This window comes from Lachnospira sp., assembly GCF_016290755.1.
Taxonomy (GTDB): domain Bacteria; phylum Bacillota; class Clostridia; order Lachnospirales; family Lachnospiraceae; genus Lachnospira; species Lachnospira multipara.
The window spans coordinates 1-57,671 of record NZ_JAEEVD010000007.1; the positions used below are offsets into that span (position 1 = coordinate 1).

A 57,671-nucleotide genomic window follows, 5' to 3' on the forward strand; every position below is an offset into this window, starting at 1 on the left:
CTTTATTCTCTTCAGAACCAGCTGTAATCGATGCAGGTCTAAAGAGACTAAACATCATGGCCCTTTGTTATTTTTTATCAGCCCTTATGGACTGTACTATTGCTGCCTCAAGAGCAATTCATAAAACAGGAGTTCCTACATTCATTGTAATTATGGGTTCTTGTGTATTTAGAGTTTTATGGGTAAAGACTGTATTTGCCATCATTGGCACAATTCCATCACTTTACCTGCTCTACCCTTTCTCCTTTGTAATTACGGGAGTAGCTGAGATAGCCTACTTTATTTATTCATTTAAAAGAATTTCTTTTAAAGAAGGTTTACAGTCAAATAGCCATAAATCCAGCTTTGATATGAACGGAAAGCCTTATTTTAAAGAGCACTTGACATAAATTTTATAAAGAAAAAAAATCTCTTCTAACTGGTAAATCTAGTTAGAAGAGATTTTTTATCTTCTTTTACTATTCATTTCTTAAATCAATTATTTATACTATCGAATTACTTATCCTTTGTAGATAATTCTTCTAAACGTAATTGTACGAGTTTTTCTGATATCTCATCTGGAACATTCCAACTTTTTCCCGTTTCATTAAAAAAGTATTTTTCAAGTAGTTTTCTACGTTCTGCTATATCCAGAGATTCTATTTTTTTATAATTAAGTACAATTAGTTTATTAATAGCTTTTTCTTCTTCAGGCTCTATTGAATTTTTTAATAATTCTATTTCAAATGTATTTATACCCAATTTTTCTCCAATATCTACTACTACAGATTTTATCCAAGATAGCTCTGTTAACAATTCTTCTTCAAAATTTTCATTAATTAAACCTGCCATTAAATGCTCCTTAAAAAAGATTTTTTTAATGCCACAAATCTCCCCAAACCTGATTTGCCAGGCTTGTGATATATTCCTTTGAAAATGTTGCATCCTGTTTTACGATTTCATTTTCACTAGCAAGCTCCTCTGTGTAATCTGCTAAGTCATAAACCGTAATTCCGTTAAGTTTTGATGTAACGTGGGATACCACTGCTTTAACTCCATAATCCTTAATTACTACATCACCATTATCATCTCTTGCAAGAGTAACCTCTGCCATGCCTCCAAGCATTCTATTAGCAATGCCTGTTCCGCTTGAAGATGTCCAGTTTACAAAGTTACCAAGAGAATAATAAACCAACATTTGATGACCTGTAGTTTCATTAGTAAGCATTTCAATTGGCTCGATAACGTGTGGATGTGTTCCAATTACGAGGTCAACATCATTTTCAAGGAAAATCTTAGTCCACTTCTTTTGTAGGCTATCAGTTTCAAGCAAATATTCAGTTCCCCAGTGAGGGCAAACAATAACGAAGTCTGCTATCTCCTTAGCTCTCTTTATATCACTAACCACCTGATCCTCATCAAGTAAATTGACTGCATAAGGCATATCTGATGGAAGAGAAATTCCATTAGTTCCGTAAGTATAGTTAAGAATAGCAACCTTCATGCCATCCTTCTCATAAACGTAGATAATATCTCTATCTTCTCTAGTTTCATTAATTCCTAAAACTGCCACATCTGGATAGTTTTTCTTCCAGTTATCTATACAATTTAAAAGGCCTGTTTTACCCTTATCAAGGGCGTGATTTGTGGCATGTAGAATAACATTGAAACCTGTATTTACCAAATTAGTTGCTAAGTTATAGGAACAGTTAAAAGCTGGATAGCCAGAAATCCCAAGATCTTCTCCGCCAATAATAACTTCTTGATTAACTAGACTAAGATCGGCCTTTTCAATGGATTCTTTTTCATTTTCAAAAATAGCAGAATAATCATATTCGCCGTTCTCCTGAAGGCTATATTCTTCAATTCTATCGTGAAGTAAAATATCCCCCACCATGATTAAACTGATTTCACTAGGCTCTGCCTCTGTAGTTTCTTCTGTTGTAGCCTCCGTTTCAACACTAGTTTCTTTTGTCTCCTCTTTTGTTTTGTCTGCGCATGCAGCTAACGATAAACAAAAAAGGACTGCCATTAAACTAATGGCAGTCACTTGCTTTAATAATTTTTTAAACATTTGTAACTCCCTCTTTAATATTAAAATAATCTGTAATCATTAACATTTTACAAAATCTTTAACATTAAATCAACGGGAAGTTAATTTGCCGGTGTTGAATGTACCATAGGTGAACTTGTATCTAGTGGAAGGAATGTATAACCATTTGCCAATCCCCAAACAATTATATCTTCCACAGCATCTACACTAAAGCCTTTAATATCATGCTGTAAAACCACTGACACATTTCTATTGGCAATTCCTGTTGTAACATTATTATAAACTGAATCCCTTGTCTGTACTCCACCAGCATCTCCTGATGAAACATTCCAATCGCAATACCTATAGCCCATATTGCTAAGCGCACTTGTAAGTCTAGACATGATACCTATGTTGTAATGCCTACTTACAGTATTATCTGTGCCGCCAGGAAAACGAACTATTGAAGGTGCCACGCCGGTTTGATTAATAATAATCTCTCGCATAGCATTTAAGTCATTAAAATAAGCTTCCTCACTTGAGTATATTTCTGAATACTTATGAGAATAAGAATGTATTGCTACTGTATGACCTCTTCTAGCTTCCTCAGCAATTAAGTATTGATAAGCCGGATATTGATTTGTTACAAAAAATGTTGCCTTTACATTATACTTATCTAAAATATCTAAAAGACTAGATGTATACTTATATGGTCCATCATCAAAGGTTAAATAAACTACCTTATCCCCTGGATTTCTTGTTTGTTCTAGAGTTTGTTGTTGATAAACATATATCTTTCTTGTGGCAGTTCCTGTATTATTTGAAGAATCTGAAACAGAATAATTGATATTATATACGCCTATTTTACTTGTATCTATGTTGTTAGTACTAGCCACATTTGCAGTTAAATCACCATCATAATTATCACTTGCACTAAAGCCAGGTTCTGTGTAGCTCTCACCAAGTTTTAAATAAACTATGCTATCTCCTGCAAGGCTAATTACGGGAGCATCTAAATCCACCACATTTACCACGCGGATAAGCTCTAAAGTGTTTCCGTCTACATCTTCAAGGCTATAGCTTACCTCATAGCTACCCAGCTTGCTGCTGTCTACATTAGAGCTAATAAATACTTTTTCAGAAATATCCCCTAAATACTCGTCCCATGCCTTAACTCCTGGGTCTATATATGTTTCTCCTAGGGAAATGTTTAGGCTAGCCTCCCCCTTTAGTGAAAATAGGCGAGGTACAGCCTGCTCCGTCTCAAGCTCTACATTTTCCACAACCCCAGCCTTTAAATGCTTACTAGTATTAGACTCTTCAATAGCAAAGGCTCCAATAGTTAAAATTAGGGCTAGTAATGACACAAGCCCAATAGATATTGTGGCAGTTCGTAGATATAAAAATTTCTTATTACTTTTCTTATTGTTATTCTTATCCTTATTCTCCTTCACATAAATCCCCCCAATCAATTTCTACTTTTTCTTTTAAGTAAATTATATAAGTATCCTTAGGCCAAAGGGCTCTAGGGTAAAGTGCTCACCCGCCACGTTAAACTCGTATGGATTTTCATCTGCATTTATGAAAATGAAAACGCTCTCCCCTTCATAGCTTCTCTTAAAGGCACACTGCCTATTTGTAATCATTAAATCGGTGAAATCCCCGTAGTTTAGGGCTTTGTTCTTAGTTTTAAACTTAGCAAGTTCTGCTATATATTCTGTAAGCTCATTAAATTCTGGCTTATCAAAGGCCGCTCTTAATTCGTAATCCCCGTAGTTTTTCTCTCCCTTAGCGCCCCACTCGCTTCCATAGTAGATGCAAGGAATGCCAGGCATTGTAAAGATAAAGGCAAACATAAGCTTTAAATGCTCTGGTCTTTGAATAATTGAGGCCGCCCTTGTAACATCGTGATTGTCTATAAAGCTTAGCAAATGTCTTCCCTTATAAAGTGTCCAATCCTCCGGACCAAACTGCCTTTTTAGGGAATGCATGATTTCAAAGAGATTCATGCTGTTTAAACTTGAATGAATACCCTTATAACATTCGTAATTAGTTGCAGAGTGGCACATATCATCTGCCATTATAGTTTTATAGTCTCCACCTAAAATCTCTCCTAACAAGAAGAAATCAGCCTTTAAACCATCTGTGTAACTTCTAAGTCTCTTTAAAAAATTCCTATCAAGTAAATAAGCTACATCAAGTCTAATTCCATCAATATCAAAATCCTCCACCCATATCTTTACAGATTCTAGGAGATAGTTTACAACCTCTTCATTTGAAAGATTTAGCTTTACCAAGTCATAACAACCTTCCCAGCCTTCATACCACAAACCATCGTTAAACTCTGAATTTCCTCCAAAGTTTATGTTAAACCAATCCTTGTATTTAGATTTTTCCCTATTTTTTATGACATCACGGAAGGCAAAGAAACCTCTGCCTACATGATTAAAGACCCCGTCTATAACCACCTTAATTCCTCTATCATGAAGTCTTTTAACTAAGTCGGTAAAATCCTTATTAGTACCTAGTCTTCTGTCTATAAGGCGATAATCCCTTGTATTATAGCCATGTGAATCGGATTCAAAAATTGGTGAAAAATAAATAGCATTGATCCCTAGTTTCTCAAAATGATCAAGCCAATCCTCATCGATCTTTGCTAATCTATTAGTTACCTTAAAATCTGCTTCTACATCATCATTTTCCCTTGGTGCACCAAGCATTCCTATGGGGAAAATCTGATAAAATACGCTTTCATAAGCCCACATAGTTAGTAACCCCCTAATATTTTATTTAAGTTTAAGTCCTCACAAAAGTAAAGCGGACATTCGGAATCCGCTTCGCTACTTCCTCATGAACGCAGTGGCACTTTGTGCCACCTGTCAGAAGGGGCTTTAACCCCTTCTGACACTAGTAAGCCTTATACCCCCGCTTAAAGCTTACGCTTTTGAAGCGGGGGATTGCTTACACTGCGTTCAAACAATTATTTTTCATCTAAAATTATTATATAATTTTTTCTCTTACTATACAAATAAAATACACATAAAAAATCTCTCTAGCTAAATTTAGCTAGAGAGATTAATAGATTTCATATATAAATTATAAAGCTTACTTAAATAAGCCTTTCTTCTTTGTTGGACGTTCTTCGCCAGTTAATGCCTTGTCATATTCAAGAAGGGCATCTTTTTGCTCCTTAGTTAAATGAGTAGGGATATTAACTACTAGGTCGATGTATGCGTCACCACGTACATTTTCATTACGAAGAGTTGGCATACCCTTACCACGAAGTCTAACTCTAGTACCTGATGCAGTTCCTGGCTTAACCTCATATAGAACTTCACCATCAACTGTCTTAACCTTGATTTCACCACCAAGAACAGCTGTAGGATAGCTAATCTTAACTTCTGATAAAACATCGTAGCCATCTCTAATGAAGTTAGGATCCTTAGATACTGAAACAACAACTAATAAATCTCCTCTTGGACCGCCGTTAACGCCTGGCTCGCCCTTTCCAGAAATTCTAATAGCCTGTCCGTCATCAATACCTGCTGGAATTGTAACTTCGATAGTCTTCTTAGTGTTAATGTAACCAGTACCCTTACAGTCTGGACACTTTTCCTTAATAATCTTACCTGTTCCACCACAATCTGGACAAGGTCTTACTGACTGAACCATACCAAAGAGTGACTGCTGCTGGTATGTTACCTGACCACGGCCGTTACACTTCTTACATGTCTCAGGACTTGTACCCTTCTTAGCACCAGTTCCGTTACATGAGCTACATGTCTCTTTAATATTAACTTCAATCTGCTTCTTAGTTCCTTTAACTGCTTCTGCAAATGTAATTCTTGTTCCAATTCTTACATCTGCGCCACGACGTGGACCATTGCTGTTACGTCTGCTTCCACCGCCGCCGCCAAACATGCCGCCAAAGATATCTCCGAAAATGTCACCGAAGTCGCTAAAGTCGAAGTCAAATCCGCCTGCTGCACCAGCGCCGCCATTTTCAAAGGCAGCATGACCAAACTGATCATATTGTCTTCTCTTGTCAGCATCAGATAATACGCCGTAAGCCTCTGAGGCTTCTTTAAATTTAGCTTCTGCTTCGGCATCACCTGGATGCATATCTGGATGATATTTCTTAGCAAGCTGTCTATATGCTTTTTTTAATTCTGCCTCACTAGCGTCTCTAGAAACGCCAAGGACTTCATAATAATCTCGTTTATCTGCCATTTAAAATTTCCTCAAACTTATAATCTATACTCGTTTATTGTGCACATGTTATTTAGCACTTAAGGGAGCCGATAAATCGACTCCCAAAATAATTTATGCTATCTAGTGTAACAACTGCTATGCAGTTCCTAGATTAATTTTCCTAGACTTCCTTGTAATCTCCATCAACAACGTCGTCACCATAGCTTGAAGAAGCACCTGCGTTAGCATTAGCATCACCTGCGAAGCCCTGAGCTCCTGCACCTGCACCTGCAGCTGCCTGCTGTGATTCATAAAGCTTAGCGAAAAGGTTCTGAGCACTTGTCATTAACTTTTCCTTAGCAGCCTTAATTTCATCAACCTGAGCATCTGTCATGTTCTCTGGATCTGATTCTTCAACAAGCTTCTTTAATGCATCTAAGTCAGCCTGAACTGTAGCCTTCTCATTAGCATCAACCTTGTCACCTGCTTCATCAATAGCCTTCTGTGTCTGGAATACGATTGAGTCAGCTTCGTTTCTTGTATCGATAGCTTCCTTTCTCTTCTTATCCTGAGCTTCGAATTCAGCAGCTTCCTTAACAGCCTTATCGATATCTTCATCAGACATGTTAGAACCAGCTGTTATTGTGATGTGCTGTTCCTTACCAGTACCTAAGTCCTTAGCAGATACATTTACAATACCATTAGCATCGATATCGAATGTAACTTCGATCTGTGGAACACCTCTCTTTGCTGGAGGGATACCATCAAGACGGAACTGGCCAAGAGACTTGTTATCTCTAGCGAACTGTCTTTCACCCTGTACTACGTTAATATCAACGGCTGTCTGATTATCAGCAGCTGTAGAGAATACCTGGCTCTTCTTTGTAGGAATAGTTGTATTTCTCTCGATAAGTCTTGTAGCAATACCACCCATTGTTTCGATAGAAAGTGAAAGTGGAGTTACATCAAGAAGAAGGATTTCACCAGCACCTGCATCACCAGCAAGCTTACCACCCTGAATAGAAGCACCAATAGCTACACACTCATCTGGGTTAAGTGACTTGTTTGGTTCATGTCCTGTTAACTGCTTTACCTTATCCTGAACAGCTGGGATTCTTGTAGAACCACCAACTAATAATACCTTTGATAAATCAGAAGCTGTTAAACCAGCATCTGATAATGCGTTTCTAACTGGCTCTGCTGTCTTCTCAACTAAGTCATGTGTTAATTCATCAAACTTAGCTCTTGTAAGAGTCATATCGAAATGCTTAGGGCCTTCAGCTGTAGCTGTAATATATGGAAGGTTGATGTTAGTTGTTGTAGCTGAAGATAATTCCTTCTTAGCCTGCTCAGCAGCAACCTTTAATCTCTGAAGAGCCATTGTATCAGAAGATAAATCAACGCCTTCCTTAGCCTTAAATTCATTTAACATATACTGTGTAATTGCATTATCGAAATCATCACCACCAAGTCTGTTGTTACCAGCTGTAGCAAGTACTTCAATAACACCATCACCGATTTCGATAATAGATACATCAAATGTACCACCACCTAAATCGTAAACCATGATCTTCTGCTCGTTCTCGTTATCAAGACCGTAAGCTAATGCAGCAGCTGTTGGTTCGTTGATGATTCTCTTAACATCAAGACCAGCAATCTTACCAGCATCCTTTGTAGCCTGACGCTGAGCATCGTTGAAGTAAGCAGGAACTGTAATAACAGCTTCTGTAACCTTCTCACCTAAGTAGTTTTCAGCATCTGCCTTTAACTTCTGTAAGATCATTGCTGAAATTTCCTGTGGTGTATACTTCTTATCATCAATTGTAGCCTTATAGTCTGTACCCATATGTCTCTTAATAGATGAAATTGTCTTGTCAGCATTAGTTACTGCCTGACGCTTAGCAGGATCACCTACTAATCTTTCACCTGTCTTTGTGAATGCAACGATAGATGGAGTTGTTCTAACACCTTCCTGGTTTGTGATAACAACTGGCTTACCACCTTCCATAACTGCAACACATGAATTAGTTGTTCCTAAATCAATACCAATAATTTTACCCATGATATAATTCCTTTCCGGCCTTAGCCTAAAAATTTCATATTCAAATATTACTTATAAACTTATATCTTAAGACTCTTAGTTAGCCACCTTAACCATGCTGTGTCTAATTACTGAATCTCTATATGTATAGCCCTTTTCAAACTCCTCTACGATAATGTTCTCACCTACTGATTCATCATCTACATGCATTACTGCGTTGTGTAAATCAGGATTGAATTCATTACCAACAGCTTCAATTGGCTTAACATCTGCATCTTCAAGTAGCTTTAAAAACTGCTTGTAAACCATGTCCATTCCCTTAGCGAATGGTGTTTCAAGTTCCTCATCAGAAACTGACTTAAAACCTCTTTCAAAATTATCTATAACTGGAAGAATCTTCTTAATAATATCTGAAGCTCCCATTTCAAACATTGCTGACTTCTCTTTCTCAGTACGTTTTCTAAAGTTATCAAATTCTGCCATCTGACGCTGTACTCTATCTGATAGTTCTGCAATCTTTAAATCCTTAGGATCCTTTTTCTCTTCCTTAGCCTCTGAAGTATCAGCTTCTTCCGCCTTAGTTTCCTCAGCTTTAGCTTCTGAAGTATTGGCTTCTTCTGTCTTAACTTCTTCTGTCTTAGCCTCTTCTACCTTAGCTTCTTTAGTGCTAACCTTCTCTTCCTTCTTAATCTCTTCTGTCTTAGACTTTGTTTCCTTCTTAGACATTTATTAACCAACCTTTCATCACGTCTTTTTAAATACATTGTCCAGCTGACTTCTTATGTTCTGAAGATTCTCAACCACCTTCTCATAATCCATTCGCTTTGGACCAATAATTCCTATGGTACCCTTTAAACCATCTGAAAGTTCGTAGGTTGCTGTAACAACGCTGCAATCCTTCATAGATTGTACTGGGGTTTCATCACCAATATATACCTGAATTCCTGTATCTTCATGATTCTCATCTCCGACAACCTCTACCGAATCAAGTACTAAACTTGATAAATCATTCTTCTCTTCAAGGGCATATATTAGCTCGCTTGCCTTCTCTGAATCGCTTAACTCTGGATATTTGAAAATGTTAGTCGCACCAGAAGTGTAAATCTTAAGACTATCTGCTTTACTAATTGTCTCTACGATTGCTGCAAGCACTTCTTTAATCAGGTTATAATGTTCACCTGCTTGAGATTCCATCTTAGAGATAATACTAAGATTCATCTCTTCTAAGGTTAAGCCTGTTAAGCTAGTATTTAGTAAAATGTTAAGCTTTAATAGATTCTCTTGTGAGATATCTTCGCTTATCTTAATAACCTTATTTCTAATTAGGTTACCTTCCATTACTAAGACTGCTAAAATCTTGTTAGACTCAAGACTTGATAGCTGAATGAACTTTAACTTATTACCCTTAAACTTTGGTGTTGAAACCATTGTTGCGTAATTAGTTTGATTTGCTAATACCTTAGCAACATTCTGTAAAAGTTCTTCCACTTTATCAACCTGTTCGTCTAGGCTCTCCTTCATGCTATCAAGCTCTGCTTCTTTAATAGAAACTTTTGCTTCTCTCTTTGAAACGCTTGATTCTCTCTGCTTCATCATGTCATCAACATAGAATCTGTATCCCTTATCTGAAGGAATTCTACCAGCTGATGTATGAGGCTGAACTATATAGCCTAATTCTTCAAGGTCAGCCATTTCATTACGAATTGTTGCTGAACTTAAATTAACACCTTCAAGCTTAGAAATTGTTCTTGAACCAACTGGCTCACCAGTCTCAAGATAATTCTTAATAATAGCCTTAAGTATCTTTACCTTACGTTCATCTAAATCCATGGCCACACCCCTTTCTACTAGTCTATTCTACTTGTTAGCACTCATTTAATTGGAGTGCTAATATCGTCATAATTAAAATATCACTCTAGAAACTTAATGTCAACATTTCTACCGTTTTTTTCCATAAACAATTTATAAACTAAATATTAAGAAAATTGCTCACTGTGGGGCTTTAATGATACTTAAATTATTGACATTTTCTAATAATATGATATTATTAAGTTAAATAATTCGTGAATTAACAACCAAATATCTTAAGGAGGATATACTATGTTTCTAAAGAAATTAGGAGCTATTTTGGCCACTGCCATATTTAGCTTAAGTTTAATAATAAGCGTAAAGGCAGCAAGCTTAACAGCAGATGAACAGGCCATTATTAGTGCCCTTGCAAATAATAGCATTTCTGCAGGTTATACAACTCAGGTAACAAATTATTTTCTAAGAGATGATGTGGATGTAAGTTCAAGTGATGCAACTACCGTAATTAATTATATCAATAACGCGGTTTCGGTAGCTGGCAGTGCCACAAAGGTTTCAGAACTAACAAGCGCACAAAAATCTGCATTACTTGATGATTTAACTGCTGCTTGTAGTGTTTTAGGCCTTAGCGTTTCAGTAGATTCCACAAGCGATATTATCGTTATTACAGATAGCAGTGGAAACACAGTTGCAGTTGCTGATTATTCAGATGGCACACTAGCAACTACTAATGTTAATAATTATTACACCACAAATAATTACAACAACTCAAGCGACAACTCAGGTAACACTACTAACAACTACACAACTACAGGCTCTAGCTCCTCTTCTTCAGGAAGCACAAGTCAGTCAGGAGTTATTAAACAAACCGGTATAGATCTTACTATTACATATTCAGTCATATTTGTTTTAGTTATTGTCCTTGCTGTTTGTTCTTACTTTACCTTTAAAAAAGACCCAACTGAAAGGCAATAAATATGAAATCAAAATCATTTAAGATAATAATGGCATATGTAACTATGCCATTATTTTTTAGTTTACTTGGTGTGGGCTTAATCATTTTAATTAGCTTTCCAGTTCTAAGAACTATCTTTACTATAGGAAGCGTTGTCACAAGCCCCAATAATAATGCTACAGAGATTAGTTCTGTTATTTATGATGAAAATGTTGCAAGTGAAGCAGAGGCTGTACTTGAAGCCGATAATATAGAAGAAATTCCACTAGCGGATGTTACAGTGCCTGCAAACTCAACACAATATGGTTATATAAGCTGTGAGCGCATAGGCCTTTCTGCTCCACTCTATCTTGGTGATGATGCCAACATTTTACGCAAAGGCATTGGACAATACCTAGGTAGTAGCATGCCGGGTTTTGGAAAGCCTATCCTTGCTTGTGGGCACAACACCACCTACTGTCTGCCATTACAGTATATTACTGAGGGGGACATAATTAGCATAAGTACAAACTATGGCCTTTATGAATATCAGGTTAGCGCCGTGGAGGTCCATCATATGACAGATGGTTCGGCTTTTGATTTATCCAAAGATGAAGAGCAGCTAATCCTTTACACCTGTTATCCTTTTAATCTAATTGGTCATAAGGTCAACAGATTATTTATCTATGCCAACAAGATTTCTGGCGCAGATATTATTTATTAATTGGGGATTTGAAAGAGGCTTAAGTTAAGCACTAAAGGGGAGATTTTATGGAGGCAACTAGGAAAAAGAAAATAAAAGAATATATAGTTCCAGGAATAGCTTCTTTTATACTGTCTATTCTTCTTACGGTTATGGGCTATTTAATTGGCACCTACTTTGGCCTTTTTAATAAGGCCTTGGTAATTGATGCCATGAATAAGTCTACTTATTATGAATCGGTTAATAAGTACTGTTACACAGAAGCCCTTGATTATCTCTACCCTTCTAATTTAGATGAATCTGTTTTAGAAAATGTATTCACTATTAAAAATACCTACAATCAGGGAAAGAATTACCTCCTTGCAGTTTTAAATGGTGATAGCTATAACATTAACACAGACTATGTAAGAGATACTCTAACAAGTAATATAGAAGCTTATATTCAGTCTAATAACATTCCTGAGGAGAATATTGATAGGGAAGGCATTAATAATTTAATAGATCATATATGTCTGATTTATTCAAAAAACCTTTCAGTGTCTTTTCTTTATTATTACAACTCTCTTAAGGCCATATTTAGGCAGTTAATTGTTTATGGGCTACCTGCCCTAGCACTTTTATCCATTGCCTGCCTACTTGTAATTCTAAGATCTAATAAATGGTTACATAGGAGTTTAAGATTTGTTTCTTACTCACTACTAGCTGCAACTATTATGACAAGCATCCTGCCACTAGGTCTTTTAATTTCAAAAAAATATCAGCAATTAAATGTAAGGCCTGTGTATTTTAGTAAAATGCTTGCTAGATATTTAAGGGCTAGTCTTAACATTTACCTTGTTGTTTCTTTAATACTTTTTATAGGGGCTCTACTTATAATCTGTGTGATCTACTATAAAAAGAAAAGCCTTATGAAGTCTATGTAAAACAAAGCCTACAAATTAACATGCAAATACAAATAAAAGAAGGACTATGCAATCGCATAGTCCTTCTCTTATAAGAAAGGAATATATTAAAAAGGAAAATTATATCTAATCTCTTTGTCTATGTTGTTTATTATAGCGTTCCTCAAACTTACTAACTGGAATAGGTTTGTCTATAATATATCCTTGAATTAAATCACATTCATAATCTCTTGCAAGTTCATATTGCACCTCAGTTTCAATACCCTCAAATACAATCTTATAGTCGATATCCTTAAGCATTCTAATAAGAGACTTTACAACTACCTTGCCCTTCTCTGTCTTTAGGGACTTGCTAGCAAACTTCTTATCAAGCTTAATTGTATCTGCTGGAATTGTAGCAATCTGATTTAAAGAAGAATAACCAGAGCCAAAATCATCTACGCTGACCTGGAAACCAAAATCTCTTAATTCATTTGTAGTCTTTAAAATCAAGTCACTATTTTCCAAAAAGCTAGATTCTAAAATCTCAAACTCAATATATTTTGGTGCTACATTAAACATTCTCTGTAAGTCCTTCATTCGCTTTACAAAGTCAGGTTTAACATATTCTTGTCTTGCTACATTTACTGAGATAGGCATAAGGTCTCTGCCCTCATCTTCCCATCTTCTAAGTATTGCAAAGGCTTTCTCTGTCATTAACTTATCAAGAGTACTTATAATACCTGTCTGTTCAAGAGTAGAAATATAATATCTTGGCTCCACTATATCTCCCTCTTCATCAATGATTCGAGAAAGTAATTCTGCACCCACTACCTTCTTATCCTTAAAAGAAAACTGTGGCTGTAAAAATGCAACGACTCTATCTTCTTGATGTGCCTTTCTAAATAAATTAGAGGCCTCCATCTCATTTTCTTTATTAATAAATTCATTAGGGTCATAAACCTTATAAGGAATATCTAGCTTACCCTTAATACTTGCCTTTGCCATCTTAGCTTTATCAAAGGCTTCTCTTAAATCTACATTAGTATCTGAGAAGAAATAAATTCCTGTATATACATGAATATAAATATCTGGGAACTTATTGTTCATTACCTTCTCAAATTCTTCATTCATCCAAACAATTCGCTTTAATTCATTATCAATATGAATATCCCCTAAATCTAAAACTGTTGCAAATTGTTCTGCATCTATTCTACAAGCACAAACGCTTCTTGGATTTCCCACTAAATAATATCTAGCCATATCATCAATGAAGACATCACCTGTTTGCTTGCTGTAAAACTTATTGATGTATTTAAAGTTGCTGACATCATTAATAATAATAGCGTATTGGCTAGCATATTTTGATATATGAGCTTTCGCTCTGTTTAAAAACTCATTAAAATCATATAACCCTGTTATTGAATCTACGCCCATATTTCACCCCAGAATACAAAATTGCTACTGCACGGTTTAATTGTTACTGAAATATCTAAAAATATTGTAACACGACAATTATACCAATGCAATAGCAAATTATTATAAAACTATATAAATAAACAAATAGTTCTTAGGCAAAAAGATGTCCATTTTTTTCTAAAAGAATTCCTAAAATTTTCTCTTTAAAAATTAGTTTAAAGAAAGGATATTCTGAACAGTAATACTCATTTCATTAACTTCACATACTGTGTCATGAACTACTGGTGCAGTTCTAATTTCTTCAATAGCCTGCGGAACCTTTACCTTACTAATCTTCTCTAATTCATCTACTAATTCGAAATCTGATAAAGCATCATACTTCTTATCAATAGCGTTCATTACTGATCTTGTGAACTTATATGGAGAAGCTGTTGAAGCAATAACAGACTTAGTTTCATCCCCTGTTTCCTTCTTATACTTCTCATAAACTGTTGCTGCAACTGCTGTATGAGTATCAATTACATATCCAGTTTCTTCATAAATCTTTTTAATAGTAGCTGCATCTTCATTCTCAGAAGCATAGTTACCATAGAAATCCTTAAGCTCATTCTTCATATCTTCAGTAATTGTATACTTACCAGTCTCTCTTAATTCCTTCATTAAGTTAGCATTCTTAGCTGCATCATTACCAGCGATTCTATAGATAAGTCTTTCAAGGTTACTTGAAATTAAGATATCCATAGATGGTGATGTTGTAAGAATGAAATCTCTATTCTTATCATATTCGCCTGTCTTAAAGAAGTCGAATAATACCTTGTTCTCATTAGAAGCACAAATAAGCTTATTAATTGGAAGACCCATGTTCTTAGCATAATAAGCTGCTAAAATGTTACCAAAGTTACCAGTTGGAACAACGGCATTAATCTTATCTCCAGCCTTAATTTCTCCATTAGCTAATAGCTGAGCGTAAGCATATACATAGTAAACGATCTGTGGAACTAATCTACCAATATTAATTGAGTTAGCTGATGAGAATTGGAAACCAGCTGCATCCATTCTTTTTTCTAATTCCTTATCTGCAAAAATCTTCTTAACACCAGTCTGTGCATCATCGAAGTTACCCTTAATAGCAACTACATATGTGTTGTTACCCTTTTGTGTAACCATCTGCTTTTCCTGAATTGGTGAAACACCATCCTTAGGATAGAATACAATAATCTTAGTACCTGGAACATCAGCAAAACCTGCAAGAGCAGCCTTACCTGTATCACCTGATGTAGCTGTAAGGATTACGATATCATTCTTAACATTGTTCTTCTTTGCTGCAGTTGTTAAAAGGTGAGGTAAGATTGAAAGGGCCATATCCTTAAATGCGATTGTCTTACCATGGAATAACTCAAGGAAATATGCGCCATCTGCCTTAACAAGTGGAGCCATCTTGTCTGTATCAAACTTAGAATCGTAAGCGCTGTTAATACAATGCTTTAACTCATCCTCAGTAAAATCATCTAATAATAACTTCATTACTTCGTAAGCAACTTCTCTGTAAGACATCTTAGAGAATTCTTCTAATGTCTTATCAATCTTTGGAAGAGAATCAGGAACAAATAAGCCACCATCTGCTGCTAATCCCTTTAAAATTGCCTCGGATGCTTTAACCTTAACTGAAGCATCTCTTGTGCTGCTGTATAAAATACTCATAACTACCTCCATTGTAGACCTCTTAGTCTACCATTTTCCTAAAGCTCTTATCTTTTTCCTTCCTTCATAAATCAAGATAAGTTAGGTAATATTATACAACATCTAATATAGTAATTACAACAAAAAGTTTTTCTGTGGTGCACATTTGTTTCTAGCTCATGGACATAATATATAAATATTTGATAACTTGTATTAAAAATGATACAATATTATTAATATATGACGTGACAATTAAAAAATGTAAAAATAATAGGAGGTCCTATGGCAACGGGAATTTATAAGGCTTTTAAGAAGGATAAAAGTCCCTACTACAGAGTGTCCATTACTTACAAAAATAAGCATATAAGTCTTGGTAGCTCTGAGGATTTAGAGACTGCAAAAGCCATCTATAAAGAAGCCACAAGAATTCTAAGATATCCAAAGAAATATTTTGTAAACCCAGATAAGAAAACATCTGGTTATAAGCTTATGCACATTTCTCTTGCAAAGTATATTAGTTTGGTGAATTTTAGAGATAATGGCATCTATATAAAAACCCCAATTTATCTAGCCAAGAACTCCTTTATTTATTTTTTATCTGAAAATGTAATTCTAACCTTTTCCATTGATGACCTATTTTACTATAGCAATCACACTATTCAGGCAAGAGGGGGCTACTATTTTGTAGCGGATTACGGCCTTCAAACTAGCATACTTTCAAGATATGGGGTTAAAGGGCATTCCATTAAAGGAAAAGACTACATTTTCAAAAATGGAGACGAACTAGACTTTAGATATGAAAATCTTCAGGTGATTAATAAATATAATGGGGTAAGTCAGTTTGAAAAAAATGGACGTATTTTTTATAAAACTAAGATTCATATTAATGGGGACTTTATTGTAGGTGTATATAATACTGAGGCGGAGGCTGCCCTTGCCTATAATAAGGCCGTTAGTTTATTAGAAAATAAATTGGATAAAAATTACAGTAAGAATTATATCGAGGGGCTTTCAAATGTAGAATACGCTGCGATTTATAATTCAATTCGTCTGAAAAAAAATTTTAGAGACTACGTTGAAAAACTGTAGTCTCTAAATTGAAATGAAATATCTAGTTTTCATTTCTCATTATGACTGCCTTGTCATAATCAATTAATTCTTCCTCTAGCTTATAGTTACTATAATAACCGTTGTTATTATAAAGCACTAGAGAATTGGAATTAGCGTTCTTTTGCTGTACTAGAGCTTCACTAGCTGCCTCTATACCAGCATTCGCTCCAGTAATGTCTGTTAGAACTTCTGAAGGATCAGATAATTCAAGCTCTGATTCAGATGATAAATAGATATATCCAAGTAAAACGCCCTTAGAATATCTTGTCTTCATCCCTTGGCTTGAATAAGTCTTGTAACCATCATACTGCTTAATTCCTGTAGAAAGACTATAGCTTTTATAACTAATTGAGTGATCATTGTTAGCCTCAGTTATAGTTACCTCGTCACCACTAACGCTTTCCACATATGCCACATGTCCGCTACCATAGTAAGACCATACAGCGATTGAGTTTGCTCTTGCTTCGTCACCGACTTCAAATTCGCCACTGTCTTTTGCGTAATAGTACCACTTTGCTGCATCCCACTTAAAAGGATAGAAGCATCCGTTTACTTCACAAGCTCTACCATAGGCATACCAAGTACACTGACCATAATAGCCTATCTGTGCAAATATATTGCCGGAATTATAGTATTCGGAATACAAATCCACTTCCTTAGTAGAAGCAAAACTTTTAACTGAAAGTAAACTAAAGATAAACACAAAAGCCATGAAGCCTGCAAGAGACTTTAAAAGTGTTTTCATTTTAAATTCTCCTAAATATTGAAAATTTGTGCCTAACTTATCAGATGCTTCCCATCATACTATAATTTTGTTACAAATGCAATACAAATATTACGAAATCTTTACTTTTCATTTATATAATTGATAAGTCCACCAGCGTTTATAAGCTTTTGCATAAACTCTGGGAAGGCCTGTCCTTCATAGGATTTACCTGTTGTCTTATCGAAGATAATACCTGTATTAAAGTCTACTTCAATGTCATCTCCTGCATTAATTTCCTTTGCAGCAGCTGGACACTCAATGATTGGTAAACCAATATTAATAGAATTTCTATAAAAAATTCTTGCAAAGGTTTCTGCAATAACACAAGATACACCTGCTGCCTTAATAGCTATTGGTGCATGTTCTCTTGAAGAACCACAACCAAAGTTTTTATTAGCCACAATAATATCTCCCTTTGAAACCTTTGAAACAAAGTCCTTATCAATATCTTCCATACAATGCTTAGCAAGCTCAGCTGGATCAGATGAGTTTAAGTATCTTGCTGGAATAATTACGTCTGTATCTACATTATCACCGAATTTAAAAACTTTTCCTTCTGCCTTCATATCACTGCCACTCCCTTTCTTATAATCCTAAATCACTTGGCTTGCTTATCTTACCTGTGATTGCTGAACTTGCAGCAACTGCAGGACTTGCAAGATAAATCTCTGAATCAATAGCACCCATACGTCCAACGAAGTTACGGTTTGTTGTTGAGACACATTTTTCACCAGATGCTAAAATTCCCATATAACCACCAAGACATGGGCCACAAGTTGGTGTAGATACAACTGCACCAGCCTTAATAAAGGTCTCAATTAAGCCTTCTTTAATAGCCTGCATGTAAATCTTTTGAGTAGCTGGAATAATAATAACTCTAATTCCCTTCTTAACATGTCTGCCTTCTAAAATCTTAGCAGCACATCTAAGGTCATCAATTCTACCATTAGTACATGAGCCAATTACAACCTGGTCAATTGCAATATCATCAAATGTACCAACTACGTGAGTATTCTCAGGAAGATGTGGGAAACTTACAGTTGACTCTAAGCTTGAAAGGTCAATATCAATAACCTCATCATACTCAGCATCAGGGTCTGCGCTATATTCCACAAAATCTCTCTTTGAATGCTCCTTCATATATGCTCTAGCTAAATCATCCACAGGGAAGATACCATTCTTTCCACCTGCTTCAATAGCCATATTAGCGATTGTAAATCTATCATCCATAGTTAAAGAAGAAACGCCTTCTCCGCTAAATTCCATAGATCTATAAAGAGCTCCATCAACACCAATCATACCAATGATATGTAAGATAACATCCTTACCTGATACCCAAGGCTTAAGCTTTCCTGTTAAGTTAAACTTAATTGCTGATGGCACCTTAAACCATGCCTTACCAGTTGCCATACCTGCTGCCATATCTGTTGAGCCAACACCTGTTGAAAAAGCACCTAGGGCTCCGTAAGTACATGTATGTGAATCTGCACCAATAATAACATCACCAGCAACTGTTAAACCTGATTCAGGAAGAAGTGCATGTTCAATACCCATCTCACCTACTTCGAAATAGTTTGTAATCTCATGTCTAGCTGCAAACTCGCGAACACATTTGCAATGTTCTGCTGACTTAATATCCTTATTAGGAACAAAGTGGTCAGGTACAAGTGCAATCTTATCCTTATTAAACACGCTCTTTAACTTCATCTTATCCATCTCATGAATAGCTACAGGAGATGTAATATCATTACCAAGAACTAAGTCAAGATCAGCTTCAATTAACTGTCCTGCCTTAACTTCAGGAAGTCCTGCATGAGCGGCAAGAATTTTTTGTGTCATAGTCATTCCCATAAAATCATTCCTCCAATTTTCTTTATCTAGGCTTAATCCTCATTAAGCTAAATAGAATCTAATTTCGAAAGCCACTACGAAATCCATATGTCAGACAATACCATAAATTTGTCTGACATGTATTGTCTTATTCTATCGTAAATAATAGAAAATATCAATATTATTCTCTTTAGCTTTAAGCCTTGCATAACTACCGGAAATTATTGGCATGCTAGGTGGAAGATGTCCAAAATCAGCATCCATAATTATTGGTAAATTATACTTCCCAACTATCCCCGTAACCGCACTATACTGGTCCAAATTCATAATTGGCTCATTATAATGCATTGGTCTACCTATGATAAAACCAGCGGCATTCTTAAACCAACCGGCATTATCCATTCTCCAAAGAGCCCTTCTTATATCAAATACATTTAAATCGCAGCTCTCCAAAAACCAGACGATCTTATCGTCCTTATATTTCTCAACAAATTCCTCTACCTTATCAAACTTAGTGCCAAGAATATTGGCAAGGCAGTCAAGGCAACCACCAATTAAACGTCCCTCAAACTCAAGGCCAGCCTCATTAGCTGCTACGTTCTCAAGGGTAGCGCCATCACTTACTAACTTATCACCCTTAAAGAGTTTAAGCTCCTTTTTCATAGTAAGGTTATATTCTGGTGCTGGATTAGTTTCTGTCTTTAAAGACTCTATTTCAAAGCTATCGTAAGAACTAATCTTTTTGAAAATGTATTGGCCCTCCTTTTCATAGTCTTTTCCTGTTAAGACCTCAAACGTATCCTCTAGGGCCTTGTGCCATTTTGGCATAGCAAAGCTTGCAGCACAGGGGCCATAAATACTTGCTGTATCCATTAGGATATTTGAAAGGAAGGTAAAATTAGTATTATCAGAATATCCTAGATAAAACTTAGGATCTGACCCTTTTAATAAGTCCCAATCTATAAAATCTAGGATTTCACACATAAGCTCACCACCACCACAAGAAATTAAAACATCATTATCCTTTGACTGATACATATCCATTAATTCCTTGGCGCAAAGTTCAGGTTTATTGCTTATTCCAATACCTTCTGCCTTATATACATTAGGGCCTAGGTCTAGCTTGTAGCCCATGTTTTTAAATTTATCCTGTGCCATTTTAAAGGCAGTAAAATAAGGCTCTGTTGCACATCCAAAGGATGGTGCAACAAAACCTATAGTCCCGTTATTTTTTAAAAATTGTGGATAGCGCATTATAAGTACCTCTTTACAGTATTAATTGCATTATTCTTAATTACTGGTGTGAAGTGTTCCTTAACATAAGAAACTCTCTCTTCACCTGCCCAGTCAAACTTACCATACTCAACTACAGTATTAAGTAACTGGATATATTTCTCCTTACTGCAACTACCTCTATTAATTACAAGATAGTATTTATCATCATTCTTCCATAAGCTGTTAGTAACGCGCCATGTCTTAACAGCCTTACTACACATCTCTTCAAATTCCTCTAAGCTATTAAATACAAATACCCCTACAAGGAATCTAGTATCATCCTTAGGCTTTCTTGTCTTCTTAGCCCTCTCTTCTGTAAGGGCATCTTCCTTACTTGCTGTTGTCTGATCTGGCTTTCCTATTTCACCCTCAAGCTTTTCTATCTTAGAAGCCTCATCTTCCTTTTCTTCTGAGTCATCTTCCATGTTCTTAAAGATTTCTGCAATCTTATCAAAACTCTTAAAGTCTGGGTTTTTTGCATCCGTTACGTTCTTGAAAACATTTTTTTGCAAATCCTTAGCAAAGGTCTGAGATAAATCAGAACCGGCCTGCTTAAGCATTGAGTTAAAATCTTCCTTACCTGTTGAAATTGTAAGTAAGATTGAGTGATCTGGCTGTGGTGCAAGCTGTAGTGACATAACTCCACCATCTAAATCAACACCAATACTTTCCTTAGCTTCTTCCATTACAGCATCAAGTAAGCCATGAATCTTAACTGTGTCATTTCTAAAAAAATCGTCTAGTGAGATGTTGTTATTCTCTAAATCTTCCTCTAACAATCTGCACTGAAACTTAGTATCATCAATTTTTCTAAACTCCATAAATATTCCTTCCTAACTTCCATTTATTACAAACCTATAAGCATGTCATTAACTTCCTCTAAAATCTTAGATGTAATTACATTCTTGTCTAATTTATCGCCCTTCTTGTTTATTCTAAAGGCACATCCTTCGATATCTAAAAATACATTAATGTCTAGCTTATTCAAACTAGCCTTTGCATTAATAGTTAAATAATCTAGCCTGTTTTCCTTATCAAGCTCCTTTATTTTATCATAAATTTCTCTTTCCATAAATACTTCATAAGCCGCGTCCCCATCAAGTAATCTCTTACTAGATAATTCAAGGCCTTCCCCGTCTCGCTCTATTAGCAAAGGAATTCCCTGGCCCATGCTTGGTATAAATCTTTTTCTATCGTAATTTAAATATTCAAAGCCTCTATACTTATCCTTGCTCATAACCTTTATGGCATACATTGGAAGTATAGCACAAGATACATTTCCTCTTGAAAGCTCTCTAAGGCAGCTATTAACTCCTTCAAAAACTTCTGTACTGCTTTCAGGAAATCTATCTTCAATCTGGATTAATCGCTCGCTGCTATCAGTGCAAATGCTTAATTTGTCTTCCTTCTGGCTTTGAAACCTCTTCTTTACAAGCACTGTCTCCTCAGATTCTCTAGGCATTACAGTAGCTAAACTTAAGCCTCTTTTTTTAAGAATCCTCTCTATTTTGTCGTTCTCACATTGATAGAGCTTGTCTAAGAAAATGGCTGCCATATCAATTTTATCGCCCTGTAGGGCATTTACTAAAAGCTCAAATTCCTCGCCTTTTTTACGAGTCACCGGCTTGATTCTAACAAGTTCAATATATTTATCCCTATTCACTCTTTGTAGCTTTTTAACTACCTGTTCTCCAAGTCTGATAGAAAGTGTACTTGCATACACTCCTACCCTAATGTAAGCAAAATCTCTCCTCATAATAAATCCCTCTTTTTCCCTACTCTTTTTCTTCTCTAATTTCTACTCTTTTACTTTTCTAACTTCTGCTCTTATATTTCTGTCTATATTTATATCATATCACTTGTGCTTAAAATATAAAAATGTTATTTTTATAATACACGATTTAAGGGGGAGGACTTATAAAATGCGACTTAAATTTTCTAAATTTTTTCTAAGCCTAATTCTTATAATAAGTGGCTTACTTATCTTTAATTCAAAGCCTTGCAAGGCAGAAGAAACAAATGCAGAATCCCAAACTGCTAGTTTCCTAAATTTCACACTTAATAAATCTTTGGCGGACACTTCTCTTGTGCGAGATGATTCCTACAAAAGTTCCGTAAAATATAGTGCTAACACTAGTGTTTCCATAGACTGTGAAGAGGACATGTATGGTCTTTATATAAAATGGTATCACAATCCACAAACTAGCTACACTATTAGCTATGGGGATGTGACACTAACTTGCGGTGAAGATGGATTTTTACATGAATATATTCCACTTGATATAGCTACAAAGTCACTAAATATCAACTTAACTGAAGATATGAGAATCTGTGAAATAGCAGTTCTATCTAAAGGTGATTTACCAGATAGCGTTCAAGTTTGGAATCCAACAGCTACTAGACCTGACATCCTTGTATTTTCAACACATGCAGATGATGAGATTCTCTTCCTTGGTGGAGTACTTGCCCTTTACGGTTCAAGAGATGACGTATCTGTTCAAGTTGCCTATATGTGTGACTTTTACAAGTCAGAACCTTATAGAGAGCACGAAGAATTAGATGGTTTGTGGGAACTTGGTCTTAATATCTATCCTGTAAAGGGAGATTTTTACGACTACTACTGTGGTGACTATGATGCTGCCCTTCAAAACTACGACTACGACAGTGTTTGCGCCTACACCACTGAATGCATCAGACGTTTCCAGCCACTAATTGTGGTAACACAGGATTTTAATGGAGAATACGGCCACGGCGCCCATATCCTTTTAGCAAATGCAGTGGCAGACTCAGTTAATAACTCAAACGATGCCAACTACCATCCGGAATCTGCTAGTGAATATGGCAGCTATGATGTTCCTAAGACCTATATTCATTTGTATGGTGAGAACACTATTACTCTTAATTTAAGGGAAGAACTTGAAACTCTTAATAATAGAACTGCCCTAGATGCCTTAAAAACTGCCTATACAAGACATGTTTCCCAGCAAGGCTGGTGGTTTTATGTGGATGATGAATATGAATATAGCCCTTCAAGATTTGGACTTTACAGAACTTTAGTGGGTACAGATACTGGCAATGATATTTTAGAAAATGTAAAGACCTATGAAACTATTGCCTACGAAGAGAAGGTAGCTGCAGACGAGGCGGCTATTAATAATGCAAATGAATACTCAAACTCTATTGTAGAAAGTGTTAAGAGCTTTAAAGAGGAATTAAAGGAATATAAAACTAGTCCTAGCATTTCAGTAAAGCAGTTAGTTGTTACATTAGTGGCTCTTATAATCATTTTACTTGTTATTATAGGACAGGCAAAAAGACATAAGAAAGAATATGATAGAAGAGTTTTAAAATATAAAAAAGAAAACGATATAAAATAAAAATAAGAATAAAACTAAGGACAAAACTAAGGGCAGGATTTTCATCCTGCCCTCTTTTCCTTGGTATTTTCAATTCTTCGGTATTTATATTTAAATTTTACCTTAGTAGCACATTTTAATACTTCTCAAACTTTTGAGTTGCTTCATCCAGTTTCCTTGTAACATCATTATTAGTATCCATTGCTACACTAATATCGTTGATTTCATATACAATATCCTGTGAATTTTCAGCAGATTGAGAAATTGCCTCTGAAGATTCCTGCACGGATCTTGTAATATTTTCAACCGAACTTGACATTTCATTCATAGCGCTATTTAAACTCTGTACCTGTCCATCAATTCCCTCTAGCATCTCATTAATGTAAATAGCTGTCTCTTCGTACTTCTCACCAATACCTACGTATTCATCGTAATCTGCAAGCACTGTCTTGTTAATAAAATCTAATACCTGCATAGCATTATCTGCAAGTGAATTAACTGCTGTTGTAACTTCATTACTGATATTTTGGATATTACCTGCTGTCTCTCTAGAATTATCAGCAAGAGTACTGATTTCTTCAGCAACTACAGCAAAGCCTCGTCCTGCTTCACCTGCTCTAGCAGCTTCAATAGACGCATTAAGGGCAAGTAAGTTAGTCTGACTAGCAATATCTAAAATTACATTTGTTAACTCGTTAATCTGTTTAACCTTTTCACTATCCTTAACTGACTGTTCAAGAACACCCGATAAGGTCTTCATCTTATTACCAGTATTATTCTTCTTTTGCTGAGCATCATTCTTAATTTTATTAGCTTCTGTCTGAATTTCTTTAGTCTTAGTTGCACCGTCTTCAACCTTTGTATTAATACTTTCTGTAGCAACATTTACATCAGAAAGACTATTATCAATCATTGAAGCTGTAGATGATACTGTTTCCATACTAGCTGATAACTCTTCAAGAGCAGCACTAGTATTAGTAATGTTATCTCTAGCAAGGGCAATCTGGCTAGTCATATTCCCTGAAGATGTCTTTAAAGATTCTGTGCCATTCTTAACTTCTCCAAGAATATCCTGAAGTGTAACAATAAATTCATTAAAGCCATCTTTAATATATACTAATTCAGAGCTTGTCTTAGTCTGAACTCTTGCAGTAAGATCACCTTTATTATTCTTAATATCCTGAATAATATTATTAATCTCATTACTTATTTCTTTAACTTTCTTACCAATCATATTATTATTAAAGATTAAGCAAAGAATAATTACAATAAGATAAACCATCATCATAATATTTATAATAGAAAAGGCAGAAGAAGCAGTTATATCAATAAATCCTTTCATCTCATCTGCAATCTTACCACTTTCTTCATTTAAAATTTCAAGCTGTTCTTTCATAGTTGCAAGTAATGTAGCAGCATCTCCATATACAACACCTTTAATAGTTGATTTATCTCCTGTCTTAGCAGCAGATACTACGCTTTCATATTCTTTTTTATAATCTGCATAAGCATCCTTTAGTACTTTCGTTGCTTCTTTAGCCGTTGCAACTGTTTCAGCTCTACCTTGATAACCATTAATTACAGTTTCCAAACCAGAAACTGCATCAGACATTTCTGTAAGGCAAGTATTCATTTCATCTATTTTAGAATCTACCTGAGATTGTCCACTATCATCCTTTAAAAATAAAAGAGTATCATACATTGCTGCAAGTGCAAATCCATCATTATCATGGATTCTCATATCAACCTCAAATACTCTTAAATCTGTTAACATAGACTCTAAATTCTCAGTTACATTTCTTGCTGCATTCGAAATTCGCTTAGTTTTAGCAACTACAGACGTAATAGTAAACACAAATACACATAAGAGTATTGCATAACTAATCAAACTCATACCAGTAACCGTCTTTAGAAAAGGAATTTTTGAATCCTTTCTCCCACTAACATTAGCCATAAGATATTTCCTCACTTTCATGTTCTTATTTAGTTTTCACGTTTCGTATATTGATAATTATATAATATTTCTTATAAAATATCAATATAGAATAAAAAAAGAGAAGGATTTCTCCTTCTCTTTAAAAGTACTAATTATAAGCCTTTTGGGCCTCTCTCTAAACCTGTTATACCAGTTCTTGCAATTTCAACAATTGTAAAGCCATCTAACAATTCTATGAATGCATTAATCTTACTTTGGCTACCTGTAAGTGAAACAATTACAGATTCCTTAGATACATCAACAATATTAGCTCTATAGATATCAGCTATTGTTGCAATTTCCTGTCTTTTTTCAGGGGATACTAAAACCTTAATTAAAACAAGTTCTCTACATACTGAATCATCTAGTGGTAAAACTGTGATCTTCTTTACATCTACTATCTTAGTCAACTGCTTTTCAATCTGCTCAAGCACATCATCATCACCAGTTGCAACAATAGTCATTCTTGAAATCTCGGGATTGAGAGTTTCTCCTACTGTTAAGCTATCAATATTGTATCCTCTACGGCTAAATAATCCAGCCACACGACTAAGTACACCTGCAGAGTTACCTACTAAAATAGAAATTACCGCTTTCCTCATAACGAACATCTCCTATTATTATAAATTTATAAATAATTGTAACAATCACAATAATTGTTGTCAATTACATGCTTATTTCTTGCAGTCATATTCCCCTGCAATATTAGTTAGTCCAAGGACTAACATTCGTAATGTGCAAATATCTGCATTACTCCATTTTCTTCTATTCTCGCCAAAGATATCAAACTGCATCATGGCAACACATTTTCCCTTATCATCTCTTACCCTAGCTTGAATAAAGGAGCAAATGTTATCATCTTTAAACTTGCTTGCTAATTCTGGATGAATCATATAAATAGCCGTTACATTATTAACCACATACATATCGTGCTCATCAAAATGTACACTATACTCAGGGCTGTTAATATAGCTTGCTTCATCTAAATCTTTAATATAGTGACCTGACGAATAAGCCCTCTTTAAGTCATCTCCTACAAAGACTCTAATTCCGTGTAAATTAAGCTTATCTCCTAGCTCCTTTATAATATCCACCATGCAACTTGGGCCTTCTTTACAGGCCTTCATAACAAGCTTTGTAGCTAATTCGTATTTATCAATTGGCTTTAAGAAGTCATTGCCTCTTGCCACCTTTATTGTGTCATTTTCTAGTAGATTGCCATGTTTTGCAGGATCATAAATAATAAATCTATCCTTGCCCTTATCCTTAGCAATATAAAGGCAGGCATCACTTATCTTAAATAATGTCTCAAAATCTGTGCCATCTACGCCATATCTTGAAATACCAATAGATGTTGAAAAAAGGTAATCAGGATTCTTTTCCTTTAACTCTAGTTTTAATCTAAGTCTCATGCTCTTTAACATGATTCGAAGTTCTTCTTCATCCTTAACATTATCAAGATATACTATAAATTCATCACCACCAATACGACCTACTAAGCCCTTGCCCTCTGCCATATAACTAAGGCGCTTTGCAAAATACTTAATAACCTCGTCTCCAAAATAGTGACCGTAATTATCATTGACCTGCTTAAAGTTATCAATATCTAAAACAAGCAAGTAAACATTTCTTCCCTGTCCTATCTTCTCTTCCTTTAGCTGGTTAAAATTTTCTATAATCTTATCTGTAACAGTTTTCTTATTAAGCAAGCCTGTGCCTGAATCTCTTCCTGCCTCTGGATTATCAGTCTGACTAATAATAAAGTTGTTGTTATTATTAGCTCTTTCCTGTGTTATAACTCCAAGCACTAAAGGTTCTTCTACAGATTCCTTTAAAGTCTGGCCCTTAATAGATAAATGCTCCATTCTAACTCCATTAGTCAAAATAGAGCAGTTAAGAGTAATACTGAAATTCTCCATTTCATTTTCAATACACTCACAAAGCATATTGAAATTCTTCATACTCTTCTCATCTATTTGTTTCTTCTCCACAACATACTTCTTCCATTCATCAAAATGTGTTCTAACAATAGGCTGAGCCTTGTGGTTATTATAATAATAAAGTGTAAAAATTCCTGTCTTTAGATTTAAATCAAAGAACTTATTAGGTAGTATATCCATAAAGCTTCTATATTTCTTTACAATATCGAAGTACTTTCTATATTTCTGACATACTAATATAACGTCTTGTAATCTAAAACAGCTAAGGGTGTCATCGCCAACTCTTCTAGTTTCTAACTTGATTAGATGGAGTAAACGAAAACCCCTATCTCTTATCTTACATCTTATAAAAATGTCTTTCTCTTCATTATCATGCTTAACAAATTCTAGAAAATTTGCCCTATCATCGTCATGAACTATCTTATCAAAGCTAAAGAATGAAAATTCTCCTATCATTCGATAAAATCTTTCATCTCCAGTAATGATATAATTCAATCCATCTAGAGTAAATTCTGCCTCTGCGACTACATTGTAATCACTTTTCTCTACAATATTCTCTTCCTCTGGTCTCATAATAAAACTCCCAACCAAAAATCCCTAATTTCCCCGAAGAACTAACTCGAGTTTATATTGCGGCAATTAAACTTAAATTTAGCTTCTTTTTCTAGTTTCTTGTTTAATCTTCCTCGTCTTTTACTTGAGTTACTAGCACCTTGTCAACCATCTTATTATTGACACTGTGTATTGTGAAATTGTAATTCCCGCATTTTGCACTAAAGCCTTCATCTTCCTTAGTAGGAATCTTACCAAGTTCAAGAATTAAAAAGCCGTTTAGTGTATCTACATCTTCACATAAAAACTCAATTTCAAGTTTGTCTTCTACATCCTCTAAGGTTGTCTGACCATCCATTATAAAGGAGCCATCTTCCTTAAGGACTATCTGTTCTTCTTCGTCGTCATATTCATCAAAAATATTACCAACGATTTCCTCTAGTATATCCTCCATTGTGATAATACCTGTTGTCTGGCCATACTCATCAACAACTATAGCCATGTGTGACTTCTTAGCTTTCATCTCTTTAAAAAGTGCGCTAATATTACGAGTCTCAGGGATACAATAAGCTTCAAACATTAAGTCATCTCCAAGTTCATGTAATGTCTTCCCCTTATTCTCTTCTAAGACATACGCTTTTAATAAATCTCTAATATGCAGAATACCAATTACATTATCTATATCTTCATCATAAACTGGATATCTTGAAAAATTTTCCTCCATAACAAAGTTGAAAGCTTGCTCCACTGTAAAGCTGCCATCAATTGCAACTATATTCTTTCTGTGGATCATTACATCTTCCGCTTCTTTTTCCCCAAATTCGAAGATGTTACCAATCATCTCAGCTTCGCTTTCCTTAATTACACCTTGTTCATGGCTTTCATTAACCATATCCATAATTTCTTCTGAAATATCTTCTTGTCTGTCTTTTCTAGTAATTTTTCTTAATAAACCCATCAAAAAACCTTCGTTTACATCCGAGGGGTGTACATCGTTCATATTCTCATATTCCTTTCATTGTGCTTAGCATATAGCTAAATTTTTATATATTATATATATAAACTAAAATATACCATACATTCCAATCCAATGTAAAGCAAACTCTAGCTATCTTTCCTTTAAGGCCTCGTCTACATATTTAATTATATCACCAGATAGCATCATTTCTTCAGATAAATATTTAGCTGCCATATCTCCTGCCACAGCGTGAATATTTACCCCTGTAATTGCAGCAAGTAGGGGGTCACTAAATTTATAAGAGAAAATGCCAGCAAGAACGCCTGTTAACACATCTCCTGAACCTGCTGTTGCCATGCCATCATTACCTGCCTGATTAATATAGGCTCTTTTAGCATCAGTTACTACAGTTTTTGCATCCTTTAGGCAACAAATCACATGATATTTGCTACTAAATTCCATAGCCACTCCAACAGGGTCAGCCTTAATGTCTTTAACAGCTATTCCTGTTAGTCTCTCCATCTCCTTTAAATGTGGAGTTAGGACTATTCTGCCCTCTAGCCTGTCAGCTGCTGCCCTTAAGCAATCAAATAAATTATCCCTAGCAATAATATTTAGGGCATCTGCATCAATTATTATTGGCTTATTAATTAGTTCTAGGGTGTCCTTGCAAAGCTTTGTTGCTGCCTCATTCATAGATAAACCTGGTCCTAAAACCACTATATCTGCAAAGTCTAGGGCAGCTTTTAAAGTATCTATAGGGCATTCATTTTCATAAACATCAATTAGGCACTCTGGAAGGCTTGTAAGTAGGGCTTCGCGATTAGAAAAATGTGTCAAAGCCTTTACCATACCAAGGCCCATTCTAGCCGCTGTCTTAGCAGAAAGAATAACCGCCCCGCCAATTCCACTAGAGCCTGCAATAATTGTGGCCTTGCCATAACTGCCCTTATTGCCAGCTTTCACTCTACTATCTAGTGTCTTTCTAATTTCCTCTGATTCAGAATCCCTATCTTTAAGGATATTTCCAAAGACCGCTTTGATATTGCCGATTGTCTGAAGACAGCTAAATTCGTTGATTGCCAGTGTGTGGGCATCTACTGCCGAAGTTTTGGCATCTTTCGGACTTTGAACTTCTTTTGCCCCACCAATTTCCTTTAGTTTCTGGCTATCATTAAGGCCAATAGGTGTAGAGACTATCTCTCCTGCATAACTTGGACCCTTGCCACAATAAAGGCCGATTTTCTCATAGCCAAAGCAAATGGTCTTATCTGCTTTTATGCAAGTCCCATAAATTTTGGAAGTTGAGGCATCAAGACCAGATGGAAGGTCAAGAGCTATGACATATGGCTTAGGCTCAGATAAAGAATTGATATAGTCAATTAATTCCTTATATTTGCCCTCAATATCTCTTTTTAAGCCCACTCCAAAGAGGCCATCAATAATGCAGTCATAATCCTTATTTAAGTTCTTGATTTCCTCTAAATCTTTATAGATTGTAAGGCCTAGGGCCTTTAACATTTCCTGCTGTGTCTCATTTTGCTTAGTAAATTTACTGCCAAGCAAAAGGATGTCTAAATTCGTGTAACCTGCCAAATAAAGCATTCTAGCTACTGCTAGGGCATCTGCCCCATTATTTCCTGCAGCGGCAGTAATAAAGAATTTATCCTTTTCCTTAAAGTCCTTTATTATTTCATTAAAGGCTGTTTTTGCTGCCTCTTCCATAAGCAAAAGAGAAGGGACCTTTAAAATATCTATCGTATATTTATCGATAGCTGCTGCCTGATTACTATCAATTAGTTCAATCTTCATTTTTCCTGTCTCCCATTATTTTAAAGTCGCCATTTAACTTATCTAGTTCGTTACTAAAGTCCGGGCCAAAGATATCGTGCATATAGGTATACATTTTCTCATTAGCCTCTTCCTTATCCTGTCTTATAACGATGTTCTTCTTTAACTTGATTCTTGTTTGATCTATTAGTTTAGACAAAAGCTCAATATCCTCTGCGTTGTTATTAAGCCTTTCATAGACCACCTTTAGCGTTTCCGCAATTAAGTGCTTGTTAGCATTGGCAAGCTCCTTTGGAAAATCTAAAGCCTCATCTTCAAGTTTAGCAATCTTATCCTTTGCCTCTTGAATTAGACGCTGATTTTGCTCCATCTTCTTTTTCTTGGCCTCACTATTATCATCATCCTCCATGGCCTCAACTACTTCCTGGATTAGCTGATTTTTAATCTTTTTGACCTCTTTTATATCATTGTGAGCTTGTCCTTGTTGCTTTAATAATTCATTGACTTCTTTTTCCCAGTATTTAATCTCGTCTGTTTTATATTTTGCAGGTATTAATTTGTACCATCTCTCATCTAAAGTAAGGATGGGAACTCCTGCAATTCCCTCTAAATCCTTGATCTTCTCATACGAAAAATTTGTCATTTATATCCCCCAAAAATAACTAAGATTATTTATATTTTAATTATCTTACATTCTAAAAAAGAAAACAAGAAAATTAATATAAAATAAAAAGAACCTAGATTATAGGTTTGGCTTTTAAAAGCCTATCCTAGCTCTAGGTTCTTAATAATTTCTCTTTAATTAATAGCTCTTAGTGTTTCTCTTGATTAGCTATTGCATAAGAAAGTCTCATTAAACTTTCTGATAAATGAACGTTCTCAACAATAACGTCCTTTGGAAGATTTAAATCTACTGGTGCAAAGTTCCAAATTGCCTTAATTCCCGCCTCAACAACGATATTAGCAACTTCCTTAGCAGCTACCTTAGGTAGTGTAAGAGCTACGATTTCAATATTGTTGTCCTTAATAAACTGGGCAATTCCCTCAGAGTTATAAACCTTAACTCCTGCAACTTCTTTTCCAGCAACTTCAGGGTTATTATCAAATAAGCCCTTGATTACAAATCCACGCTTAGAAAAGTCTGAATAATTACAAATAGCGCGACCAATATTACCAGCACCAACTACAATCATGTTATGTGGTTCGTCTACGCCTAAAATCTTACCAATCTTGTCATAAAGATACTTAACATTATAACCGTATCCCTGCTGGCCAAAGCCACCAAAATTATTAAGATCTTGTCGAATCTGAGAAGCTGTTACTTTCATCTTCTCACTTAATTCTTTAGAAGAAATGCGCTGTACATCATTCTCAACCAGCTCACCAAGATATCTATAATACCTTGGCAGTCTTCTAATAACAACCGCCGATATCTTCTTTTCTTCTTTCTCTTCCATATCCTTACTCCATTCTTACTTCTATATAAATCATCAAGTGCTAAACTTGCGATGTATTTGTGCTTCTTGCATTATATACTAATGTTAAAAAAATGTCAAAATACATTTATCACAATTTAACCGAGCACTCTTTTAGCAATATCTACAGACTCCTTAGCATCGGCTGCATAAAAATCTGCATCTATTTCTTTTGCATATTCTGGGGTCAGTACAGCACCACCTACCATGACCTTACAATCAAGATTATTTTCACGAATAAGCTGAATTGTTTCCTTCATAGAAACAAGAGTTGTAGTCATAAGCGCTGATAGGCCGCAAAGGTGAACATCATTATCTCTAATAGCGTTAACAACATCCTCGTATGGCACATCCTTACCTAAATCAATAACCTCATAGCCATAGTTTTCAAGTAATACCTTAACAATATTTTTTCCAATATCATGAACATCGCCTTTAACTGTGGCAATGACAATCTTTCCCTTTGAAACTGTCTCATCACTATCTTTATTAAGGGTTTCCTTAATTACATCAAAGGCCTCTGATGCTACTGAAGCTGCCATAATTAGCTGAGGTAGGAATAGAGTTCCTTTTTCAAATTCCACGCCAATCTCATCAAGGGCTGGAATTAAGGACTTATTTACAATGTCCATGGAATCCATCTTAGTTAGTAACTCTCTTGTTACTGCTGCACCTTCACTTTTAAGGCCCTTCTTTACAGCATAAGCTAAATCTGAAAGCTCGTAATTTCCTTTCTTTTCCTGAAGGTTAATATTAGTGTTTGCGCTTGGATTATTTCCTGCTGTCTTTGCTTCTGATACAGGAACTATCTTAGTTTGAGGCATATTTGCATAGGCTGCCACATAATCTACTGAGTTCTCATCAAAGCAAGCAAGTACCTTAAAGGCTCTAATTGCTCCCATCATCTCAGGAAGGTTTGGATTAATAATACATAAATCTAAACCTGCCTGAAGAGCCATGGTTAAGAAAATGTGATTAACTAATACACGATTTGGCAAACCAAAGGAAATATTAGAAACACCAAGAATTGTCTTAAGTCCTAGCTCATTCTTAACTGTTTGTAGGGCTTTAAGCGTTTCTCTTGCCCCTTCCTGTTCTGCTGAAACTGTTAAGGTAAGGCAATCAATGTAAATATCCTTCTTATCAATTCCAATGCTTGTGGCTCTATCTAAAATCTTTTTTGCAATCTTTACTCTATCCTCGCCCTTCTTTGGAATTCCATCTTCATCAAGAGCTAGACCAATTACTGCTGCACCGTATTTCTTACAGATTGGCAATATATTTTTTAAGGACTCCTCTTCACCATTAACAGAGTTTACTAGGGCTCTACCGTTGTAAACTCGAAGGGCAGCCTCTAAAACTAAAGGATCTGTGGAATCAATCTGGAGAGGCACATCAACCACTGACTGTAGGGCTTTAATTGTGTCCACCATCATCTCCACTTCATCAATACCTGGCACGCCTACATTTACATCTAAAATGTCAGCACCGGCGCTAGTTTGCTCTAGAGCCTGACCTAAAATGTAGTCCATATCTCTATCTTTAAGAGCCTGCTGGAACTTCTTCTTACCTGTAGGGTTAATTCGCTCACCTACGGCTCTTGGCTCATTTACAACGCAAGTCTTAGTGGCTGAACAAATAGCTGCAGGAACCTCAACAGGCTCTGCCTTAATGTTGCCATTTTCCTTAAACATCTTACTAAGTTCTTCTATAAATTCAGGATTAGTTCCGCAACAACCTCCATAAATCTTAATGCCATACTTTCTTAAATCCTTCATAAGAAGGGCAAAATCCTTGGCTGTGACATTATAAAGGTTTGTCTTTGGGTCTGGAAGGCCTGCATTAGGCTTTAAAACTAGCGGAGTGTTAGTCCATTTTCTAAGTTCCTTAATAACTGGCTCTAATTCCTTTGGACCAAGAGAGCAGTTAATTCCAAGGGCATCCACATCAAGGCCTGAAATTGTAAGGCCAAAAGCGGAAATGCTACAACCTGTAAAGGTACGTAAATTTTGTTCAAAAGTCATAGTTGTAAGAATTGGCAAATCTGAGTTTTCCCTTGCTGCAAGCACAGCTGCCTTAAGGTCAAGCAAATCTGTCATAGTCTCAAATACCACCAAATCTGCCCCTGCTGCAGCACCAGCCTTTACGCATCTAGCATACATGTCATAAGCTGCCTCAAAGGAAAGCACCCCTGTGGGCTCAAGTAGGATTCCAATTGGGCCTAAATCAAGGGCTACTAAACCCTCTGGCTTTACCTTATCTCTTGCCTTAATTGCAAGCTTAATACCTGCAGTTACAAGTTCTTCCACGGAATGGCCGCACTCCTCGAGCTTATATTCATTTCCACCAAATGTATTGGCATAGACAATATCTGAACCGGCCAAAAAATATTTTTCATGAATTGACTCTATTAATTCAGGATTAGTGATATTAAGCATTTCCGGTGTTTCCCCCACCTTCATGCCTGCTGCCTGAAGCATGGTTCCCATGGCGCCATCAAGTAGCACATAGTCCTTTTTTAAGAGTTCCTTAAACTTTTCCTTCTTAGTCATTTTTTTACTCCTCATTTATTACAATACACATTTACTTTATTACTTGTTTTAAGAATACCGCTTAATAGCAGTGATTTCCTGATTTTAAAATGTTACAATTTCCCATCAAATTGCAATCTGCGCAGTTTCTATTAGCCTTTTTAATTTCCTCTTTACTAAGGCCAATAATTGCGGTTACTGACTTTGTAGGAATCATCATGTGGGAATTCCCAACGGTTATTCCTATCTTTTTTGTGGCATCAAGAACCTTCACGAAATCTTTTTGATGACTTAGAGGCAAGTCGCCATAACCTATGCCAAATCTAAAGGTCATCTTATATTCCTTAAATTCTTCCCTAATAATATTCTCAACTTTATTACAAACCTGCTCAATGGCGGCGCTTGAAAATGCATCAAAAACCACTGATTTAGCCAGATTTGTGTGAGATAGAATTCTTATGTTTCTATCAATGCCCTCACCTATGGTAACTGCCATGGCTACAGCTTTTTCGCAGTTTGCAAGGTGATTTTTTATAGAATTACCCTTTAGGGTAAGGTTTGTATTTGAAAATGTAATGCCCTCGCTAGTTTCACTAAAGTCAAAGACTTTGTAGATATATCTAGGACTTGCTAGCTTTCTAACCTCTTCCTCGCACTCATCAATCATAGCAAGAAGTGTGTCGTCTATCTTGGTGTTACGATAACCAAGGTAGCGGAGGGCTTCGGATTTGTCGATTTTATCTAAGATTATGTTTTTCATAATAATTTCCTTTTTTACAATAGAGTGCAATCATAGATTGCGCACACATTGCAATTTTACTTTTTTCTATTTATAATCGTCAAGTAAATATAAACGATTATAAGAATTTTTTATTAGGATATTTTGGAGGTTTAGATGATACTTTCAGTGAACAATCTAAGCAAGTCTTTTGCTACAGATGTGATTATAAAGGACTGTACTTTTAATATAGAGGATCATGAAAAGGCTGCCATCATTGGTATTAATGGTGCTGGTAAATCTACTTTACTTAAGATGATCGTTGGCGAGGAGCCTCTTGATAGTGGTTTAGTTACTCTATCAAAGGGCAAGACACTTGCTTACCTTGCTCAGCAGCAGGAACTTAATTCGGGTAAAAGTATTTATGATGAATTGCTTGAGGTTAAGCAGTATGTCATTGATATGGAAACTGAGCTTCGTGACATTGAATCAAGAATGGGAAGCACTAAGGGCGAGGAACTTGACGCCCTACTTAATAAATATAACAGCTTAAATCAGAAGTTTGAAATGGCCAATGGTTATGCCTACAAGTCAGAAATCGTGGGTGTTTTAAAGGGTTTAGGTTTTAGTGAAGAAGACTTTAGTCTTAATGTAAATACTCTATCCGGTGGTCAAAAAACTAGAGTTGCCCTTGGTAAAATTCTTCTTTCAAGTCCAGATATTATCTTACTTGATGAGCCTACTAACCACTTGGATATGGAGTCTATTGCATGGCTTGAAAACTACTTACTTAACTACAACGGCGCTGTAGTTTTAGTTTCTCATGATAGATATTTCCTTGATAAGATTGTATCTAAGGTTATTGAGATAGACCAGGGAGTTGTGACTACATTTTCAGGAAACTATACAGATTACGCAGCAAAGAAGGCGGTCCTTCGTAACATGAAGTTAAAGGAATACCTAAATCAGCAGCGTGACATCAAGCATCAGGAGGCGGTTATTACTAAACTTAAGCAGTTTAACCGTGAGAAATCCATTAAGAGAGCGGAATCTCGTGAGAAAATGCTTGATAAAATCGAGGTTATAGAAAAACCCACAGAAATCGATGACAAGATGAAGATTAAGTTAGAGCCTCAGGTTATAAGCGGTAATGACGTACTTACAATTAAAGGTCTAACTAAGTCTTTTGATGACGTGACTTTATTTAAAAATTTAGATTTAGAAATTAAGAGAGGCGAGCGCGTGGCACTTATTGGTAACAACGGTACTGGTAAGACTACTATTCTTCGTCTTATAAATGGCCTTATACCGGCAGATTCAGGCACAATCATGCTTGGTTCAAAGGTAGAAATTGGTTATTACGATCAGGAACACCACGTCCTTAACCCTGATAAGACTTTATTTGAGGAAATTAGTGATGCTTATCCGGACCTTAATAACACTAAGATTCGTAACACCCTTGCTGCTTTCCTCTTTACAGGAGACGACGTATTTAAGTATATTCGTGACTTATCTGGTGGTGAGAGAGGACGAGTTTCCCTTGCAAAGCTTATGCTTTCAAATGCTAACCTACTTATTCTTGATGAACCTACTAACCATTTGGACATTGTATCTAAGGAGATTCTTGAAAATGCCCTAAATAGCTACACTGGAACAGTTCTCTACGTTTCTCATGATAGATATTTTATTAATACTACTGCTACAAGAATCGTGGAACTTACTAATAAAACTACCGTTAATTACATTGGTAATTACGATTATTACCTAGAAAAGAAGGACATTTTAACAGCTGCCGCAGTGGATGAGGCCTTAAAAAATGACCCTAGTCTTCTAGATAGCCCTAAACAAGCGACAGTTACTGCATCCACTAGTAATTCAAACACTAATTCTAAGGAAGAATGGAAACTTTCAAGAGAAGAGCAAAATCGTCTTAAAAAGGCTAAGAATGAACTCAAAAAAGTGGAGGCAAAAATCGAAGAATTAGAGGAAAAAATAAAAAAATTAGACGAAGAGTACGCAGATCCTAGCATTGCAAGTAACACTGGTAGATTGATGGAGATACATAAGGAGAAATCCAGTGTTGAAGCGGATTTGAACGACCTCTATGAAAAATGGGAAACTCTTTCTGAGAGTATATAATTCTCGATAAATCCCATAAAATCGGCATTTTTCAAGTTAAAAATGTTGACAAGATAAAAAAATCGTAGTATAAATGATTTATAATTATTAAAACTTAATAATCTTAAGGAGGAAATAGTTTTTATGAACAAGACAGAATTAGTTGCTGCTATCGCAGAAAAGGCTGAACTTTCAAAGAAGGATTCAGAGAAGGCTCTTAAGGCTTTTGTAGAAACAGTATCTGAAGAACTTAAGAAGGGTGAGAAGATCCAGTTAGTTGGTTTCGGTACTTTCGAAGTTGTTGAAAGAGCTGCTAGAACAGGTAAGAATCCTCAGACAGGTAAGTCTATTAAGATTCCTGCTTCTAAGGCACCTAAGTTCAAGGCTGGTAAGGGCTTAAAGGAAACAGTTAACGCTGGCAAGAAGAAGAAGTAATTCACCTTTTGCAGACACTAATTGTTTACGAACAATGTAAGGAAAAGACTACATTCATTGCGAATGTAGTCTTTTTTTTAATTTTATCCTACTTTTTAGTTTCCGTTTTCTTTCTAGAATTTATATTTAGTTTATACTCTTTCATACTTTCTTCAGCTCTTTGTCAAATCACGTTCACAAAATCACGATATTATATTTTCAGAGTTAAGGAAGAAGTTAATAACTCTCCCTAATACATTATCTTCTTATACATAACTTAACTCAAAATCTTTTTCATAAATTAACGACTAACCTTCCTCCCCCTACGAGGTTAGTCTAGCGGATTACATTTCCCTAATGTGTGATCCCCTCCCTCATTAAATTTTTTTATAAATGTAAAAAGTAGAACCCCGACGGGTTCTTCTTTTTTTGCCCTAAATTTGAAAAATCCCTGTATATATGTTAAATTAAGATGTATTGTATACAAAAATTCGAGGTGTAATATGGGTGTAGAAATTGAACGTAAATTTTTAGTCTCAGGAATTCCTGAGGATCTAACTAAATATAAGTGTCGACAGATTGAACAGGGCTATTTAAATACTAACCCCGTTGTTCGTGTACGACAGGATAATGATGAATTTTACCTAACCTACAAGGGCAAGGGTAAGATGAATAGAGAAGAATATAACCTTCCCTTAAATGAAGAAGCTTATAAGAATCTAATTAAGAAGGCTGACGGTAATATTATTACTAAGAAGCGCTATGAAATTCCTGATGGAAAGGGTTATACTATTGAGCTTGATATATTTGAGGGTAAATTTGACGGCGTAGTTTTAGCAGAAGTGGAATTCCCTAATTTAGAGGAATGCAACTCCTATACTGCTCCAGATTGGTTTATTAAAGACGTCACTAATGATAAGAACTATCATAACAGCCGCATGAGTGTTATGACAGAAGAAGATATTAAGGAATTAATTAATGTTAGTTTATAAGGGAGATTAAAATGGACTTATCACGAGAATCAATTCAAGAGACCATGCAAAGGTTTAAAAATGCAACACTTACGCTTATTAAATGGCTACTTTGTGCCAGCTTTAGCGGTATAACCATAGGTTTTATTGGATCGGTTTTCAACCTTCTTTTAGGAAAGGTCACTAATATTAGAATAGCAAATCCTAATCTTTTATTTTTGCTACCAATTGGTGGTTTAGTTATCATTTTCTTATATAGAATCGTTGGCGAGGGCGGAAATAAGGGTACAAACCTTGTTATTACTGCCATTCAGTCAAGTGAGGAGGTGCCTGCAAAGGTTGCTCCCCTAATTATTATTTCAACTTTAATCACTCACCTATTTGGTGGTTCTGCAGGTAGAGAGGGTGCTGCCCTTCAGGTCGGCGCTTCTCTTGGAAATTTCCTTGGAAAGGCTTTTAAATTTGATGATAAAGATAGACGTATCATGATTATGTGTGGCATGAGCGCATGTTTCTCGGCTCTTTTTGGTACACCTATTGCCGCTGCTATATTTTCCATGGAAGTTATTAGTGTAGGTATTATGTACTACGCAGCCCTTGTGCCATGCGTAGTTGCAGCACTTATTGCTCAAAAAATTGCCTCACTATTTAAGATTGCAGGTACTGCCTTTACAGTAGATGAGTTTGTTTCTTTTAATGCCTTAAACGGCACTAAATTCGTTATTTTAGCTATATGCTTTGCTCTAGCAAGTATTCTTTTATGCCTGTGCTTACACGGAGCTAATAAGCTTTATAGCAAATACATTCCAAACCAGTATATTCGTGTCTTTGTGGCAGGTTTACTTGTAATCGCCCTTAGATACATTTTCAATACAACTAGCTTTCTTGGCGCTGGCGCAGACGTTATTGCTAACAGCTTTGTAGATTCGGCCGCTTGGTACGTTTTCCTTTTGAAAATTCTTTTCACAGCCGTAACTCTTGGCGGTGGCTTTAAGGGTGGCGAAATCGTGCCTACTTTATTTGTTGGTGCTACTCTTGGTAGTTTCCTAGCTCCAATCTTTGGGCTTCCTGTGGCACTTTGCGCAGCTTGCGGCATGGTTTCAGTATTCTGTGGTGTAACTAACTGCCCTATTACATCTCTTATTCTTGCAATCGAGATGTTTGGTGCTGGTTCTATGAAGTATTGTATTCTTTGTATCGCCCTTAGCTACTTGCTTTCAGGCTATTACAGTCTTTATAGCACACAGAAGATTATGTATTCAAAGTATAAAACTGAGTTTGTAAACAAGAATACACACTAACTAATATAAATTATGTTGAATTAAATTATGTCGTATTAAGATGAACAAACTTCAGAAATCGAGGTTAAAATATGAGCATTTGGAGGGTTTTTGGAAAGAAAGCCAACTTTAATGAAATAGCTAATAAATATAGCATAGATCAGGTTACTGCTAGAATTATCAGGAATCGAAACATGATTAGTGACGAGGATTTTAACATGTATCTACGTCCTGATTTATCTAGATTACACGATCCATTTTCCATGAAGGATATAACTAAGGCTTGCGATATCCTTTTGGATAAAATTGATAATAAAAAATCTATTCGAATCATTGGCGACTACGATATCGACGGCATCTGCTCTATTACTATTCTTTATAAGGGTCTTAAAAGAGCGGGGGCGATCGTGGATTACGTAGTGCCTCATAGAATTCATGATGGTTACGGAATCAATGAGAGGCTTATTGATGAGGCTTACGAAGATGGCATTGACACCATCATTACTTGTGATAACGGTATTGCTGCCATCGAGCAGGTTAAGCACGCTAAAAGCCTTGGTATGACTATAATTATTACAGATCACCACGACATTCCTTTTGAGATGCAGGGTGAAGAGAAAATCTATACAATTCCTGAGGCGGATGCCTGCGTTAATCCAAAGCAGGCAGATTGTCCTTATCCCTTTAAGGGTTTGTGCGGCGCTGTGGTGGCATATAAGCTCATACAGGTGCTTTACGCTAAAATCAACGCAATAGATGAAGATAAATATAAAGCCCTTTATAGCCGTGATTTGGACGATTTCCTAGAGTTTGCTGCTATTGCCACTGTGGGAGATGTTATGGATTTGATTAACGAGAATAGAGTTATAGTTAAATACGGCCTTGCCCACATAGCAAATACACCAAATCTTGGCCTATCTGCCCTTATAGAGCTTTGCGAGCTAGATAAATCTCACATTAGTTCTTATCACATAGGCTTTGTTATTGGCCCTTGTCTTAACGCTTCCGGCCGCTTAGAGAGTGCAGAGCTTGCTATAAAAATGTTACTCTCCACAAGCGAAAACGAAGCTAAGGAACTTGCAAAAGAGCTTAAGGCTCTTAATGATGAACGTAAGGATTTAACTGATTCAGAAGCTTCTAAGGCCTTTGAGATGGTGGATAATACAAGTTTAAAGGACGATAAGGTTTTAGTCGTTTATCTTGAAAATTGCCACGAATCCATTGCAGGTATTATTGCCGGTAGAGTGCGTGAGCGCTACTATAAGCCATCTATCGTCATCACAAAGTCAGAAGACGGCTTAAAGGGTTCTGGCCGCTCAATTGAGGGCTATAACATGTTTGAAGAGATATCTAAGGTAAAGTCACTTCTTACTAAATTTGGTGGTCATCCAATGGCTGCAGGTCTTTCCTTAAAAGAGGAAAATCTAGAGGAATTTAGAGCTGCCTTAAATAGAGAACAGACACTAACTAAGGATGATTTAACTCCTAAGATTTGGATTGATGTTGCCATGCCTGTGGACTATGTAACTATGGAGCTTGTAAAGGAATTTGAGATTCTAGAGCCCTTTGGTAAAGGCAATGAAAAGCCTGTATTTGCAGACAGAAACCTAAAGGTAATTAGAGCTAATCTTATTGGTAAGAATAAAAATGTACTTAAGATGCAGCTTCAGTCTGCCTACGGAAAAATCATTGAAGCTATTAAATTTAAGGTGGAAGAAGATGAACTTCCTGCCATCGGAAGTGTTATTAAGATTATTTACTACCCGGATATCAATGAATTTAGAGGAAATAAGAGTTTACAGTTTATTGTAAATGAAATAGATTATTAATTTCGCATGTGTAATTAACAAATGCGTAAAGTAAGAAATTTAAAAGGCTTATGAAAATCTAAGATTTTCATAAGCCTTTATTTTATTTATATCTCATTGTTGTTTAATTTAACAAATTCACTATTTGATTAAACCTGAGCGCCGTCTTCAAAGACCTTCTTCTTGTCTTCTTTCTTAACTTCGTTAACAACGCCTCTCTTCTTACCACCCATGATATACCAAAGAGCTGATGTGATAAGAACAGATGAGAATGTACCAGCTAAGATACCAGCGATAAGTGGCATTGCGAATTCCTTAACTGATGAAACACCTAAAATTGCTAAGCAAACTAACATAATAAGTGTTGTAATTGTTGTATTTACTGTTCTTGTAAATGTATATGTAATTGATGAATTTACAAGCTCTGTAATATCTGTCTTTGAATTAGCTGTCTTTAATTGTTCTCTAATTCTATCAAAGATAATGATAGTACCGTTGATTGAGTAACCAACGATTGTAAGCATACAAGCAATAAATGTTGTACCTACTGTAATTCTTGTGAATGCATAGAATGCTAAAACCACTAATACATCATGAACTAAGGCAATAACAGCTGCAAGAGCAAACTTAAGATCCTTAAATCTGATGAAAATGTAAATTAACATAAATACTGTAGCAAGTACAACTGAAAGAATAGCATTTCTTCTCATTGTAGAACTTACTGAACCTGTAATTGAATTAGATTCAACTGTTGAACCATCTTTAATTGGGAAGCTAGCAACTACTGCTTCTTCCATAGCTTCTCTCTGTTCCTGAGTAAGAGCTGTTGTCTTGAAGGCAACTGCTGTAGAATCTTGAGTCTTTTGCTGCTGAACTTCTGTAACTCCTGTTGAATCCTTAATTACTGGAATAATATCTGACTCAATTGTTTCTGTGTCATATTCCTGTGCAAATTCAAATGTTGTTGTAGTACCACCAACGAACTCTAATGAGTAGTTGAAAGCACCATCGCCCATTCCTGAACGAACACCCATGCATACAAAGCCAGCAACGATTACTACTAAAGCAATGATGAAAGCCTTAATTCTAAAGCCTAAGAAGTTAACAGTCTTCTTATGAACTGTCTTACCATATAATACTGGGCTCTTGCATCCGAAGTTGTAAAGGAGCTTCATAATAATCTTAGTAATTACAAGTGATGTAAATACTGAAACGATATTAGAAATCATAAGTGTTGTAGCGAAGCCCTTAACTGAACCTGTACCAAAGATGTAAAGAACGATACCAGCAATTAATGTTGTAACGTTACCATCAATGATAGCTGAAGCAGCCTTGCTATAACCTGCAAGAATTGAGCTTTCAACACTCTTTCCTGCTGCGATTTCTTCTCTAATACGTGTATAAATAATTACGTTACCATCAACGGCCATACCAATACCTAAAATAATACCGGCAATACCTGGTAATGTAAGTGTTAAGTCATAAACACTTAATAAGAATAAAACTAATGTTGTATAGATTGAAAGTGTAAGTGTTGCAACAACACCTGGTAATCTATAGATTACAATCATGAAGATACAAAGTAAAACTAAACCGATTACTGCTGCTACCATACTTGACTTAATTGCACTTGCACCAAGCTGTGGGCTAACAATTGAAGATGAAACTTCTTCAAGAGTTACAGGAACTGAACCAACTCTAATATAAGTTGCTAAGTTTTCTGCTGCCTCATAGCTTTCAATACCATTAATTACTGCAGTTCCACCTGAAATTGCTGAATTTACTGTTGGAGCTGATACAACTTCGCCATCAAATAAGATGTAAATATAACTACCAACATTTTCAGAAGTTGCATTATAGAACTTATCAGCACCTTCATCTGTAAATGTTAACTGAACACCATAAGGTGTAGATGAATCTGTATCTGTTGTATCTGTGTATGCCTGAGCATTCTCAACATCATTACCTGTAAGTAATGTCTCATATTCACTACCCTGTGTAAATAATGAGTAGTTATCTGAGTCTAAGAATTCCAAAGAACCTGGAGTACCAAGTGCTGCAAGAATTTCATTTGCATCCTCTTCAGAGTTCTCACCTGTTGGAATTTCAACTGTTACTCTGTCATCGCCTTCACGATAAACATTAGATTCTGTAGAGTAGCTTTCTGCTCTCTGCTGTAACTTATAGATAGTATCTTCTACATCCTGAGTTGTATAATCCTCATCCTGTATCTCGTATGTGATACTAACACCACCAGCAAGGTCAAGACCTAGACTGATATCTTCTACGCTTCCGTAGCCTTTTCCGTTCATACCAAATATTGCTGTTAAAATTAAACCTACAAGCAATACTAGTACGATAGCACTGTAACATATCTTTTTAGCTAATCCGTATTTCATGTTACATTCTCTCCCTTCAACATAAATAATTTCTTATTACAAAAAATGTCCCAAATTCGCGGTGAAACATTTATAAGAAATAAAGTGAAATACGCTAAAGATTAAAATCTCTAGCCAAAATGGTGATGATTAATTGTTCTCATCTGCCATTGCTGCACGAATCATAATCGCGCACTCAACTCTCTTTCTTTCGAGTTCACATCCAACATCGTAAGCATCATTGATGTTACCGTGGAAGTTATATGAATTGGCAGCACAACCGCCACTGCAGTAGAATCTAGCGAAACAATTCTTACACTTTTCCTTAGTGTAAACGTTGCTAGCCTTAAACATCTTTCTAATTTCAGGCTTTGTAATACCTTCGTCAACGTTACCCATAATGAAATCTTCATTACCTACGAACTGATGACAAGGATATAAATCACCCCAAGGTGTTACTGCTAAATATTCACATCCTGAACCACATCCAGAAAGTCTCTTAGCTACACAAGGACCGCCCTGTAAATCGATCATGAAGTGGAAGAAGTTAAAGCCTTTTCCTGCCTTCTTTCTCTTAACGATCTCTGCAGCTAAAATATCATATTGTTCTTTAAGAGTATCAAGATCCTCTTCTCTAATTGCATAGTCATCTGTTGGCTGAGCAACTACTGGCTCAACAGAAATCTGCTCGAATCCTTCATCTGCAAAATGTAAAACGTCCTTTGCAAAGTCAAGATTGAAATGTGTAAATGTACCACGAATGTAGTAATTCATCTGATTTCTGCTTTCTGCAAGCTTCTTAAACTTAGGCATAATGATATCGTATGAGCTCCTTCCGCTTGAACGAACTGGTCTCATCATATCGTTGATTTCCTTACGTCCATCACAACTTAAAACGACATTACTCATTTCCTTATTAGCAAATTCCATAATCTCGTCGTTAAGTAAGATACCATTAGTTGTTAATGTAAATCTAAACTTCTTGTTGTTAGCCTCTTCAAGAGAACGACCGTAAGCAACAAGCTGCTTAACTACTTCAAAATTCATTGTAGGTTCGCCACCAAAAAAGTCAACCTCTAAGTTTTTTCTGCTGCCTGAGTTAGCAACTAAGAAATCAAGTGCTTTCTTACCAACTTCAAAGCTCATCATAGCTCTTCTACCATGATATTCACCTTCATCGGCGAAGCAATACTTACAACCTAAGTTACAATCATGTGCAATGTGAAGACAAAGTGCCTTTACAACTGTAGGTCTATCTACAAATGAGTCAATATATGGCTCATAAATATCCTCTGTAAATAACTGTCCTGCTTCCTTTAGTTCTGTTATTTCAGCATAGCATTCTTCTACGTCTTCCTTAGAATATTTGCCATCAAACTGACAGACTACTTCTTCTACTGTGTGTCCTTCATAAGCAGCTATAATATCGTATACCATATCATCAACCACATGAACAGAACCACTGTTAACATCTAATACGATGTTATATCCATTATTCTTATACTGATGTACCATTAATAAATTACCTCTTCTAACTTGTGCATCCTATTAATACACTTCCAAACTTACTTTTTCATTTTTATTAACCAAAAGAAATCCGCAAAAATAAGAGAGTGTCGAAATGCTTTAACACTCTCTTTCAAAAATAATTAATTATTCTTGTTCTCGCAGCTCTGATTTCCAACTGTACAAGATGTCTTGCAAGCTGACTGACATGATGTCTGGCATTCGCCACATCCACCGTTCTTCATTGTGTCCTTTAATACACGGTTAGTGATTGTCTTAATATGTTTCATGACAAAACCTCCTTTATAAAACTGACTACAATATTATAACATTTTCTTATTTTTTTTACAATAATTTCACTTAGTGACAAATTTATTTATAAATGCAAAAAAGAACCGGTGCAAAGCCGGTTCTTTACTGAATTCTTCACTTAATTGTTCTTTAATAAATCCACAAGTTTTGCAACTGTTTCTTCTAATGTACAATCTTTTTCTTCCACTGTTAAGTTTGCATACTTTTCGTATAACTTAGCTCTTGTGTTATACATATCCTCAAGAGTCTCGCCTTCATGAAGCACAACACCGCGCTCCTTAGCATTTTTAAGTCTTCTAAAAAGCTCTTCCTTTTCTAGTTTCAAATACACTATCAAAGAATTCTTATCTAGCTTCTCCATAGCATTGGCGCTATAAACTGCACTACCACCTGTGGCAATAACTGTGTTGTTAACTTCTATTGAAAGTATTGCATCTCCTTCACACTTTACAAAGCCATCAATTCCCTTCTCTTCTATGATTTCGCTTAGCTTCTTGCCCTCACGATTCTGAATAACTATATCTGCATCCACAAAATCCATACCAAGTATCTTAGCCACAATTACACCAATTGTACTCTTACCCGAAGTTGGCATACCAATCAAAGTAATATTATTAAATTCCATATCTTTTCCTTCTTCCTAAAGATTACTAGATTCTTTGTCTGTGTTTTGAAGGCATCGTAAGGTCCTCCTCAGTGCAACTTTACAATGCAACGAAGAATCTAGATATTTTCCTCGAGTTTTAATTTAGCATAAATTGTGGGAAAAGAATACTTTAAAATTTTCGGGGGTGTTATCTAAAATTGTTGATGTAAATCCCGAAAAAGATAATCCTTTTGTAAGCTTTTTTTGACATAGGGATTAAATCACCCGGACAGATTCCTATATTTCTAGACTCCTCGGGAAAAATCAAGACAATTCTATAGTCCAAAAAGATAATCCCTACACTTCCTCCGGAATAATCCTAAAGATCAAATCATGTTCCATAATAGCTTCTGCATGTCTTACAAAAAAGACTCTTCCTTTTTTCTTAGCTTTTATGACTTCTAGTTTTTCTGCAGTATAGGGACTTAGGATTTCTGCTATTTCTTCATTTTCAAGAACTAGATTTCCAGCCTTTGCAATAGGCCTAAAAAGACCTGCTGCCTTTGTTTGAATTGTAAGCATGTCATCTTCTTCAACAAAACTTGTCTTTGTGCCAAACTCACCTTCGTAATCTATAAAGCCTTTTTTAGCCATAAATCTTAAGATGGCCTCTAGGGCAATGTTTGCATTTTCCTCATCCAGACGCTCAGTGGCCTTGGTGTAAACCGAAAAGGCATCTGTTTCAAAAACCTGCCAATTATAGTTAAGTGTGGTGGTGTCGTAAGGCTTTGGCTTTCTTAAAACTAGATAAGGTAGGCCAAAAAGATAGCCATCATCAGGGTTTGTATAGCCTGTATTCATAAGGCGCACATGGGGCAAAAACTCCCCGGCAATGTAAAAGCTAGCCAGCTGAATTCCATACTGATAGCCTTTTAGCTCCCTAAAAATGCTGTCCGCAAGGCGCTGTGTAGTCTCGCCCTTATCATAGCCTGGAAACATTCTATTAATATCTGTGTTATCCACGGGCCAAAAACGTTTGCCCACATTCATGGAAAACTGGCTAGCAGAAGGGATTACTAAGATTCCGTAGTCCTTATTTAGCTTCCCTTCGGCCTCGATTTTTGTAAGGGACTTAACAAGCTTTGCACAGATATACATTTGCTGAAACTCGTCACCTCGCATGGCGCCCATAATGGCTAGGGTCTTTTTGTTACTACCAAATCTATAACCATAAACTGGAATTGCCTGCCTGTAGGGCATGGCGTTTACCTCAAATAATGTTTCTTGTGTCATTTTTTTACAAACCTCCTAGTACTCTTGCAATTAGGGAACCGTTGTAAACGATTGGATATTCCCTTAAAGTAAAGACCAAACCGCTTACCGGGCTTTTAACTTCCTCTTTTATAGTCCCATCAAGGGAATCCACAACAGCCCCTATGATTTCGCCTTTTCTAACCCTTCTACCGTGATTAATGTAAGCAATAAAAAGACCAGATTCATTGGCGTTTATAAATCCAACATGCCCGTCAGTACTAACTATTGGTGGTTTTATAGGTGCCTCATCGCCATCCCACATGTCCATTTTTTTCATAGTTGCCATAATGCCATCAATTAGCTGATCACCATAATCCTTAGTAATTCTCATGCCTACCCCCATCTCTACAACAAGAGTTGGAGTGCCTGCCTCATTCAGACTGTAGGCTAGGGTGCTCTCTAAAACTGTTGCCGACTGATGAATCCAAACAAAGTCCATATTCATATGTCTTGCAAGAGGTAGCAAGGTCTTAACCGAATTTTCATTTATTCTTATCTGAGGAATTTCCCTTAAGAAAATGTTACTAGCGTGGATGTCTATACATAAATCCGCTCCACAAATATCTTCATAAATCTTTTTTACCATGTAATCAAAGCCTGAAGAATGGGAGCTTCCCGGAAACATCCTGTTCATATCTAAATCATAACCTGGTAAACCTCTATAAATTGTGCTGATTCCCAGAGGATTATTAGCGGGGTAAATGTCAACAATGCCGTGAAGTTTAGATTTATTTTTTTCTAAAATCTTATTAAGCATAAAACTGACATATTGCCCCTCTAATTCATCTCCGTGGGTTCCTGTTACAATACATATCCTCTTTCCATTATCTCTAGCCTCTCCCTTAATTCGATTCTTTGGGATTACTAATTTTTCACCTACTGGCAATCCTAAACTAACTACATTACTAATCATCTATAAACTCCCTTTTTAGGCAAGCAAAGCTTCCTTTAATTTTGTCACCTCCATATAGACCGACTGTCTTTGAAGCACATCACCATTAAAGATGCCTGTTGTGCCTGTTTCGTAAATCATATAATCATAAACTGCCTTTGAAATAATCTTTGCGGCTTCATAATGATTTGAAGGTAGATTTAAATTTTTATGAAAATTTATTATCTCCGGACTAGCCTTAGTAAGCTCCGAGGGATAACGATAAGAAGGTAAAGGTTTTTCAAAAGACTTTTTAGAATCGTCTCGAATCACAGTTCCTATAACCTTATAAGTAAAGGAATCATGGCCTCTATCAATCCTTCCTGTATAAACTGTATTTCCAAAGCCATCCTTTAAATACTGTCCACCAGTTACAATAGGGGAATTTGTGTGCATTAAATCCAGCACTTTTTGTCCTTTTTCTTCAATCGGAAATGATCTCAGTAAAAAAGCATGATTAGTCACATCCCCTGAAAATTCCACCTTTGTTTGATAGCTAAATCTTAATGTCGTCATAAACATCCCTCCCTACAAAACTACAAGGTTTTCAACTGCCTTTAACAAATCCTCATCTGAAATATTTAGCTGATTTTCATTACCATATAAATAAATTCGTCCAAGGGACATAGCATTAGTCTGAAGGCCGGATTTATGCAGCCTGTTTAGCATTTTCTTCATCTCTTTTGATACATTTTCCAAATTATAACCAAGACGTAGATAAAGGCTTAACCTCTCAATGCTAATGCCTGTTTTAATAATATTTCTTACAAATTCCTCTTCAATAAAATCATCACAGCTTCCTCTAAAAGCCATAACATCATCCACAACCCATTGAAGCTCCACACCCGGTGCGCTGTCAGTCTTTCCAAGCTCTAGAGCATTTACAGCCATCTGAATGTAGGCTAGGGTTTTTGAACTTATGGTTTCTCTTAAAACCATGCCGTTAGCTAGCATCTCCTCTGCTGCATGTCTTAAGGAAAATACATTCTCCTTATCAAAGATATATTCCTGTATGAAAGCTTCTGGGCTCTCATAGTCTGCTGGGATACCCATTCTCTCGCAGTAGTCCTTATAATCGATGGCCGCTCCATCAATCATGCTGTCATACCAATACATCATGTACTGAGTTGTGGATAAGACGCGCTCGCAATAACGCCCAAGCCAATATAATCTATTAGTTTTAGTTAATGAGACATAATCCATGTATCCTTAAAACCTCCTCCCTGAGATGAGTTAACCACGAAGCTATCTGGGTTTCTTGAAAATCTAGTCAAACCGCTAGGCCAAAGCTTTGTCTTTCTGCCTGCTAAGACGAATGCTCTTAAATCCGCCTTTCTATCCACAGTCTCGCCACCTTCTACAATAGGCAAATCCTCGAAATCTATAACTTCCTGAGCTATGAATCTTCTAGGTTCCTTCTTTATTTTTTCAATGAATTCTTCTTTTCTTGCCTTAGTTAATTCTCTTGCAAATACAACGCCGTAGCCTCCAGCTTCTGCCACATCTTTAATTACAAGTTTGTCAAAATTTTCCAATGTGTAATTTAAGTCCTCCTTGTAAAATGGCAAATAAGTAGGAGCGTTATCAAGAATTGGCTCCTCATCAAGATAATATCTAATCATCTTTGGCACAAAATAATAAATACCCTTATCATCGGCAACCCCATTGCCTGGTGCATTTAAAATAGCCACATTTCCTGCCCTGTAGGCCATCATAATTCCCGGAATTCCAATTAAGGAATCACTTCTAAAAGTAAGTGGGTCTAAAAACTCATCACTTATTCTTCTATAAATGGCGCCAACCCTTACAGGGCCTTTGCTAGATTTGTAGTAAAGCGTATTATTTTCCACAAACAAATCATCAAATTCAGCCAACACTGCCCCCGATTTTTCGGCCAAAAAGGAATGCTCAAAATAAGCTGCATTAAACCTTCCCGGTGTGTAAATAACGTTAATTCCGCCTTTATTTACGTTATCAAAAGTCTCCTTTAAAAGCTGTCCATAATTTCTGTTATCCACCACTTCGTTGTTTCTGAAAGTATCTGGTGAACATTTTCTACAAAGGCTCCTAGCAATTAGGGGATATGAGGCTCCTGAGGGAATTCGAAGGTTGTCCTCTAGGATGTACCATTTTCCATCTTTTCCTAAAACTAAGTCGATACCTGAAATATGACTGTGAATCTTCTTTTCTGGTGAGAAATTCTCGCATGCCGATAAATAACCTGGCGACCTATAGATAAACTCCTCTGGTATAATTTTGTCCACTAGAATTTTCTTATTATTGTAAATGTCATTAAGAAATGCATTTAGCGCAGTCACTCTCTGAATTAGCCCCTTTTCAAGTTTTTCGTAGTCTGGGGCTGTTATTTTTCTTGGAATAGGATCAAATGGAAAAAGGCGTTCCAAAAACTCCCCGTCCTTATAAATGCCAAACTTAACACCATATCTTGCCATCTGGTTATTAATCTGGCTCTTGTGATTTAACAATCTCTCCATACCATTCCTCCTATCCTTAAACAAAAAAGCCCAGACCTCTATCTTGGTCTGGACTCCTTCGTCTTTATTAAATCAAATATGAAATTTGATAACAAAAAAGGCGCATCGATATTGAATCGAAACGCCGTTGTTTGTTAAGGAAAGTATACGATATAGAATTTGATTGTGTCAATGATTTTTTAACTAGTGTAGTGAGTTGTTTTGGGTCTTCGTGTGAAATAAAGTGCAAAGGCGCTTCGCTGTTTGCTAAGTGTTGTCCTGATGTTTGAAACTAACGGCGGGTTGGGGCTGCCGGGAAGTGTGGGACTAACGGTTGGTTGAAGCGGCCGGGATGCACTAAGAAGCTTCCTGGTCGCTTCTTTTTTTGAATTGTTGACCCAGCACAATTATTTTCTTCTGTTGAGTCAATGATTTCCTGGAATCGCACTTCTAGTTTTAATCCTAATAGGGATATTTTTTCCCGTTAGTCCTAAACCCTAATTTTAAAGCAACTTTTAACTTACTTTTATAATCCTTATGGAAGATTTTTTCGGGATTAGGTCAAGATTTCAAAAATGGCTCTTTTTAAAAGTGGAAATTGTAGGACTAAATCGATTTTTTTGCACTATAGGGATTAAATTCCCAACTTGCTTTATCACTTCCTACAGTTTGACTAAAATTATTGATGTAAAATAAAAAAAGCCATAATCCCTAAACAAGCTTTTTGCTCTATAAGGATTACAGCCAAAACTATATACTGACCTTTTTTTACATTTATCAACTTTTCTTTAGTAAATGTTTGTAACTGCTGTCAATGGCAAAGGCTCCAATAGGCGCAGTTATTACAATTGCAAGAACTGCCACTGTTAAAACTGTATCGCCGCAAGCAAAGCCAAGTGCAAGTGGCATACCACCAATGGCCGCCTGAACTGTAGCTTTTGGAGTGTAGGCCATCATTGTAAAGAGTCTTTCCTTCTTGTTTAATTTTGAAAAAATGAGACATAAGAAGACTCCAAGCATTCTAAAGATTAAGGCTGCAAATATCAAGATTACTGCCTTAACTCCCACCTTTGTGATGTAGTCGATGTTGATTGCTGCACCCACTAATACAAAAAGTAGAACCTCTGCTGCCACCCACAACTTTTCATATTTCTTTGAAAGTCTAGCAGCCACTTCTTTTCTGTTTTTTTGAAGGCCAACAACTATAAACATAATAGCTATTAGTGCTGAAAATGTAATGTTAGTCTTTAAGCTATCTTCTAAAACCACAAGTAAGAAAGAGATGCAAAGAATAATGATTACTTTGCTAGTATCTCTTATGTGGATTTTTTTGAAATAAATGGACATTAAAAGTCCGATTAAAAGTCCAATTGCAATTCCTAAAAGGATAGAGATAGGTATATTTACAAAACTAATAACTGATACCCCTTCGCCCTGCATCATATTAACAAATGTAGTAAATAACACAATTACATAGACATCATCAACAGAGGCGCCCGCTAGAATTAACTGTGGTACACCTTCCTTAACCCCATAGCCTTCATCCATAAGTTTTACCATTCTAGGAACCACTACAGCAGGAGAAACCGCTGCAAGTACTGCACCTGTAATGGCAGCTTCTAGTAGACTAAGCCCTAAGAGCTTTGGTCCAAAAATTAAAATGCCAAAAAGCTCGCAAGTTGCTGGTAGAAAGCACATTAAAATCGCAGGTCTACCAATCTTTTTAAGGCCTGAAATATCAAGGCCTAGGCCTGCTCTTGTAAGAATAATGATTAGGGCAATTTTTCTTAACTCAGATGAAATGTTAAGAATACTTGGATCAATTAAGTCTAATACGAAAGGTCCAAGCACAATGCCTGTAATTAGCATGCCTATTAGGCTTGGCAAATGTAACTTCTTACATATGAAGCCTAGACACATTCCCATAATGAAAATTAAAGAAATACTTAATAACATAAATTCCTCCTATATACGCAAAAAAGCCGACAGCCTCTGCGTAAAATTTAATCGCAGAAGTCATCAGCTTGTAATAGCGGTTTAAGTAAAAATACTTAGGGAGAACTTCATTCCCTTATTAAAAGGATAATAACACAATAAGGCTTAACCTGTAAAGGAGGAGATATGTGTGTGGATAAAGACAGTGATTTCAGCAAGGTACAAACCTTTCTAGAACACGCTTGCGCTAAACTAATTGCCTAGCTGTACAAAGAAAGTTTCCCCACCTACTTTATCCCCCAGTGGTTATAAACCAGGCACTTATACTTGGAATGTGATATAGATTCACTATTCTTTCTTTATCTTCTACTAACAGTTTGCACTTATAAACCAGATTTCTATTAGAGACGTAAACTCCATCTGCAAAGGTTCTTGCGCCTTGCCCTGACAAGTCAATATAACCTGTTACTTTACACTCGTACTGTTCACCATCTTCACCACGAATGCGCAATTTCAAGGGAATAATTGAACCATCTATATTATTTTGTAATATTACATCTACAGGCTTTCTTTTATACATATATTCCACCTTCTAAAATATAATTTAAAAAACACCAATTAGAACACCTGTTCTATTTTAATTATAACAAGCCTGCTTTTAAATTTCAATAGCTAATCGAACAAATATACGAACGATTTAAAAAAGCGAAATGTATTGCCACATAAAAAGCACAAGAATTTCTAAATCAGCTAGTCACTGACTAAAATCCTTGTGCTATTAAACTAGATAATTATTAACTAAAGTTCAATTACCTCTAAATCCTCTGGAACGTAAACATTTCCACTAAAGTATTCCTTTGCTTCTTTAGTGTAGAGTTCCTTTCTATTATCAAGATTCTTTTCTTCGGTATGATATAGCAATACATTTTCAACAGAAAGCTTGGTTGCTAACTCACAAGCATCCTTTACCGTTGAATGATGCTTCTCATATGGCTTAAAAATGTCTGCCTGCGAATATAAACAAAAAGCCTCATGCAATAGCCACTTAGCGCCTTTTGCATAGGCTTCTCTTTCCTCATTTAAAGGTTCGTCACCACAGCAAGTAAATTTCTTGCCATCTTCCATTTCAAGACAAAAGCCAAACTGCTTTGCCTTAGTGGATAAAATGTCAAAGAAAGTCACATTATGTCCGATTATTTCAAAACTATCTCCATCCTTAACTTCAACAAAATGCAATCTCTTATCAATAAAAGCTGTATCTTTTTTCTGAATAAGCTTTTCTGCCATATCGCTAAGTAAATCTAGCACTTCCCTATGAGAATAAATATAGGCATCTCCTTCGTACTGACCCTGTCTCATGTGCTGGCAGATCATTCTAGTCATCCAAAGGGCACCAAGAAGATGGTCAATATGCTTATGCGTTAAGAAAATGTGACGTATATTTTTCCAATCATATCCGGCCCTTTCAATCTGGCTAAGCACCTGATTTCCACCGCCGGCATCCACCATGAAAAGTTCCCCTTTATCTTCTAATATGTAGCAAGTATTATAGCAATGAGTTACTAGTGCGCTGCCTGTTCCAAGCATTGTTAATTTCATAATTCTTCTCCTAATCTGTGCATTTTCTTTATGAAAATGTATCTTAAAATTTACTGTAAAACATACAATCGCAACTAATATATCAAAAAGTATTATTCTTTTCCATAAATACTATACCCATTCTTGTCACGTTTCTTAACATAATAAAGCGCCTTATCCGCTGCTTTATAAAGTTCCTCATAGCTATTGCCATCTTTAGGATAGACCGAAACGCCTATACTTACAGACATTTTCACCTTCTTATCTTCCTCTTCAATGGTCCAATTAAACAAATCAACAAGTTCTAACGCCTTCTTTTCAATATTCTCTTTATTTGTAAGAGTTGGTGAAAAGACCATAAACTCATCTCCACCAAGGCGTCCTACAATGTCGCCGGCTCTAAAGGCTTTAGAGAGCTCATTAGCAAATTTCTTTAAAAACTCATCTCCTTTAGTGTGGCCAAAAGTATCATTAATCATCTTAAAATTATCAATATCAAATATAAACATAGAACCACCAATATTATTACTATTTGTGCCACTTATAAAGGTTTTAATATTAGTTTGCAAACCCTTTACATTTGATATTTGTGTTAAAAAATCGGTATATATATTATTTTTTAAAACCGCCTTTTCCTTTTTAAAACGATAGAAGTTCATAATTGTAAGCACCATAATCATAGTAACTACATAAATAACAGCGCCTCTAAATATCCTTATAAATTTTCCCGACAAGGTATACTTAGAATTCTTTACCACTAAATACATGCCCAAATCCGGCACATAGCTTTTAATAATATAGCCATTCCTCGTATACATATGCTCTTCTTTATTCACAATATCAGTTTCATATCTATACTTATAGTGTTCCACAAAATTAACGCTATTAATATCTAGAGTTACATTTCCCTCTGTATCCGTTAGATAGACTTCCACATCATATTCCTGATAGCAATAATTCATAAAATCCGTTAAATCAGATAAATAGATTGCACAACTAAGCACCGCTCTTAACTCGCCATTGACTTCCATTTTCCTATCAATAAAGATTACGTACTCCTCAGGATTTAACTCATCATAAGTTAAATCTGCTCCATATTCTAAACCAGACTCAATAAAGTTATCATACCAAACATCGTATTCATCATTTTTTGAATCTACAACCTTGCCTACGCCAGAAGGAGTGTAATACTTATTAGTATCACAAGAAATTAAATACATTGCTTCCCAGTTATAAACATTACGTATATTTTCAAGGTACTGCGCCATAACTACTTCAAACTCATCCTCAGGCATTTCATCTTCTTTATCTAAAATGCTTTGCAATAGACAGTCATTGCTCATTACTTTAGTGTAATTAATAGGATAAGTTAAAATGGCATTTACATTTCCATAAATTCCATCAAATAATGCATTTGTGGTGTTCGCCACGTCTTTTCTCATAATTGATTTAATACAGGAGTAAGACAAAATAAACGCAAAAATAGCCCCTACAATTATAATAATAATATTTGTAATTAATAACTTATTGCTTTTTATAAAATTATTCACTCTATTCATCGGATAATCCTCTGTCCCCTAAATCCAGAAATCTCATTGCCAACAAAAATATATCTTTAGTAATTATATCACATAAATACATAAATCTCTAGATTAATTACAATTTTTTACGCATTATCCTATTTTAAATAATTAAATATCTTATTTATGAAAATATTACTCTACCACCACTGCATACTGTCCTCTTGTATTATAAGCATATCTTGTAGAATCTACAGAATAGGCCTGAATGCCTTCTTTCATTGGATCTGCAAAATAGCAAACGCCTGCATCTAAGTCATAACCCATTAAAACTAATGTATGAGAACCTACTCTCATATTCTCTAAGGCCCAAAAAACTACGGGTTGTCCATTTTTTACATATGTCAATACATTTTCAAAACTCGTACCTGAAATATCAACAGCTGTGTAATTTAACCCATGAGCAGCAATTGCCTGATTCATTGCTGTTGCAATTGGCGCCGCAGCCACCCAATGTAAATCGCTACCATCGGGCTTATCGTAAGGTGTTCCGCCGCAAAAGCCCTGATTAGGGTCATCTGAATAAGGCAAATATTTATC

Annotated in this window: 49 protein-coding genes, 1 pseudogene and 1 riboswitch (1 of these 51 running past the window's edge); of the genes and pseudogenes, 11 read left to right on the plus strand and 39 right to left on the minus strand. The window is 35.9% G+C overall.

Annotated features, from left to right (window positions below; genetic code table 11):
- A pseudogene (locus tag QVA17_RS03350) lies at positions 1-389 on the plus strand (hypothetical protein); the annotation flags it as partial.
- Positions 390-495: 106 nt separating this feature from the next.
- Here the strand turns inward: QVA17_RS03350 and QVA17_RS03355 are convergent.
- The 8 genes from QVA17_RS03355 to hrcA form a co-directional block, all read right to left on the minus strand.
- A complete protein-coding gene (locus QVA17_RS03355; RefSeq protein ID WP_287386442.1) occupies positions 496-831 on the minus strand; it encodes a hypothetical protein in 336 nt (111 codons plus the stop codon).
- Positions 832-856: 25 nt separating this feature from the next.
- Complete coding sequence (locus QVA17_RS03360) at positions 857-2,053, minus strand: CapA family protein (RefSeq protein ID WP_287386444.1); 1,197 nt, start codon at positions 2,051-2,053, stop codon at positions 857-859.
- Between the two features lie 80 nt (positions 2,054-2,133).
- Positions 2,134-3,465, minus strand: a complete 1,332-nt coding sequence (locus tag QVA17_RS03365; RefSeq protein ID WP_287386446.1) for a polysaccharide deacetylase family protein — start codon at positions 3,463-3,465, stop codon at positions 2,134-2,136.
- A 42-nt stretch (positions 3,466-3,507) separates the two neighbouring features.
- A complete protein-coding gene (locus QVA17_RS03370) occupies positions 3,508-4,776 on the minus strand; it encodes an alpha-amylase family glycosyl hydrolase (protein WP_287386448.1) in 1,269 nt (422 codons plus the stop codon).
- Between the two features lie 340 nt (positions 4,777-5,116).
- A complete protein-coding gene (dnaJ, locus tag QVA17_RS03375) occupies positions 5,117-6,241 on the minus strand; it encodes a molecular chaperone DnaJ (RefSeq protein WP_027431178.1) in 1,125 nt (374 codons plus the stop codon).
- Positions 6,242-6,383: 142 nt separating this feature from the next.
- On the minus strand, positions 6,384-8,264 hold the full coding sequence (gene dnaK, locus QVA17_RS03380; protein WP_287386450.1) for a molecular chaperone DnaK: 1,881 nt from the start codon (positions 8,262-8,264) through the stop codon (positions 6,384-6,386).
- A 75-nt stretch (positions 8,265-8,339) separates the two neighbouring features.
- Entirely contained in the window at positions 8,340-8,969 is a 630-nt protein-coding gene (grpE, locus tag QVA17_RS03385; protein WP_287386452.1) for a nucleotide exchange factor GrpE, read from the minus strand.
- 18 nt (positions 8,970-8,987) lie between these two features.
- The gene (gene hrcA, locus QVA17_RS03390; RefSeq protein ID WP_287386454.1) at positions 8,988-10,073 is read right to left on the minus strand and encodes a heat-inducible transcriptional repressor HrcA; all 1,086 of its coding nucleotides are present in this window, start codon (positions 10,071-10,073) and stop codon (positions 8,988-8,990) included.
- Positions 10,074-10,343: 270 nt separating this feature from the next.
- Between hrcA and QVA17_RS03395 the strand changes: the two genes are divergently transcribed.
- Genes QVA17_RS03395 through QVA17_RS03405 form a run of 3 tightly spaced genes read left to right on the plus strand, consistent with a single transcriptional unit; the run spans position 10,344 to position 12,612 of the window.
- Positions 10,344-11,027, plus strand: coding sequence for a hypothetical protein (locus QVA17_RS03395; RefSeq protein ID WP_287386455.1), 684 nt, complete (start codon positions 10,344-10,346; stop codon positions 11,025-11,027).
- A 2-nt stretch (positions 11,028-11,029) separates the two neighbouring features.
- Positions 11,030-11,710 (plus strand): class D sortase, encoded by a 681-nt coding sequence (locus tag QVA17_RS03400; protein ID WP_103953034.1) that lies wholly within the window; start codon positions 11,030-11,032, stop codon positions 11,708-11,710.
- Between the two features lie 47 nt (positions 11,711-11,757).
- Complete coding sequence (locus QVA17_RS03405) at positions 11,758-12,612, plus strand: hypothetical protein (RefSeq protein ID WP_287386457.1); 855 nt, start codon at positions 11,758-11,760, stop codon at positions 12,610-12,612.
- A gap of 105 nt (positions 12,613-12,717) precedes the next feature.
- Here the strand turns inward: QVA17_RS03405 and QVA17_RS03410 are convergent, their stop codons facing one another.
- A complete protein-coding gene (locus QVA17_RS03410; RefSeq protein WP_287386459.1) occupies positions 12,718-14,007 on the minus strand; it encodes an EAL domain-containing protein in 1,290 nt (429 codons plus the stop codon).
- A gap of 192 nt (positions 14,008-14,199) precedes the next feature.
- Positions 14,200-15,690 carry a threonine synthase gene (gene thrC / locus QVA17_RS03415; RefSeq protein ID WP_287386461.1) on the minus strand — a complete coding sequence of 497 codons (1,491 nt, stop codon included), beginning with the start codon at positions 15,688-15,690 and terminating at the stop codon, positions 14,200-14,202.
- A 261-nt stretch (positions 15,691-15,951) separates the two neighbouring features.
- Here thrC and QVA17_RS03420 point away from each other — a divergent pair, with 261 nt between their 5' ends.
- The gene (locus QVA17_RS03420) at positions 15,952-16,758 is read left to right on the plus strand and encodes a hypothetical protein (protein ID WP_287386463.1); all 807 of its coding nucleotides are present in this window, start codon (positions 15,952-15,954) and stop codon (positions 16,756-16,758) included.
- A 22-nt stretch (positions 16,759-16,780) separates the two neighbouring features.
- Here QVA17_RS03420 and QVA17_RS03425 read toward each other — a convergent pair whose 3' ends face one another.
- The 6 genes from QVA17_RS03425 to QVA17_RS03450 all read right to left on the minus strand — a co-directional run bounded on the left by QVA17_RS03425 (position 16,781) and on the right by QVA17_RS03450 (position 22,406).
- A complete protein-coding gene (locus QVA17_RS03425) occupies positions 16,781-17,524 on the minus strand; it encodes a CHAP domain-containing protein (protein ID WP_287386465.1) in 744 nt (247 codons plus the stop codon).
- Positions 17,525-17,625: 101 nt separating this feature from the next.
- The gene (gene leuD / locus QVA17_RS03430; RefSeq protein WP_287386466.1) at positions 17,626-18,111 is read right to left on the minus strand and encodes a 3-isopropylmalate dehydratase small subunit; all 486 of its coding nucleotides are present in this window, start codon (positions 18,109-18,111) and stop codon (positions 17,626-17,628) included.
- Positions 18,112-18,130: 19 nt separating this feature from the next.
- Complete coding sequence (gene leuC / locus QVA17_RS03435; protein WP_074521809.1) at positions 18,131-19,396, minus strand: 3-isopropylmalate dehydratase large subunit; 1,266 nt, start codon at positions 19,394-19,396, stop codon at positions 18,131-18,133.
- Between the two features lie 132 nt (positions 19,397-19,528).
- Positions 19,529-20,629, minus strand: a complete 1,101-nt coding sequence (locus tag QVA17_RS03440; protein ID WP_287386467.1) for a S66 family peptidase — start codon at positions 20,627-20,629, stop codon at positions 19,529-19,531.
- Complete coding sequence (locus QVA17_RS03445) at positions 20,629-21,471, minus strand: adaptor protein MecA (protein ID WP_287386469.1); 843 nt, start codon at positions 21,469-21,471, stop codon at positions 20,629-20,631. The genes QVA17_RS03440 and QVA17_RS03445 overlap by 1 nt, the downstream gene beginning before the upstream one ends.
- 26 nt (positions 21,472-21,497) lie before the next feature.
- A complete protein-coding gene (locus QVA17_RS03450; protein ID WP_287386470.1) occupies positions 21,498-22,406 on the minus strand; it encodes a hypothetical protein in 909 nt (302 codons plus the stop codon).
- A gap of 166 nt (positions 22,407-22,572) precedes the next feature.
- Between QVA17_RS03450 and QVA17_RS03455 the strand changes: the two genes are divergently transcribed.
- Positions 22,573-24,027, plus strand: a complete 1,455-nt coding sequence (locus tag QVA17_RS03455; protein ID WP_287386471.1) for a PIG-L deacetylase family protein — start codon at positions 22,573-22,575, stop codon at positions 24,025-24,027.
- A 115-nt stretch (positions 24,028-24,142) separates the two neighbouring features.
- Here QVA17_RS03455 and QVA17_RS03460 read toward each other — a convergent pair whose 3' ends face one another.
- From QVA17_RS03460 to QVA17_RS03500, 9 genes are all read right to left on the minus strand, one after another.
- On the minus strand, positions 24,143-25,960 hold the full coding sequence (locus QVA17_RS03460; RefSeq protein WP_287386472.1) for a methyl-accepting chemotaxis protein: 1,818 nt from the start codon (positions 25,958-25,960) through the stop codon (positions 24,143-24,145).
- A gap of 134 nt (positions 25,961-26,094) precedes the next feature.
- The gene (gene ilvN / locus QVA17_RS03465; RefSeq protein ID WP_027431196.1) at positions 26,095-26,583 is read right to left on the minus strand and encodes an acetolactate synthase small subunit; all 489 of its coding nucleotides are present in this window, start codon (positions 26,581-26,583) and stop codon (positions 26,095-26,097) included.
- Positions 26,584-26,655: 72 nt separating this feature from the next.
- Positions 26,656-28,494: a GGDEF domain-containing protein gene (locus QVA17_RS03470; protein ID WP_287386474.1), complete on the minus strand. Its 1,839-nt coding sequence runs from the start codon at positions 28,492-28,494 to the stop codon at positions 26,656-26,658.
- Positions 28,495-28,597: 103 nt separating this feature from the next.
- Positions 28,598-29,473 (minus strand): hemolysin family protein, encoded by an 876-nt coding sequence (locus QVA17_RS03475; RefSeq protein WP_287386475.1) that lies wholly within the window; start codon positions 29,471-29,473, stop codon positions 28,598-28,600.
- Positions 29,474-29,581: 108 nt separating this feature from the next.
- Positions 29,582-31,243, minus strand: a complete 1,662-nt coding sequence (locus tag QVA17_RS03480) for an NAD(P)H-hydrate dehydratase (protein WP_287386476.1) — start codon at positions 31,241-31,243, stop codon at positions 29,582-29,584.
- Positions 31,233-31,865, minus strand: a complete 633-nt coding sequence (locus QVA17_RS03485; protein WP_287386478.1) for a hypothetical protein — start codon at positions 31,863-31,865, stop codon at positions 31,233-31,235. The genes QVA17_RS03480 and QVA17_RS03485 overlap by 11 nt, the downstream gene beginning before the upstream one ends.
- Before the next feature lie 169 nt (positions 31,866-32,034).
- Positions 32,035-32,679: a redox-sensing transcriptional repressor Rex gene (locus QVA17_RS03490; RefSeq protein WP_027431200.1), complete on the minus strand. Its 645-nt coding sequence runs from the start codon at positions 32,677-32,679 to the stop codon at positions 32,035-32,037.
- 116 nt (positions 32,680-32,795) lie between these two features.
- A complete protein-coding gene (locus QVA17_RS03495; protein WP_287386481.1) occupies positions 32,796-35,249 on the minus strand; it encodes a homocysteine S-methyltransferase family protein in 2,454 nt (817 codons plus the stop codon).
- Positions 35,250-35,310: 61 nt separating this feature from the next.
- Positions 35,311-35,988 carry a vitamin B12 dependent-methionine synthase activation domain-containing protein gene (locus QVA17_RS03500; RefSeq protein ID WP_287386483.1) on the minus strand — a complete coding sequence of 226 codons (678 nt, stop codon included), beginning with the start codon at positions 35,986-35,988 and terminating at the stop codon, positions 35,311-35,313.
- A 135-nt stretch (positions 35,989-36,123) separates the two neighbouring features.
- On the opposite strand from QVA17_RS03500, the gene QVA17_RS03505 reads away from it, so the two are divergent.
- The 5 genes from QVA17_RS03505 to recJ all read left to right on the plus strand — a co-directional run bounded on the left by QVA17_RS03505 (position 36,124) and on the right by recJ (position 42,558).
- On the plus strand, positions 36,124-38,085 hold the full coding sequence (locus QVA17_RS03505) for an ABC-F family ATP-binding cassette domain-containing protein (RefSeq protein WP_287386484.1): 1,962 nt from the start codon (positions 36,124-36,126) through the stop codon (positions 38,083-38,085).
- Positions 38,086-38,208: 123 nt separating this feature from the next.
- Complete coding sequence (locus tag QVA17_RS03510) at positions 38,209-38,499, plus strand: HU family DNA-binding protein (protein ID WP_027431204.1); 291 nt, start codon at positions 38,209-38,211, stop codon at positions 38,497-38,499.
- Between the two features lie 482 nt (positions 38,500-38,981).
- Entirely contained in the window at positions 38,982-39,470 is a 489-nt protein-coding gene (locus QVA17_RS03515) for a CYTH domain-containing protein (RefSeq protein WP_287386486.1), read from the plus strand.
- Positions 39,471-39,481: 11 nt separating this feature from the next.
- Positions 39,482-40,750: a chloride channel protein gene (locus tag QVA17_RS03520; protein WP_027431206.1), complete on the plus strand. Its 1,269-nt coding sequence runs from the start codon at positions 39,482-39,484 to the stop codon at positions 40,748-40,750.
- A 71-nt stretch (positions 40,751-40,821) separates the two neighbouring features.
- Positions 40,822-42,558 (plus strand): single-stranded-DNA-specific exonuclease RecJ, encoded by a 1,737-nt coding sequence (gene recJ, locus QVA17_RS03525; protein ID WP_287386488.1) that lies wholly within the window; start codon positions 40,822-40,824, stop codon positions 42,556-42,558.
- A gap of 128 nt (positions 42,559-42,686) precedes the next feature.
- Here the strand turns inward: recJ and secD are convergent, their stop codons facing one another.
- The 14 genes from secD to QVA17_RS03595 all read right to left on the minus strand — a co-directional run.
- Complete coding sequence (gene secD / locus QVA17_RS03530) at positions 42,687-44,936, minus strand: protein translocase subunit SecD (protein WP_287386489.1); 2,250 nt, start codon at positions 44,934-44,936, stop codon at positions 42,687-42,689.
- Positions 44,937-45,065: 129 nt separating this feature from the next.
- Positions 45,066-46,430, minus strand: coding sequence for a thioether cross-link-forming SCIFF peptide maturase (gene scfB / locus QVA17_RS03535; RefSeq protein WP_287386491.1), 1,365 nt, complete (start codon positions 46,428-46,430; stop codon positions 45,066-45,068).
- 134 nt (positions 46,431-46,564) lie between these two features.
- Positions 46,565-46,711 (minus strand): six-cysteine ranthipeptide SCIFF, encoded by a 147-nt coding sequence (gene scfA, locus QVA17_RS03540; RefSeq protein ID WP_034245790.1) that lies wholly within the window; start codon positions 46,709-46,711, stop codon positions 46,565-46,567.
- Positions 46,712-46,851: 140 nt separating this feature from the next.
- On the minus strand, positions 46,852-47,358 hold the full coding sequence (locus QVA17_RS03545; RefSeq protein WP_287386492.1) for a shikimate kinase: 507 nt from the start codon (positions 47,356-47,358) through the stop codon (positions 46,852-46,854).
- Positions 47,359-47,676: 318 nt separating this feature from the next.
- Entirely contained in the window at positions 47,677-48,612 is a 936-nt protein-coding gene (locus QVA17_RS03550; protein WP_287386493.1) for a M14 family metallopeptidase, read from the minus strand.
- Between the two features lie 4 nt (positions 48,613-48,616).
- Positions 48,617-49,546 (minus strand): M14 family metallopeptidase, encoded by a 930-nt coding sequence (locus QVA17_RS03555; protein ID WP_287386494.1) that lies wholly within the window; start codon positions 49,544-49,546, stop codon positions 48,617-48,619.
- Between the two features lie 15 nt (positions 49,547-49,561).
- Positions 49,562-50,080, minus strand: a complete 519-nt coding sequence (locus QVA17_RS03560; protein WP_287386496.1) for a transglutaminase N-terminal domain-containing protein — start codon at positions 50,078-50,080, stop codon at positions 49,562-49,564.
- Positions 50,081-50,092: 12 nt separating this feature from the next.
- Positions 50,093-50,767, minus strand: coding sequence for an alpha-E domain-containing protein (locus QVA17_RS03565; protein WP_287386497.1), 675 nt, complete (start codon positions 50,765-50,767; stop codon positions 50,093-50,095).
- Positions 50,749-52,059 (minus strand): circularly permuted type 2 ATP-grasp protein, encoded by a 1,311-nt coding sequence (locus QVA17_RS03570; RefSeq protein WP_287386499.1) that lies wholly within the window; start codon positions 52,057-52,059, stop codon positions 50,749-50,751. Before QVA17_RS03570 ends, QVA17_RS03565 begins: the two co-directional genes overlap by 19 nt.
- A 756-nt stretch (positions 52,060-52,815) precedes the next feature.
- Positions 52,816-53,994 (minus strand): cation:proton antiporter, encoded by a 1,179-nt coding sequence (locus QVA17_RS03575; protein WP_287386501.1) that lies wholly within the window; start codon positions 53,992-53,994, stop codon positions 52,816-52,818.
- Between the two features lie 47 nt (positions 53,995-54,041).
- Positions 54,042-54,118: riboswitch (Fluoride riboswitch) on the minus strand.
- A 147-nt stretch (positions 54,119-54,265) separates the two neighbouring features.
- Entirely contained in the window at positions 54,266-54,553 is a 288-nt protein-coding gene (locus tag QVA17_RS03580; protein ID WP_027431217.1) for a hypothetical protein, read from the minus strand.
- Between the two features lie 218 nt (positions 54,554-54,771).
- Positions 54,772-55,572 (minus strand): MBL fold metallo-hydrolase, encoded by an 801-nt coding sequence (locus QVA17_RS03585; protein ID WP_287386504.1) that lies wholly within the window; start codon positions 55,570-55,572, stop codon positions 54,772-54,774.
- 92 nt (positions 55,573-55,664) lie between these two features.
- Positions 55,665-56,981 (minus strand): diguanylate cyclase domain-containing protein, encoded by a 1,317-nt coding sequence (locus QVA17_RS03590; RefSeq protein WP_287386506.1) that lies wholly within the window; start codon positions 56,979-56,981, stop codon positions 55,665-55,667.
- Between the two features lie 285 nt (positions 56,982-57,266).
- Positions 57,267-57,671 carry the 3' portion of a C39 family peptidase gene (locus QVA17_RS03595; protein ID WP_287386507.1) on the minus strand. Its footprint extends 321 nt past the window's final position, so only the last 405 of its 726 coding nucleotides appear in the window; the start codon falls outside the window, past its right edge — the gene reads right to left on this strand; the stop codon is at positions 57,267-57,269.

Coding starts and splice junctions, on each gene's coding strand:
- QVA17_RS03555 (WP_287386494.1), bottom strand. CDS start 49,546: ATGATTAGTAATGTAGTTAGTTTAGGATTGCCAGTAGGTGAAAAATTA.
- QVA17_RS03550 (WP_287386493.1), bottom strand. CDS start 48,612: ATGACACAAGAAACATTATTTGAGGTAAACGCCATGCCCTACAGGCAG.
- QVA17_RS03460 (WP_287386472.1), bottom strand. CDS start 25,960: ATGGCTAATGTTAGTGGGAGAAAGGATTCAAAAATTCCTTTTCTAAAG.
- QVA17_RS03585 (WP_287386504.1), bottom strand. CDS start 55,572: ATGAAATTAACAATGCTTGGAACAGGCAGCGCACTAGTAACTCATTGC.
- QVA17_RS03455 (WP_287386471.1), top strand. CDS start 22,573: ATGCGACTTAAATTTTCTAAATTTTTTCTAAGCCTAATTCTTATAATA.
- QVA17_RS03370 (WP_287386448.1), bottom strand. CDS start 4,776: ATGTGGGCTTATGAAAGCGTATTTTATCAGATTTTCCCCATAGGAATG.
- QVA17_RS03405 (WP_287386457.1), top strand. CDS start 11,758: ATGGAGGCAACTAGGAAAAAGAAAATAAAAGAATATATAGTTCCAGGA.
- hrcA (WP_287386454.1), bottom strand. CDS start 10,073: ATGGATTTAGATGAACGTAAGGTAAAGATACTTAAGGCTATTATTAAG.
- QVA17_RS03440 (WP_287386467.1), bottom strand. CDS start 20,629: ATGCGCTATCCACAATTTTTAAAAAATAACGGGACTATAGGTTTTGTT.
- QVA17_RS03475 (WP_287386475.1), bottom strand. CDS start 29,473: ATGAACGATGTACACCCCTCGGATGTAAACGAAGGTTTTTTGATGGGT.
- QVA17_RS03580 (WP_027431217.1), bottom strand. CDS start 54,553: ATGTATAAAAGAAAGCCTGTAGATGTAATATTACAAAATAATATAGAT.
- QVA17_RS03480 (WP_287386476.1), bottom strand. CDS start 31,243: ATGAAGATTGAACTAATTGATAGTAATCAGGCAGCAGCTATCGATAAA.
- QVA17_RS03490 (WP_027431200.1), bottom strand. CDS start 32,679: ATGGAAGAGAAAGAAGAAAAGAAGATATCGGCGGTTGTTATTAGAAGA.
- QVA17_RS03565 (WP_287386497.1), bottom strand. CDS start 50,767: ATGGATTATGTCTCATTAACTAAAACTAATAGATTATATTGGCTTGGG.
- QVA17_RS03570 (WP_287386499.1), bottom strand. CDS start 52,059: ATGGAGAGATTGTTAAATCACAAGAGCCAGATTAATAACCAGATGGCA.
- dnaJ (WP_027431178.1), bottom strand. CDS start 6,241: ATGGCAGATAAACGAGATTATTATGAAGTCCTTGGCGTTTCTAGAGAC.
- secD (WP_287386489.1), bottom strand. CDS start 44,936: ATGAAATACGGATTAGCTAAAAAGATATGTTACAGTGCTATCGTACTA.
- QVA17_RS03575 (WP_287386501.1), bottom strand. CDS start 53,994: ATGTTATTAAGTATTTCTTTAATTTTCATTATGGGAATGTGTCTAGGC.
- leuD (WP_287386466.1), bottom strand. CDS start 18,111: ATGAAGGCAGAAGGAAAAGTTTTTAAATTCGGTGATAATGTAGATACA.
- QVA17_RS03510 (WP_027431204.1), top strand. CDS start 38,209: ATGAACAAGACAGAATTAGTTGCTGCTATCGCAGAAAAGGCTGAACTT.
- dnaK (WP_287386450.1), bottom strand. CDS start 8,264: ATGGGTAAAATTATTGGTATTGATTTAGGAACAACTAATTCATGTGTT.
- recJ (WP_287386488.1), top strand. CDS start 40,822: ATGAGCATTTGGAGGGTTTTTGGAAAGAAAGCCAACTTTAATGAAATA.
- QVA17_RS03445 (WP_287386469.1), bottom strand. CDS start 21,471: ATGGAGTTTAGAAAAATTGATGATACTAAGTTTCAGTGCAGATTGTTA.
- QVA17_RS03395 (WP_287386455.1), top strand. CDS start 10,344: ATGTTTCTAAAGAAATTAGGAGCTATTTTGGCCACTGCCATATTTAGC.
- QVA17_RS03360 (WP_287386444.1), bottom strand. CDS start 2,053: ATGTTTAAAAAATTATTAAAGCAAGTGACTGCCATTAGTTTAATGGCA.
- QVA17_RS03355 (WP_287386442.1), bottom strand. CDS start 831: ATGGCAGGTTTAATTAATGAAAATTTTGAAGAAGAATTGTTAACAGAG.
- grpE (WP_287386452.1), bottom strand. CDS start 8,969: ATGTCTAAGAAGGAAACAAAGTCTAAGACAGAAGAGATTAAGAAGGAA.
- QVA17_RS03470 (WP_287386474.1), bottom strand. CDS start 28,494: ATGAGACCAGAGGAAGAGAATATTGTAGAGAAAAGTGATTACAATGTA.
- QVA17_RS03410 (WP_287386459.1), bottom strand. CDS start 14,007: ATGGGCGTAGATTCAATAACAGGGTTATATGATTTTAATGAGTTTTTA.
- QVA17_RS03485 (WP_287386478.1), bottom strand. CDS start 31,865: ATGACAAATTTTTCGTATGAGAAGATCAAGGATTTAGAGGGAATTGCA.
- ilvN (WP_027431196.1), bottom strand. CDS start 26,583: ATGAGGAAAGCGGTAATTTCTATTTTAGTAGGTAACTCTGCAGGTGTA.
- scfA (WP_034245790.1), bottom strand. CDS start 46,711: ATGAAACATATTAAGACAATCACTAACCGTGTATTAAAGGACACAATG.
- QVA17_RS03560 (WP_287386496.1), bottom strand. CDS start 50,080: ATGACGACATTAAGATTTAGCTATCAAACAAAGGTGGAATTTTCAGGG.
- QVA17_RS03420 (WP_287386463.1), top strand. CDS start 15,952: ATGGCAACGGGAATTTATAAGGCTTTTAAGAAGGATAAAAGTCCCTAC.
- leuC (WP_074521809.1), bottom strand. CDS start 19,396: ATGGGAATGACTATGACACAAAAAATTCTTGCCGCTCATGCAGGACTT.
- QVA17_RS03545 (WP_287386492.1), bottom strand. CDS start 47,358: ATGGAATTTAATAATATTACTTTGATTGGTATGCCAACTTCGGGTAAG.
- QVA17_RS03495 (WP_287386481.1), bottom strand. CDS start 35,249: ATGACTAAGAAGGAAAAGTTTAAGGAACTCTTAAAAAAGGACTATGTG.
- thrC (WP_287386461.1), bottom strand. CDS start 15,690: ATGAGTATTTTATACAGCAGCACAAGAGATGCTTCAGTTAAGGTTAAA.
- QVA17_RS03425 (WP_287386465.1), bottom strand. CDS start 17,524: ATGAAAACACTTTTAAAGTCTCTTGCAGGCTTCATGGCTTTTGTGTTT.
- QVA17_RS03520 (WP_027431206.1), top strand. CDS start 39,482: ATGGACTTATCACGAGAATCAATTCAAGAGACCATGCAAAGGTTTAAA.
- QVA17_RS03505 (WP_287386484.1), top strand. CDS start 36,124: ATGATACTTTCAGTGAACAATCTAAGCAAGTCTTTTGCTACAGATGTG.
- QVA17_RS03515 (WP_287386486.1), top strand. CDS start 38,982: ATGGGTGTAGAAATTGAACGTAAATTTTTAGTCTCAGGAATTCCTGAG.
- scfB (WP_287386491.1), bottom strand. CDS start 46,430: ATGGTACATCAGTATAAGAATAATGGATATAACATCGTATTAGATGTT.
- QVA17_RS03450 (WP_287386470.1), bottom strand. CDS start 22,406: ATGAGGAGAGATTTTGCTTACATTAGGGTAGGAGTGTATGCAAGTACA.
- QVA17_RS03400 (WP_103953034.1), top strand. CDS start 11,030: ATGAAATCAAAATCATTTAAGATAATAATGGCATATGTAACTATGCCA.
- QVA17_RS03500 (WP_287386483.1), bottom strand. CDS start 35,988: ATGAAAAACATAATCTTAGATAAAATCGACAAATCCGAAGCCCTCCGC.